Annotated in this window: 55 protein-coding genes; 33 read left to right on the forward strand and 22 right to left on the reverse strand. The window is 68.6% G+C overall.

Annotated elements, in window-relative coordinates:
* Both VHC63_03195 and VHC63_03200 read left to right on the forward strand, forming a co-directional pair.
* Positions 1 to 396 (forward strand): hypothetical protein (locus tag VHC63_03195; protein ID HVV35581.1); only part of this gene is annotated, 396 nt, incomplete at its 5' end.
* A 93-nt stretch (positions 397 to 489) separates the two neighbouring features.
* Complete coding sequence (locus VHC63_03200) at positions 490 to 2,514, forward strand: CSLREA domain-containing protein (GenBank protein HVV35582.1); 2,025 nt, start codon at positions 490 to 492, stop codon at positions 2,512 to 2,514.
* Here VHC63_03200 and VHC63_03205 read toward each other — a convergent pair.
* On the reverse strand, positions 2,511 to 3,284 hold the full coding sequence (locus tag VHC63_03205) for a helix-turn-helix transcriptional regulator (protein HVV35583.1): 774 nt from the start codon (positions 3,282 to 3,284) through the stop codon (positions 2,511 to 2,513). The genes VHC63_03200 and VHC63_03205 overlap by 4 nt on opposite strands.
* Positions 3,285 to 3,370: 86 nt before the next feature.
* Between VHC63_03205 and VHC63_03210 the strand changes: the two genes are divergently transcribed.
* Together VHC63_03210 and VHC63_03215 are read left to right on the forward strand one after the other, a co-directional pair.
* A complete protein-coding gene (locus tag VHC63_03210; protein HVV35584.1) occupies positions 3,371 to 4,039 on the forward strand; it encodes a maleylpyruvate isomerase family mycothiol-dependent enzyme in 669 nt (222 codons plus the stop codon).
* Between the two features lie 39 nt (positions 4,040 to 4,078).
* Positions 4,079 to 4,972, forward strand: a complete 894-nt coding sequence (locus tag VHC63_03215; GenBank protein HVV35585.1) for an SDR family oxidoreductase — start codon at positions 4,079 to 4,081, stop codon at positions 4,970 to 4,972.
* Here VHC63_03215 and VHC63_03220 read toward each other — a convergent pair.
* The gene (locus VHC63_03220) at positions 4,965 to 6,335 is read right to left on the reverse strand and encodes a hypothetical protein (GenBank protein HVV35586.1); all 1,371 of its coding nucleotides are present in this window, start codon (positions 6,333 to 6,335) and stop codon (positions 4,965 to 4,967) included. The genes VHC63_03215 and VHC63_03220 overlap by 8 nt on opposite strands.
* Positions 6,336 to 6,346: 11 nt before the next feature.
* Between VHC63_03220 and VHC63_03225 the strand changes: the two genes are divergently transcribed.
* Positions 6,347 to 7,609 (forward strand): NADH:flavin oxidoreductase, encoded by a 1,263-nt coding sequence (locus VHC63_03225; GenBank protein HVV35587.1) that lies wholly within the window; start codon positions 6,347 to 6,349, stop codon positions 7,607 to 7,609.
* On the opposite strand, the gene VHC63_03230 is transcribed toward VHC63_03225, so the two are convergent.
* From VHC63_03230 to VHC63_03250, 5 genes are all read right to left on the reverse strand, one after another.
* The gene (locus VHC63_03230) at positions 7,587 to 8,288 is read right to left on the reverse strand and encodes an ABC transporter ATP-binding protein (protein ID HVV35588.1); all 702 of its coding nucleotides are present in this window, start codon (positions 8,286 to 8,288) and stop codon (positions 7,587 to 7,589) included. The two genes, VHC63_03225 and VHC63_03230, sit on opposite strands and share 23 nt — an antisense overlap.
* Positions 8,285 to 10,021, reverse strand: coding sequence for an ABC transporter permease (locus VHC63_03235; GenBank protein HVV35589.1), 1,737 nt, complete (start codon positions 10,019 to 10,021; stop codon positions 8,285 to 8,287). The genes VHC63_03230 and VHC63_03235 overlap by 4 nt, the downstream gene beginning before the upstream one ends.
* A gap of 79 nt (positions 10,022 to 10,100) precedes the next feature.
* Positions 10,101 to 10,406, reverse strand: coding sequence for a hypothetical protein (locus VHC63_03240; protein ID HVV35590.1), 306 nt, complete (start codon positions 10,404 to 10,406; stop codon positions 10,101 to 10,103).
* A 9-nt stretch (positions 10,407 to 10,415) separates the two neighbouring features.
* A complete protein-coding gene (locus VHC63_03245; GenBank protein ID HVV35591.1) occupies positions 10,416 to 10,781 on the reverse strand; it encodes a DUF6027 family protein in 366 nt (121 codons plus the stop codon).
* Positions 10,778 to 11,359 carry a TetR/AcrR family transcriptional regulator gene (locus VHC63_03250; GenBank protein ID HVV35592.1) on the reverse strand — a complete coding sequence of 194 codons (582 nt, stop codon included), beginning with the start codon at positions 11,357 to 11,359 and terminating at the stop codon, positions 10,778 to 10,780. The genes VHC63_03245 and VHC63_03250 overlap by 4 nt, the downstream gene beginning before the upstream one ends.
* 68 nt (positions 11,360 to 11,427) lie before the next feature.
* On the opposite strand from VHC63_03250, the gene VHC63_03255 reads away from it, so the two are divergent.
* Complete coding sequence (locus tag VHC63_03255; protein ID HVV35593.1) at positions 11,428 to 12,195, forward strand: VOC family protein; 768 nt, start codon at positions 11,428 to 11,430, stop codon at positions 12,193 to 12,195.
* Positions 12,192 to 13,121 carry a serine hydrolase domain-containing protein gene (locus VHC63_03260; GenBank protein ID HVV35594.1) on the forward strand — a complete coding sequence of 310 codons (930 nt, stop codon included), beginning with the start codon at positions 12,192 to 12,194 and terminating at the stop codon, positions 13,119 to 13,121. Before VHC63_03255 ends, VHC63_03260 begins: the two co-directional genes overlap by 4 nt.
* A gap of 58 nt (positions 13,122 to 13,179) precedes the next feature.
* Here the strand turns inward: VHC63_03260 and VHC63_03265 are convergent, their stop codons facing one another.
* Both VHC63_03265 and VHC63_03270 read right to left on the reverse strand, forming a co-directional pair.
* The gene (locus tag VHC63_03265; protein ID HVV35595.1) at positions 13,180 to 14,289 is read right to left on the reverse strand and encodes a Zn-dependent alcohol dehydrogenase; all 1,110 of its coding nucleotides are present in this window, start codon (positions 14,287 to 14,289) and stop codon (positions 13,180 to 13,182) included.
* Between the two features lie 37 nt (positions 14,290 to 14,326).
* Complete coding sequence (locus VHC63_03270; protein HVV35596.1) at positions 14,327 to 15,937, reverse strand: alpha/beta hydrolase-fold protein; 1,611 nt, start codon at positions 15,935 to 15,937, stop codon at positions 14,327 to 14,329.
* Positions 15,938 to 15,980: 43 nt separating this feature from the next.
* Between VHC63_03270 and VHC63_03275 the strand changes: the two genes are divergently transcribed.
* From VHC63_03275 to VHC63_03285, 3 genes are read left to right on the forward strand one after another with little or no spacing between them, the layout of a single operon-like run.
* Positions 15,981 to 16,913 carry an ABC transporter ATP-binding protein gene (locus VHC63_03275; GenBank protein ID HVV35597.1) on the forward strand — a complete coding sequence of 311 codons (933 nt, stop codon included), beginning with the start codon at positions 15,981 to 15,983 and terminating at the stop codon, positions 16,911 to 16,913.
* 1 nt (position 16,914) lies between these two features.
* Entirely contained in the window at positions 16,915 to 17,691 is a 777-nt protein-coding gene (locus tag VHC63_03280) for an ABC transporter permease (GenBank protein HVV35598.1), read from the forward strand.
* Positions 17,688 to 18,458, forward strand: a complete 771-nt coding sequence (locus tag VHC63_03285) for an ABC transporter permease (GenBank protein HVV35599.1) — start codon at positions 17,688 to 17,690, stop codon at positions 18,456 to 18,458. The genes VHC63_03280 and VHC63_03285 overlap by 4 nt, the downstream gene beginning before the upstream one ends.
* A 15-nt stretch (positions 18,459 to 18,473) precedes the next feature.
* Here VHC63_03285 and leuA read toward each other — a convergent pair whose 3' ends face one another.
* Positions 18,474 to 20,177, reverse strand: a complete 1,704-nt coding sequence (leuA, locus tag VHC63_03290; protein ID HVV35600.1) for a 2-isopropylmalate synthase — start codon at positions 20,175 to 20,177, stop codon at positions 18,474 to 18,476.
* 205 nt (positions 20,178 to 20,382) lie between these two features.
* Between leuA and VHC63_03295 the strand changes: the two genes are divergently transcribed.
* Positions 20,383 to 21,630 (forward strand): plastocyanin/azurin family copper-binding protein, encoded by a 1,248-nt coding sequence (locus tag VHC63_03295; GenBank protein ID HVV35601.1) that lies wholly within the window; start codon positions 20,383 to 20,385, stop codon positions 21,628 to 21,630.
* Positions 21,631 to 21,655: 25 nt separating this feature from the next.
* On the opposite strand, the gene VHC63_03300 is transcribed toward VHC63_03295, so the two are convergent.
* From VHC63_03300 to VHC63_03310, 3 genes are read right to left on the reverse strand one after another with little or no spacing between them, the layout of a single operon-like run.
* On the reverse strand, positions 21,656 to 21,964 hold the full coding sequence (locus tag VHC63_03300; protein ID HVV35602.1) for an SRPBCC domain-containing protein: 309 nt from the start codon (positions 21,962 to 21,964) through the stop codon (positions 21,656 to 21,658).
* A gap of 30 nt (positions 21,965 to 21,994) precedes the next feature.
* Positions 21,995 to 22,141, reverse strand: coding sequence for a hypothetical protein (locus VHC63_03305; protein HVV35603.1), 147 nt, complete (start codon positions 22,139 to 22,141; stop codon positions 21,995 to 21,997).
* A complete protein-coding gene (locus VHC63_03310; GenBank protein HVV35604.1) occupies positions 22,138 to 22,470 on the reverse strand; it encodes a hypothetical protein in 333 nt (110 codons plus the stop codon). Before VHC63_03310 ends, VHC63_03305 begins: the two co-directional genes overlap by 4 nt.
* 72 nt (positions 22,471 to 22,542) lie before the next feature.
* Here VHC63_03310 and VHC63_03315 point away from each other — a divergent pair, with 72 nt between their 5' ends.
* The gene (locus tag VHC63_03315) at positions 22,543 to 24,471 is read left to right on the forward strand and encodes a Calx-beta domain-containing protein (GenBank protein HVV35605.1); all 1,929 of its coding nucleotides are present in this window, start codon (positions 22,543 to 22,545) and stop codon (positions 24,469 to 24,471) included.
* On the opposite strand, the gene VHC63_03320 is transcribed toward VHC63_03315, so the two are convergent.
* Complete coding sequence (locus VHC63_03320) at positions 24,468 to 24,731, reverse strand: hypothetical protein (protein ID HVV35606.1); 264 nt, start codon at positions 24,729 to 24,731, stop codon at positions 24,468 to 24,470. The genes VHC63_03315 and VHC63_03320 overlap by 4 nt on opposite strands.
* A 4-nt stretch (positions 24,732 to 24,735) precedes the next feature.
* Positions 24,736 to 25,734: a hypothetical protein gene (locus VHC63_03325; GenBank protein HVV35607.1), complete on the reverse strand. Its 999-nt coding sequence runs from the start codon at positions 25,732 to 25,734 to the stop codon at positions 24,736 to 24,738.
* 28 nt (positions 25,735 to 25,762) lie between these two features.
* Between VHC63_03325 and VHC63_03330 the strand changes: the two genes are divergently transcribed.
* A complete protein-coding gene (locus VHC63_03330) occupies positions 25,763 to 26,542 on the forward strand; it encodes an enoyl-CoA hydratase-related protein (protein HVV35608.1) in 780 nt (259 codons plus the stop codon).
* A 52-nt stretch (positions 26,543 to 26,594) separates the two neighbouring features.
* Entirely contained in the window at positions 26,595 to 27,581 is a 987-nt protein-coding gene (gene gmd, locus VHC63_03335) for a GDP-mannose 4,6-dehydratase (GenBank protein HVV35609.1), read from the forward strand.
* Here gmd and VHC63_03340 read toward each other — a convergent pair.
* Positions 27,578 to 27,817 (reverse strand): hypothetical protein, encoded by a 240-nt coding sequence (locus VHC63_03340; GenBank protein ID HVV35610.1) that lies wholly within the window; start codon positions 27,815 to 27,817, stop codon positions 27,578 to 27,580. The genes gmd and VHC63_03340 overlap by 4 nt on opposite strands.
* A gap of 17 nt (positions 27,818 to 27,834) precedes the next feature.
* Here VHC63_03340 and VHC63_03345 point away from each other — a divergent pair, with 17 nt between their 5' ends.
* Both VHC63_03345 and VHC63_03350 read left to right on the forward strand, forming a co-directional pair.
* Entirely contained in the window at positions 27,835 to 28,560 is a 726-nt protein-coding gene (locus VHC63_03345) for an enoyl-CoA hydratase-related protein (protein HVV35611.1), read from the forward strand.
* 2 nt (positions 28,561 to 28,562) lie between these two features.
* Complete coding sequence (locus VHC63_03350; protein HVV35612.1) at positions 28,563 to 29,300, forward strand: cytochrome c biogenesis protein CcdA; 738 nt, start codon at positions 28,563 to 28,565, stop codon at positions 29,298 to 29,300.
* On the opposite strand, the gene VHC63_03355 is transcribed toward VHC63_03350, so the two are convergent.
* Positions 29,297 to 30,151 carry a class E sortase gene (locus VHC63_03355; protein ID HVV35613.1) on the reverse strand — a complete coding sequence of 285 codons (855 nt, stop codon included), beginning with the start codon at positions 30,149 to 30,151 and terminating at the stop codon, positions 29,297 to 29,299. The genes VHC63_03350 and VHC63_03355 overlap by 4 nt on opposite strands.
* Positions 30,152 to 30,225: 74 nt before the next feature.
* Between VHC63_03355 and ccmA the strand changes: the two genes are divergently transcribed.
* From ccmA to VHC63_03395, 8 genes are all read left to right on the forward strand, one after another.
* Positions 30,226 to 30,930, forward strand: coding sequence for a heme ABC exporter ATP-binding protein CcmA (gene ccmA, locus VHC63_03360; GenBank protein ID HVV35614.1), 705 nt, complete (start codon positions 30,226 to 30,228; stop codon positions 30,928 to 30,930).
* Positions 30,920 to 31,588 (forward strand): heme exporter protein CcmB, encoded by a 669-nt coding sequence (locus VHC63_03365; GenBank protein HVV35615.1) that lies wholly within the window; start codon positions 30,920 to 30,922, stop codon positions 31,586 to 31,588. Before ccmA ends, VHC63_03365 begins: the two co-directional genes overlap by 11 nt.
* The gene (gene ccsA / locus VHC63_03370) at positions 31,585 to 32,301 is read left to right on the forward strand and encodes a cytochrome c biogenesis protein CcsA (GenBank protein HVV35616.1); all 717 of its coding nucleotides are present in this window, start codon (positions 31,585 to 31,587) and stop codon (positions 32,299 to 32,301) included. The genes VHC63_03365 and ccsA overlap by 4 nt, the downstream gene beginning before the upstream one ends.
* Before the next feature lie 109 nt (positions 32,302 to 32,410).
* Positions 32,411 to 32,815 (forward strand): cytochrome c maturation protein CcmE, encoded by a 405-nt coding sequence (locus tag VHC63_03375; GenBank protein HVV35617.1) that lies wholly within the window; start codon positions 32,411 to 32,413, stop codon positions 32,813 to 32,815.
* Entirely contained in the window at positions 32,812 to 34,797 is a 1,986-nt protein-coding gene (locus VHC63_03380) for a heme lyase CcmF/NrfE family subunit (GenBank protein ID HVV35618.1), read from the forward strand. Before VHC63_03375 ends, VHC63_03380 begins: the two co-directional genes overlap by 4 nt.
* A 14-nt stretch (positions 34,798 to 34,811) precedes the next feature.
* Positions 34,812 to 35,360 carry a TlpA disulfide reductase family protein gene (locus VHC63_03385; GenBank protein HVV35619.1) on the forward strand — a complete coding sequence of 183 codons (549 nt, stop codon included), beginning with the start codon at positions 34,812 to 34,814 and terminating at the stop codon, positions 35,358 to 35,360.
* Positions 35,361 to 35,384: 24 nt separating this feature from the next.
* Positions 35,385 to 35,843, forward strand: a complete 459-nt coding sequence (locus VHC63_03390; GenBank protein ID HVV35620.1) for a cytochrome c-type biogenesis protein CcmH — start codon at positions 35,385 to 35,387, stop codon at positions 35,841 to 35,843.
* Entirely contained in the window at positions 35,840 to 36,583 is a 744-nt protein-coding gene (locus VHC63_03395; protein ID HVV35621.1) for a tetratricopeptide repeat protein, read from the forward strand. Before VHC63_03390 ends, VHC63_03395 begins: the two co-directional genes overlap by 4 nt.
* Positions 36,584 to 36,714: 131 nt before the next feature.
* Here VHC63_03395 and VHC63_03400 read toward each other — a convergent pair whose 3' ends face one another.
* Positions 36,715 to 37,833 carry a cysteine desulfurase family protein gene (locus tag VHC63_03400; protein ID HVV35622.1) on the reverse strand — a complete coding sequence of 373 codons (1,119 nt, stop codon included), beginning with the start codon at positions 37,831 to 37,833 and terminating at the stop codon, positions 36,715 to 36,717.
* 4 nt (positions 37,834 to 37,837) lie between these two features.
* On the reverse strand, positions 37,838 to 38,542 hold the full coding sequence (locus VHC63_03405) for a helix-turn-helix domain-containing protein (GenBank protein HVV35623.1): 705 nt from the start codon (positions 38,540 to 38,542) through the stop codon (positions 37,838 to 37,840).
* Positions 38,543 to 38,578: 36 nt separating this feature from the next.
* Here VHC63_03405 and VHC63_03410 point away from each other — a divergent pair, with 36 nt between their 5' ends.
* The gene (locus tag VHC63_03410) at positions 38,579 to 39,715 is read left to right on the forward strand and encodes an Mrp/NBP35 family ATP-binding protein (GenBank protein HVV35624.1); all 1,137 of its coding nucleotides are present in this window, start codon (positions 38,579 to 38,581) and stop codon (positions 39,713 to 39,715) included.
* A gap of 3 nt (positions 39,716 to 39,718) precedes the next feature.
* Here VHC63_03410 and VHC63_03415 read toward each other — a convergent pair whose 3' ends face one another.
* Positions 39,719 to 40,765, reverse strand: coding sequence for an HD domain-containing protein (locus VHC63_03415; protein ID HVV35625.1), 1,047 nt, complete (start codon positions 40,763 to 40,765; stop codon positions 39,719 to 39,721).
* Positions 40,766 to 40,807: 42 nt separating this feature from the next.
* On the opposite strand from VHC63_03415, the gene lgt reads away from it, so the two are divergent.
* The 6 genes from lgt to VHC63_03445 are packed head-to-tail and all read left to right on the forward strand — an operon-like array spanning position 40,808 to position 46,128.
* Positions 40,808 to 41,650, forward strand: coding sequence for a prolipoprotein diacylglyceryl transferase (gene lgt / locus VHC63_03420; protein ID HVV35626.1), 843 nt, complete (start codon positions 40,808 to 40,810; stop codon positions 41,648 to 41,650).
* A gap of 5 nt (positions 41,651 to 41,655) precedes the next feature.
* Entirely contained in the window at positions 41,656 to 41,889 is a 234-nt protein-coding gene (locus VHC63_03425; GenBank protein HVV35627.1) for a DUF3107 domain-containing protein, read from the forward strand.
* Positions 41,889 to 42,845 carry an ArsA family ATPase gene (locus VHC63_03430; GenBank protein ID HVV35628.1) on the forward strand — a complete coding sequence of 319 codons (957 nt, stop codon included), beginning with the start codon at positions 41,889 to 41,891 and terminating at the stop codon, positions 42,843 to 42,845. The genes VHC63_03425 and VHC63_03430 overlap by 1 nt, the downstream gene beginning before the upstream one ends.
* Positions 42,845 to 43,996, forward strand: a complete 1,152-nt coding sequence (locus tag VHC63_03435) for an ArsA-related P-loop ATPase (protein HVV35629.1) — start codon at positions 42,845 to 42,847, stop codon at positions 43,994 to 43,996. Before VHC63_03430 ends, VHC63_03435 begins: the two co-directional genes overlap by 1 nt.
* A gap of 3 nt (positions 43,997 to 43,999) precedes the next feature.
* On the forward strand, positions 44,000 to 45,454 hold the full coding sequence (locus VHC63_03440; GenBank protein ID HVV35630.1) for a histidine kinase N-terminal domain-containing protein: 1,455 nt from the start codon (positions 44,000 to 44,002) through the stop codon (positions 45,452 to 45,454).
* Positions 45,451 to 46,128, forward strand: a complete 678-nt coding sequence (locus VHC63_03445) for a glycerophosphodiester phosphodiesterase (GenBank protein ID HVV35631.1) — start codon at positions 45,451 to 45,453, stop codon at positions 46,126 to 46,128. Before VHC63_03440 ends, VHC63_03445 begins: the two co-directional genes overlap by 4 nt.
* Here the strand turns inward: VHC63_03445 and VHC63_03450 are convergent.
* The gene (locus VHC63_03450) at positions 46,125 to 47,042 is read right to left on the reverse strand and encodes a diacylglycerol kinase family protein (protein ID HVV35632.1); all 918 of its coding nucleotides are present in this window, start codon (positions 47,040 to 47,042) and stop codon (positions 46,125 to 46,127) included. The two genes, VHC63_03445 and VHC63_03450, sit on opposite strands and share 4 nt — an antisense overlap.
* Positions 47,017 to 47,838, reverse strand: coding sequence for an SDR family NAD(P)-dependent oxidoreductase (locus VHC63_03455; protein ID HVV35633.1), 822 nt, complete (start codon positions 47,836 to 47,838; stop codon positions 47,017 to 47,019). Before VHC63_03455 ends, VHC63_03450 begins: the two co-directional genes overlap by 26 nt.
* A 68-nt stretch (positions 47,839 to 47,906) precedes the next feature.
* Here VHC63_03455 and VHC63_03460 point away from each other — a divergent pair, with 68 nt between their 5' ends.
* Both VHC63_03460 and VHC63_03465 read left to right on the forward strand, forming a co-directional pair.
* Entirely contained in the window at positions 47,907 to 48,683 is a 777-nt protein-coding gene (locus VHC63_03460; protein ID HVV35634.1) for an electron transfer flavoprotein subunit beta/FixA family protein, read from the forward strand.
* Positions 48,684 to 49,640, forward strand: coding sequence for an electron transfer flavoprotein subunit alpha/FixB family protein (locus VHC63_03465; GenBank protein ID HVV35635.1), 957 nt, complete (start codon positions 48,684 to 48,686; stop codon positions 49,638 to 49,640).
* The last annotated feature ends 34 nt before the right edge of the window (positions 49,641 to 49,674 follow it).

The following is a 49,674-nucleotide window of genomic DNA, read 5'->3' on the forward strand; positions in this document are numbered from 1 at the left end:
ACGGTGACGCAGTCGATCACCAACCACGGCAGCGTCGGCGTGCCGTCGGGGTTGGCGGACCTGCAACTCCCGAACGGCTTCCAGGTCACCTCCGTCAGCACCAGTCAGGGCACCTGCCCCGTCCAGACGCGGGCGCACTGCGACCTGGGCATCGTCGCCCCGGGCGCGACGGCCCAAGTCACCTACCAGCTCCGGGCGAGCTCGACGATCGGCGGGTACTTGATCAATGCCACGACCGCCGGCGGCCTGTCGGACCCGAACACGTTGAACAACCGGGCCACACAACCAGTGATCGTCACCGGCGGCATCAGCCAGATCGTCGGGATCGTGACCCGGTTACTCGGCGCCGTCCTGGGGCAACCGCCGAGCGGAGCCTTTCAAACGCAACTGCGATGACAGAGAAGTCGCCTGCCCCGTCTTGAGCGCGCCGTGGCGCTGGCGAAGGCATCGGCAAGGATCTGGCAAGGCGCGTTTCGTACGGTCCGTCGCATGGTGAATCGGGGAACGATGAGGCGGAGCGCGGTCGTGGCGGTATGCGGGCTTTTGGTCGCGGCCGGGGCGGTTGTGGGGGCGTCGGGGGCGGCGGCGGCGAACGCGCCGATCGTGGTCACGACGGCGGCGGACCACGACGACGGGGTCTGCGGCGTGCAGAGCGACTGCACGTTGCGGGAGGCGATCAAGAAGGCCAACGCGGATGTAGGTGCGGACCAGATCAACTTCGCCATCGACAACGGCGGGCCCGCGACGATCGTCCTGTCGGGTACCACGTTGCCGCCGATCACCGACGCCGTCACCATCGACGGCAGCACGCAGCCGGGCTATGCCGGCACACCGCTGGTCGTCATCGACGGCAGCCAGGCGACTGAACACCCCTATGCGACGGTCGGCCTGGACGTACGCGCCGCGGGCAGCACGATTCGCGCGCTGAGCGTGTGGCGGTTCAGCCTGTACGACGTTTTGCTCGAGGGCGGCAACGATCGTCTCGAAGCCAGCTACATCGGCACCCTCGATGGCACGACCCCGGAGGATTGGTCGTCCGGGGCGACGTTCGGCGTCGTGGTGTCGGGGCCGGGTGACGTGGTCGGCGGCACCGACGCGGGCGCGGGGAACGTGATCAACGGCGGGGTCAGCATCGGCGGCGCGCATGCGAGCGTCACGGTGGAGGGGAATCTGATCGGTACGGACGCGTCGGGTCATCACCGCCTCGGCGACGGGGGCTCGATCCGCGTCTTGGGGACCGGTATAGGTACAGACGCGATCCGGCGCAACGTCGTCATCGGTTGCTTCGGTATCGGTCTGGACGGGGACGCCGCCATGGTGACGGACAACTACGTCGGCACCGAGGCTGACGGCGACGCGTTTCGGCCGCCATTCGACGCCTGCGGGTATGACGGTGCCGTGGGGATCGCAGCCGATGGCTCCTCGCCCGCGACTATCGGTGGTCCGGGTCACGGCAACGTGATTGTCGGCTACTCGACGGGAATCAGCGTGACGGGCGGCTCGACGGTGCTGGGGAACTTCGTCGGCACCAACCGGCTCGGCACCGCGCAGCTGGGCAACGGGATCGGGATCGACTCGTATTGGTACAACGAGATTGGGGACGGCTCTGCTGCGGGCGCGAATGTGATCGCGTTCAACGGCACCGGCGTGCGCGTCGGGGGCTCGGACGGCGACGCGCGGGTGCTTCGCAACGTCATCCGCAACAACGACGGCTTGGCCATCGACGTCCTGAACTACGACAATCAGCCGGGGGTCACCCCGAACGACAGTCTCGATGTGGACGGCATCACGAACTTCCCGGTGCTGTTGGCGTCTTCCGACAACGGGGGCCGCGTCGTGGGGCAACTCGACGCCGACACCGACGCTCACTACAACGTCGATATCTACTCGAACGCCACGTGTGACCCGTCGGGCCACGGCGAGGCCGAGACGTGGCTGGGCACGGTGCCGGTCACGACCGACGACCACGGTCACGCGGTCTTCGACGCCCACGGCCTCGCGGTGGCGCGGTCGCGTTATCTCACCGCGACGGCCACTGGCCGCCGGGGCACGAGCGAACTGTCGGCGTGCATGGCGACGCCGGGCTTCGATCCCAACGACGGCGACCTTTCCACCGCCGTGACCAGCAGCACGTCGACCATGCAGGTCGGCGCGAGGTTCACGGTGACGCAGTCGATCACCAACCACGGCAGCGTCGGCGTGCCCTCGGGGTTGGCGGACCTGCAACTTCCGGATGGCTTCCAGGTCACCTCCGTCAGCACCAGCCAGGGCACCTGCCCCGTCCAGACGCGTCCCCACTGCGACCTGGGCATCGTCGCCCGGGGCGCGACGGCCCAAGTCACCTACCAGCTCCGGGCGAGCTCGACGATCGGCGGGTACTTGATCAACGCTACGACCGCCGGCGGCCTGTCGGACCCGAACACGTCGAACAACCGGGCCACACAACCAGTGATCGTCACCGGCGGCATCACCCAGATCGTCGGGATCGTCATCCGACTGATCGGGCTGCTCTAGGAGACCGTCACCCGCGTGAGCGCGGACGCCGTTGCCTCGTCGGCGGGCAGAAAGGTTTCGATCGCGAGTTCCGAGGTGGTGGCGTCGACGGCGCTGCCGAACGTTGCAATCAAGTTGACGAAGCGCAGCGTGTCGCCGCCGCGCTCGAGTTCCATCGTGACCGCGAGTCCGGTGTCGCCTTCGGGGGCGTCGCCGAGGCGGTCGCCGGCGTACCCGCGCAACTCGTCGGCCAACGCGACGAGCACCGGGTCACCCAGCGCGTCGATCTGGCGTTGCAGGTTGTTCAGCACGTGATGGGCCATGACACCGAGGTTGGTGATGCGCGGCGCCATCCCGTCGGGGTGCAGGCACACGCGCAGCACGTTCAGCGGCGGCTCGAGGAGCTGCGGCGCGACGTCTTCGCTGAAGATGAGCGACGCCTTGTTGGCGAGCACCAGGTTCCAGTGCCGGTCGACCACCAGCGCCGGCCACGGCTCGTGCGCCGCCAGCACGCGCTCGATCGCCGCGAGGGTGTCGCGCTGTTCGGGCGCGTCGAGCGGCGCGTCGCCGAAGACGGGCGCGAACCCCGCGGCGAGCAGCAGGTGGTTGGTGTCGCGCATGGGCACGTCGAGGGCGCGGGCGAGGTGGAGCAGCAACTCACGGCTGGGCTGGGCGCGTCCCGTCTCGACGAAGCTGAGGTGGCGGGTCGACACGCCCGCCTTGTTGGAGAGTTCGAGTTGGCTCAAGCGACGATGGTTCCGCCACTGGCGCAGCAACGTCGGTGCGGTCATGGAACGCAAGGTAATGAAACTCTTACACCGCGACCATGACGTGACAGGTAATTGGATCCGTGACGCCGCCGGCGCACGGTGGCCGCATGGCACCCATCCAATCCCGTGAAGAGCTCCTCGACGCGTTCGAGCAAGGACTCGCCCGCTTCTCCGCGCTCGTACGTCCCCTGACCGCCGGGCAACTGACGACGCCCAGCCGATGCGACGGCTGGACCGTCGGCGACGTCGCCGGTCACTTCGTCGGATCGATCGTCGAGATCGCCGCCGGCCAGGTCGAAGGGCAGGGCACGCCCGAGGTGACCCAGCGTCAGGCCGAAGAGCGGCGCGGCCGTAGTGGCGCACAGCTCGCCGACGAACTCGACGGCGTGCGCGCCGCCGCCCCGGCGCTCGTCGCCGCCTTCCCGCCCGACGCGTGGGATGCGCCGCTGCCCAACTTCGACGGCACCCTCGCCGAAGGCGTCGAAGCCCTCGTGTTCGACGGCGCCGTCCACGCCGACGACATCGACGACGCCCTCGGCCTCGGCCACCATCCGTCGCCGGCCGAACTGCTCGCCGCGCTCAGCCACGTGGCGTTCCATCTCGAAGCGCAGGGTTGGGGTCCGGCGACGCTGGCCCTCGACGGCGTGCCTGAGATCGACGTCAAGGGCGGCGGCGAGCGCATCACCGGCAATCCAGGCCTGTTCGTCCTGGCGGCGACGGGTCGCGGCAATCCTGCCGATTTCGGCTGCGACGCCACGCTGAACATCTACCGCTGAGTAGGCATCCATACCGCGCGGTATCTAGGCTGCCGCCCCATGTCTGACCTCTCTTTTGACGGCAAGGTGGCAATCATCACTGGCGCGGGTGGCGGTCTCGGCCGCTCGCACGCCCTCGAGTTGGCGCGTCGCGGTGCGCTGGTCGTGGTCAACGACCTCGGTGGCGCCACCGACGGCACCGGGTCCTCGCAGACCGCGGCGCAGACCGTCGTCGACGAGATCAAGGCGGCGGGCGGCGAAGCCGTGCCGAACTACGACAGCGTGGCCACGCCCGAGGGCGGCGAGGCAATCGTGCAGACGGCGATCGACGCCTTCGGCCGCATCGACATCGTCGTCAACAACGCCGGCATCCTGCGCGACAAGTCGTTCCACAACATGACGCCCGACCTCGTCGACCCCGTCATCGACGTGCACCTCAAGGGTGCGTTCAACGTGACCCGCCCGGCGTACATCCGCATGAAGGAGCAGGGCTACGGGCGCATCGTGAACACGTCGTCGCCCGCCGGCGTCTTCGGCAACTTCGGCCAGACCAACTACGGCGCCGCCAAGATGGGTCTCGTCGGCTTCACCCGCGTGCTCGCCGTCGAAGGGGCGAAGAACAACATCAAGGCCAACGCCATCGCGCCCGTCGCCAAGACGCGCATGACCGAGGACCTGCTCGGCCCGATGGCCGACAACCTGCTGCCCGAGCACATCACGCCGATCGTGGCCTTCCTCGCCCACGAGGACTGCCCGGTGACGGGCGAGCTGTATTCGTGCGGTGGCGGCCGCGTCGCCCGCATCTTCATCGCCGTCGGTCCGGGCTACACCAACAAGGAACTGACGCTCGAAGACGTGCGCGACAACTTCGACCAGATCCGCAGCGAGGACGATTACATCGTGCCGTCGAGCATCAGCGAGGACACGATGCTGATGATCAAAGCGCTTAGCTGACGACGATCTGGCCGATCATCTGCGGGTGCACCAAGCACGCGTAGTTGTAGGTGCCCGGTTTCGTGATGCGCAGGGTGTAATCGAGCTCGCTGTCGTTGCCGACGAGGCCCGATGACCAGAACCCGGTGCCGTCGTAGGTGCCCCCGTCGATCTTCTTCGTCGCGCTCTGATCGGCCGGCGGCGGCGTTGCCCCGCCGGCAGCGCGGCGTGTCTTCGGGTTGAAGCGCACTTTGTTGGCGCTGAACTCGAGGATGGGGAAGTAGGCCGGCACGTCGAAGCTGATGGTGTGCGCGCCTGACACCTTCCAGGTGATGGGCGCGCCAGCCTTCACGTGCAGGGTGCGCGGCACGAACTCGTTGACTGATCCGTGGATATCCGTGGGAAGGCCGGCGAAGGGACCCTTGATCTTCGAACCATGGAAGCGAGCGGCATTGCTCTGAACCGCAGTGCGGTACGCCGCCACCATCGGTGCCACTACCGCCTCTGCCTCCTGCCGGCCTTGATGCGCGACCGTTGACGCTGACGGGGTTTTCGTGCCGGGCTTGACGACGTCGACCTCCACGCTTTGGTCGGGTCCGTGGATCGCGCAGTAGAAGAAGTACTTGCCCGGCTTCGTGGTGGTGGCGATCTTCATCCGGTAGGTGTTGCCGCGCGGGCCGTCGTACGGGATCACGCCGCTGTTGTAGAAGGCGTACTTCCCGTCGAACGCGGGCTGGTGACGCTGCGCCGCCGTGCACGACTGGTTGGGGTCCTCGGGCGGCGCGCCGGTCTTGAGGTAGCACGGCCGCGCCACGTTCTGGTTGATGTTGTCGTTGTCGTCGGTCGCGCTCGGGAGCGACCCGAACGAACTGGCCGACAAACGGTCGACCAGATCGTTCACCTCACTGAACGGCATGTCCGGCGGGTTGTCGATGTCGGGCAGATCGGGGTACGCGGCGCGCAGCCCGCGCCAGTCGGCGAGCACCTTGTCACGCGTCGCGGCCGGCTTGGCGGCCTTGAGTGCGGCGGCGAACTGTTGGAAGGTGGCGTCGCCGGGGTCGTCGGGATTGACCATCGACGTGTTCTTGGCCGCGAGCTCGGTGTAGCTGTCGAACAGCGCGAACCACTGCTTCGACTTGCGCAGCGCCTCGCTGGGGAACGCGCCGCCGGTGATGGTGTGCGGCTCGCCCGTCCACGTCTGGTGAAACGCGACGGTTTGTCCGGGCGTGACCGTGACCTTGGCCGGGAAGTACTTCGCGACGAACACGGCGACGTTGTCCGGGCTGAAGTCGACTAGCACCTGGCGTTCGTCGCCCCCACCGCTTGTACTGCAGGCGGAGAGAAGTGTTACGAATGCGGCGACCACCGCGAACTTGCGAAGCATGGATTGACCTTATGACAGGTGTACTGCGGACGCCGCTGACCATCGGATCGATGACGGTGCGCAACCGCCTCTACCGCGCCCCGGTGCTCGAGGGCGTGGGCGACGGCCCCGACGCCGGCGACAAGTACGCCGCGCACTTCGTCGAGAACGCGCGCCACGGCGTCGGCATGATCGTGCAGGGCTCGACGTGCATCGCCCGCGAAGGCCGCACTGGGCCGGGCATGTCATGCGCCGACACGCGCGAAAAGGTGATGAGGTTCGCCCCCATGGTCGACGCGGTGCACGCGGCGGGCGCGGCGATCGTGCTCCAGCTGGGCCACGGAGGGCTCTACGCCATCGAGGCGTGGCAGGAGCCGTACGCCTCGCAGCGCCAAGGTCCCTTGCTGGCGGCGTCGAAACCACCGTGGCCGATTCGGGCGGCGTTCCGCGGCGTGCCGGTGCACGCGCTCACCACCGACGAAGTGCGCCAGCTGGCGACGACGTACGGACGCGCCGCCGCCTGGGGCCGCGAAGCCGGTTACGACGCCGTCCAACTCGGCAACGCCAATGCCAAGTTGCTCGACCAGTTCCTGTCGCCGTTCTACAACCGTCGCACCGACGAATTCGGCGGTTCGCTCGACAACCGCGCCCGCGTGCTGCGGCTCATTCGCGAGGAGGTGGCGCGCCACGCCGGCGCCGACTACCCCTGCCTCGTGAAGGTGCCCTGCGAGTTCGGCGGCCTACCCGGCACGAAGCACATCGGCTTCGACGACGCCCTGCGCCTGGCGACGCTGTTCGAAGAATGGGGCTTCGACGCGGTGACGCCCGTCGAAGTCGGCGTGTTCCCCGACACGATCCTGTGCCGCGGCGGCGTGCCCGACGGTCTGTGGACCAACAACGGCATGAAGAACCGCTTCGAGAAGACGGCGCCGAAGCGCTTCCGGCGTGCCGTGGTCAAAGCCGGTGCGTGGTACGGCGGCAAGCGGGCCCCGTTCGAGCCCGTGTGGAACCGCGAGCTGTTCCGTGCCGTCAAGCAGCGGGTGCGCATTCCGGTCTTCGCGGTCGGCGGCATCCGCACGGCCGACGAGGTCAACGCCATTCTCGACGCCGGCGACGCCGACGTGGTCGGCATCGGCCGTCCGTTCTACGCCGAGCCCGACTTGGCCGAACGCATCCTCGGCGGCGACGCCACGCCCCGGCTGTGCCTCAACTCCAACAAGTGCGTGTCGGCTCAGATGCTCGGCATGCGCGGCGTCTGTTACAACCCCGCGGTCACGAAGAAGCCGAGTCGCTGACGATCTTGCCGTCGCGCAGCGCCACGCGGCGTTTGGCGCGTTCGGCCACTTCGACGGCGTGGGTGATCAGCACGACGGTCACTTCGTCTTCGCCGAGCGTGCCGAGGATCTCGACGATCTCGTTGGTCGTGGCGGTGTCGAGGTTGCCCGTCGGCTCGTCGGCCAGCAGCACGCGCGGCCGGTTCACCAAGGCGCGGGCGATGGCGACGCGCTGCTGCTCGCCGCCCGACAGCGTCGAGGGCAGGTGGTCGAGACGATCGCCAAGGCCAACCTGCTGCAACATCGACGTGCTGCGCGCCAGCCGTTCCTGCTTCGACACGCCGCTGGGTGCCAGCGCCAGCGCGACGTTGTCGACCGCGGTCAATGTCGGGATGAGGTTGAAGTGCTGGAACACGAAGCCGATCGCCTTGTTGCGCAGCGCCGTGAGTTCGGTGTCACCCAGCGTGCCGAGGTCTTCACCGTCGAGTTCGACGCGTCCACTGGTTGCCCGTTCGAGCCCGCCGATCAGCTGGAGCAGCGTCGACTTGCCCGAGCCGCTCGGTCCTTCGATGGCGATGAATTCGCCCGGAGCGATCGACAGCGTGATGCCGTCGACGGCCCGCACGTCGCCGCCGCCCGTCTTGTAGACGCGCGAGACGTCGTCCAGCAGGTAGCGCGGCTGCGTGGTGACGATGCTCATCCGAGGTTCCTCAGCGCTTCGGCCGGCTGCAACCGGCTCGCCCGCCATGCACCGATGCCGCCGGCGAGCAGGCCGCCGAGCAGCGCCAGGAACACACCGAGCACGATCGTGGTGACGTCGACGGGCACGGTGAGGTGCAACGTGCGCGTCGCGTTGGTCGCCGCGGCGTTGCGGCTGGTGGCGCCGACGGCGGCGAGCAGTCGCGCCGAGCTGTTGACCGTCGGCACCGTCGCGCTCAGCGACGGCGACGCCTTTCCGATGACGAAGCCGCCGAACAAGCCGAGGGCGACGCCGAGCACGGCACCGATGACGCTGATGCCGAGCGTTTCCACGAGGATCTGGCGCATCACCATCTTGCGCGGCCACCCGACGGCGCGCAGGGTGCCGATCTCACGCACGCGCTTGCCGATCGACGACAGCGTCAACAGGGCGGCGAGGGCGAAGGCCGATCCGAGCACGATGATCGCCAGGACACCGCCGAAGCGGTCGGCGAGCTTCTTCGTGTCCTTGAGACTGCCGGTGACCTGGGACGCGAGCGACGCCGTCGTGACCACCTGCGCCTCGCTGCCGAGCTGCTTGCGGATCGCCGCGGCGACCTTGTCGACGTTGCCCGAGCTGTTGGCCTTCACCAGCACCGTGTTGATGCGGCCCTGCCGACTCGAGAGATCCTGCAGCGTCGACAGGGGGAAGTACACGTCGGCCGCGCTGCCCTGCACGGCGGGCTGCACGATGCCGACGACCTTGAACGTCTTGCCGTTGATGGCGAGGGTCTTGCCGAGGTCCAGGTTGTTGGACTTGGCGTAGCTCGCCGCCACCATCACTTCGTCGGTGGCGGAGCTCGACAGGTAGTGGCCCTTCACGACCTGGCTGGCGGTCACGAGGCCCGAGTCGGGATGCTTCGGGTCGACACCGCCGGCGGTGTACGTGGTCGACGTGATGTCGGTCTGGGGTGGGTTGAGTGCTTGCGTCAGCGTTTGCTGCGGGATGCGGAACTGCTGGAACCGCTGGGGCAGGCACTGCAGGAAGGCTTGGCCGCCGACGCCGCGGAACCCGCGCCCGCCGCCGCCGCCCCCACCGTTGTCACCCGGGGCCGGCGCGGTCTGCTGCCCGCCACCGTCGTTGCCGAAAGTCACGCCCTGCTTCTGGAGACACGCCTGGATGTCGGCGCGTTCCTGCTCGGTCGGCGGCGCGGGCTGCACGGTCTGTTCGGGCTGGTTGATCGTGGCCACGATTTGGGGGACGGTGCCGGTCTGGTGCGTGGCGACCATGGTCAGGCCGGGCACCACCGCCGCCACTCCGCTGACCTTCTGCAACTGCGTGAGGACGCTGGTGTCGAACGTGACGCCGCCCGACGCGACGAAGAAGTCGTGTGTGAACTTGTCGCCGGGGTTGCCGAGTTTCGACAGGTCGGTCTTGATGGCGTTGGTCTCTTCGGCTGTGGCGGCCTGATCCTGGCCGAAGCCGCGGCGCGCGCCCGGCCCGTTCGCCGCCGCCGTGCCGCCGTTGCCGTTCGCGTTGTTGGTGGCGTTGGCGTCGGCCGCGGTCTGGCGGGTGACGAGGATGTCCGTCCCGACCGACGACAGCGGCGTCAGCACCCGGTTCTGCGCGTCCGCGAGTCCAGCGGACGCTCCGACGATGGACAAAACCAGCGCCACGCCGCCGGCGAGCCCGAGAGCCGTCACGATGGTGCGCCCCTTGCGGCGCACCAATTCGCTGCGCGCGTATGACCCCACGAATCCCACGAAGGGGGAGTCTTGTCCTCAAACCATCAAAAGGGCATTCAGGTCGGTTGTGAGTTGGCTGTGAGTCGGTTTACCGGCCGGCGGTAGCGAATCGGTTTTCGGGCTCCGAACCATTCTTGGTTTCGGCGGCCGGCTGCTGGCGCGGTGTGAACGACGGCTCCTCGGCCGTCGGGCGCACCATGCGGTACAGCGCATAGACGGCGCCGGCGCCGGCGAGAACGAGCATGATCATGCCGAGCTTGCTGTGCTTCTTTTCGGGCTCGGGCTTTCGCAGAGGTCGCGTGACGAGCTCGAGTGTGCGCAGCTTCTCGCCCTCGTGCTTGAGCCTTTCACCCAGGTCGGTCGCAAATTCGGTGGCCATCTGTGTCGCGCTCATGTGTCGCGGCTACCCGTTGTCGGCGAGCGGTATGCGCAACCACGACACCATCTGCTTGAGCGCGTCGTAGGCGGCCAGGCGGGCGTCGTCGGTCCCGGCGGCTTCGGCGGTCTCGACGTGCTCCCACAACCGGTCGATCATCGACGGGCCCATCTCGAGCGCGGCGGCGCTCCCGGCGCTGGCCCAGCGAGCGAGGACGTAGTGGACGAGGCCGCCTACCGGGACCCCGATGGCGCGGCTGAGGTTGTCGAGGGTGCTGAGCGGGTCGCTGTGCTTGTACAGGACGATGTCGGCCTTGAAGTTGGCGTCGCCGTCGTCAGCGGGCCACTCGCCGTCCCACGGCGCGACGTGGACGTCGCGGCCGGGTGTGGTCATCGGTGGACGGCGCGCAATCCTGCCCACGCGAGGTCGGCGACGCGGCTGGCCGCGGTGCTTGCCGACTCCGTCGCACCCGAAGCCACCCAACGCCGGCTGGCGCTCTCGGCCATGCCCACAATGGCGTGGGCGAGGAGTTGGCGGTGAGCGTCGTCGAGGCCAGCGGCGATCAGGGCGGCTACGAAGTCGGCGATCGTGTTCTCCACGCCGTTGACCGCCGAGGCGAACTCCTCGTCGCGACGGGTGCCGTCGCCGAAGAGCAGCACGAATGACGAGTGGTGGTCGGCGACGAACTGGAAATAGGCGGTGAGGCCGAGTTCGACCTGCTGGCGCGGCGAGGTGGCGTTGGCGGTCGCCGCCGCGATCGCGGACAGAAGTTGCCGGCCCACTTGGTCGAGGAGTTCGAGGAACAGGGCGCGCTTGGAGCGAAAGTGCTGGTACAGCACCGGCTTGGTGACGCCCGCCGCCTCGGCGATGTCGTCCATCGACGTGCCGTGCAGCCCTTTGGCCGCGAACAGGTCGAGGGCGGTATCGACGAGCTGTTGCCGGCGTTCCGCCGCGGGAAGTCTGACGGCCATAGGAGGAGTCACCTGACAGTAACCGCCGCGCCCTTTTACGCGTTACACCCTCGGCGTATGTTGAACGCATGCCAAAGCGAACGAGCTACGCACCGGGGACCCCGTCGTACGTCGACATCGGCAGTCCGGATCCCGCCGCCACCGCCGCGTTCTACAGCGCGCTGTTCGGCTGGAAGGTGAACGACCTCGGTCCCGACGCCGGCGGCTACAAGATGGCCCAGATCGACGGCGACGACGTGGCGGGCATCGGCCCGCAGCAGGCACCCGGGCCGCCGTTCTGGACCACGTACTTCACCGTCGCCGACACCGACGCCGCGGCGAAGAAGATCGAGGCGGCGGGCGGAACGGTGATCGTGGCCCCGATGGACGTGATGGATGCCGGGCGCATGGCGGTGTGCATGGACCCGAACGGCGCGGCGTTCAGCATCTGGCAACCCATGGCGTCGATCGGCTCCTACCGCGTCAACGAGCACGGCACGCTGTGCTGGAGCGAGCTGAACACCCGCAACCTCGAACCGGCCAAGCAGTTCTACAGCGAGGTGTTCGGCTGGACGTGGGGCGGCGGTGAGGACTACGCGGAGTTCGCCCTCGACGGGCGCGAGATGGGCGGCGCCATGCCGATGACGCCCGATCGCTTTCCGCCCGAGGTGCCCGAACACTGGCTCGTGTACTTCGCCGTCGACGACGTGTTCGCCGCCGCGGCCAAGATCAAGGAGCTCGGGGGTACCACGATGATGGAGCCTTTCGACGCCGGCGACGCCGGCAAGATCACCGTTGCCATGGATCCGCAGGGCGCGGTGTTCGCCATCATCCAGCTCAACCAGCCGGGCACCTGAGCGCCGCGCACGCGTTCGTCGACTTCGTCCGGGCGGCGAACTCGGTCGACCTGTGCGTCATGCACCGCGGCGAGGTCGTCGTCGACGAACAATGGGCCGCGCCCGTCGACGTGGCCTCGACGCAGAAGTCGATCGTGTCAGTGCTCGTCGGCATCGCGGTGGCGCGCGGCGACCTGAGGCTCGACGATCGGGTCACCGACCACCTCGGCGCCGGATGGACCGGCCGCGCCGAGGTGGCCACCGAGGGTGACATCACGCTGCGGCACCTGCTGTCGATGACCTCGGGGCTCGGCGACGCGCTCGAGTTCGTCACCGCGCCCGGGGAGCGGTGGGACTACAACCTCGTCGTGTACCCGACGGTCAAGCGGGTGCTGCGCGCCGCCACGAACCGCGACCTCGACGCCATCACGGCGGAGTGGGTCACGGGGCCCCTTGGGATGACGGCCAGCCGGTGGCAGCCCCGCGTGTGGAACGACCGGCTGCCGGCGATCTTCAAGGGCGCGTTCTTCTATCCCGACGGCACGCCGATGGAAGCGTTGGTCTCGCCGGCGCGCGACCTCGTGCGCTTTGGCGACGCGGTGATGCGCGGCTGCGCCGGACTCGGTGTGGACGACGCGTACCGCCAGGCGATGACGCGACCGAGCCAGCAACTGAACCCGGCGTACGGACTGCTGTGGTGGGTCAACGGCTCACCGTTCTTCTTCGCGCCCCGCCTCGCCGTGCGGGTCGAAGGGCCGTTCTTTCCCGGGGTGCCCGCTGATGCCTTCGCGGCGCTCGGCGCCGGCGATCAGTGCTGCGTCGTGGTGCCGAGCCTCGAACTCGTCGTCGCCCGCACTGGCGGACCGGCGGGCGAGGCCAGCGCCGCGGGCAGCGGCTTCGTACGCGAGCTGGCGCGGCGCGCCGTCAGCCTGTTCACAGACCGGTGACGTACGCGACGAGGCCCGCCCCCTTGTGGGGCGGGCCTCGTTTCGCGTCTGGGCTGCGTTACTTGTATTCGATGACCGAGCGGGCAACCTCGCCGGTCTTCATCGCTTCGAAAGCCTCGTTGACGTCCTCGAGCGGGATGGTGCGGCTGATCAGCTCGTCGAGCTTGAGCTCGCCCTTCTTGTAGAGCTCGACCAGCTTCGGCACGTCCTTCTGCACGTTGGACGAGCCGTACCAGCAACCCTTGATCGTCTTCTCGGCCAGCACGATGCCGAAGAAGGCCGGCTGGGTAACCATGACGTCCATCTTCGGCACGCCGACGAGGATCGCCTGGCCGCCGCGGCGGGTCATGTTGATCGTCTGGTCGATCGTGGCCTGGAGGCCGATGACCTCGAACGCGACGTCGGCGCCGCGGCCGCCCGTCATCTCCATGACCTGGGCAACCGGATCGCCCTGGCCGGCGTTGACGGTGGCGGTGGCACCGAATTCCTTGGCCAGCTGGAGCTTCGACTCGACCATGTCGATGGCGATGATCTCCTTGGCGCCCTTGATGCGGGCTCCCTGGATGACGTTGAGGCCCACGCCACCGCAGCCCACGACGGCGACGGTGTCGCCCGGCTTGATGTCGGCGGTGTTCATCGCCGCGCCGGTACCGGTGAGCACGCCGCAGCCGATGAGCGCCGCGACCTTCATGTCGACGTCGTCGTCGATCTTGACCACGGCGACATCAGGCAGGATCGAGACCTCCGAGAACGTGCCGGCGCCGGCCATCTGCGGCAGGGGAGCGCCTTCGGACGTGGCCCGAGTGGTGCCGTCCATCATCGTGCCCATCGCGAGCGCGCCCGACGCCGCCTCACACAGGTAGCCCTGGTCATGCTGGCAGAAGAAGCACTCGCCGCACTGGGGCACCCAGGAGATGACGACGTGGTCGCCGACCTTGACGTTGGTGACGCCTTCACCAACCGCTTCGACGACGCCCGCGCCCTCGTGGCCGAGGATGATCGGCGGGAACGCCATCATCGTGCCGTTGGTCATCGACAGGTCGGAGTGGCACACACCCGACGCGCCCATGCGGACCTTCACTTCGTGCGCGTGCGGCGCCTCGACTTCAACATCGGTACGAATGACGAGGGGCTGGTCCTGCCCAACGAAAACGGCAGCCTTTGCCATGTGTCCCTCCCTATCTGGATCTGACGGAAGGCCGACCCTACTCCGCGGTACGGAGCCGATTCACAACGCGACCAGCGAGCGCCAAGGTCAGCAGGAGCGCACCGATCTCCAGCGGTTCCGCGGAACCGCCGGTACGGGGGAGGGCGTCTGTGCCGCTTCGAGCTTCGACGGCGGCGCGCACGATCGGGATCGGACGGATGGCGATCTCGCGGGTGGCGAAGGCGTAGGTGCCAGCGGCGTCTTCGGCCCGCGCCGGAGGCGAGTACTCCTCGGCGTCATGCGACGGGCCGAGGTCGACGGAGAAGGTGAGGCGTCCGTCGCGGCCAGCCTTGACCAGGGCGTCGCGGTCGACACCGTTGGCGCGGGTCGTGACTGCATAGGCGGCGCCGGGGACGTAGCGCGCCGCGGTGGTGATTGTCGCCGTACCGGTGCCGGTCACGGTGAGGCCGCCGGCCGACACGTTGGCGAGGTCGAGGAACTCCGGGTGGGCGCGGGTGACGGTGACGTCGTAGCCGTAGACGCTGAAGCGCGACGCGATCGACCGGTAGCGGAACGACGCCGGCAGCGGCGAGGTCGTCGGTGTGTGCGCCGGTTGGGCGAGGCGTTGGTAGATAAAGGGCAGTTGCCGCTCGCGGAACCATGTCGTCCACCACCGCCACTCGTGTTCGCCCTCGCTCTCGCGGTACTCGAACGCTCCGACGTGTTCGACCTTCGCCATCGCGTCGCGGAACGCTTCGTTGTCGTAGCGGAACGCGGTGTCGACGGCGACGAGCAGGCACAGGTTGGTGCTGAGGTCCTGCTGGTTGGAGCACCCGTTGGCGAGGTCCATCGTGACCGCGACGTTGTCGAGATTCGACGCCAACGGCGTGGGCGTATTGCCGTAGTAGAAGGCGCCGAACTCCTCCGGGTTCCCGAAGCCGGACATGTCGCGCCCGCCGACGTTGGACGACATGCCGCCGGCGGCCACGAACAGGTCCGGCGCCTTCGCCGCGAGTTCCAGCGCTCCGTAGCCGCCGTTCGACAAGCCGTCGACGGCGCGACCGCGTCGATCGGCGATCGTGCGGAAGTGCCGGTCGACGTAAGGAATCAGGTAGCGCAGTACGTACGTCTCGATCATGAACGAGCCGTCGGCGTAGTCGTGCCAGTTGCCGTCGTTGCCGTCGGGCATGACGGCGATCACTGCGTGCGACGCGTCGGCGGCGTAGAAGTCGTCGAGCGTCTTGCGGATATCGCCGTCGTGCGGGTTGGCCCAGTCCTGCTCGTCACCTCCGCCACCGTGCAGCAGGTACAGCACCGGGTAGTGGAGTCCGCTGGTGGCGTAGCCCGGCGGCAGATAGACGCAGGCGCCGGAGATGAACGCCAGCGAGTTGTCGGCGCGGCGCGGTCCGTTGGGCAGGATGCGCGTGATCGTCGAGCCCGACGGCGCGACAGTGGTCTTGCACTCGTCGATCGGCGCCACGTGGTTGGCGTCGTCGAAGTTGTTGCGCCCCTGGGCGCCGCATTGGCTCGAATTGCCGAACCCGGCGGTCGTGCACCCCGGCGGGTTGTCCTCCGCCGGCGTGACCTCGTCCGGCGCCGCGCCGGCGCGCGGTGCAATGGTCATCAACACGAAGCACGCCGCGAGCAGCGCGCCGATCCGCTTCCCCAAAATCGTTCCCCCCAGTGCGGCCCAAACTCTAGGTTGGCTCGCCGTGTCAAAGGAGCCGATGATCGTGGGTCGGGAAGTGACGAAGCGCTTCGGCGCGTTCACCGCCGTCGACGCCATCGACTTCACCGTCGAGCGGGGCGAGACCTTCGGCTTCCTCGGTCCGAACGGCGCGGGCAAGAGCTCGACCATGCGCCTGATCGGCTCGGTGTCGCCGATCTCGAGCGGGCACCTGTCGATCCTCGGCATGGATCCTGCCGTCGACGGGTCGCGTATCCGGGCCCGCCTCGGCGTCGTGGCGCAAGACGACAACCTCGACACCGAACTCACGGTGTGGGAGAACCTCGTCATCTACGGCCGGTACTTCGGGCTGCCGATGTCGGAGATCCGGCCGCGCGCTGAGGAACTGCTCGACTTCGTGCAGCTGCGCGACCGGCGCAACGACAAGGTCGACCCGCTGTCGGGCGGCATGAAGCGGCGCCTCACCATCGCCCGCTCGCTCATCAACCGACCGGAGTTGCTGCTGCTCGACGAACCGACGACGGGCCTCGATCCCCAAGCCCGCCACTTGCTGTGGGAGCGGTTGTGGCAGCTCAAGTCCGAGGGCGTGACCATGGTGTTGACGACGCACTACATGGACGAAGCCGAGCAGCTGTGCGACCGGCTCGTGATCATGGATCAGGCGCGCATCGTCGCCGAGGGCTCGCCGCGTGAATTGATCGAGCGCTACACCCGCCGTGAGGTCGTCGAGCTGCGCTATCACACGGCCGCCGATCGTGAATCGGCGCTACCGCGACTGCGCGACGCCTACGACCGCGTCGAGGGCCTGCCGGATCGCATCCTCATCTACTCCGACGACGGCGACGGTGTGTCGTCGCACCTCAACGGCGGTGGCCCGGCGCCGGCGTCGGTCTTCGTGCGCCGCAGCTCGCTCGAAGACGTCTTCCTCACCCTCGCCGGCCGCACGCTGGAGGACTGACGTGGCAACGCCTGGCTCGGTGCGCGTGTTCGAACGCCAGGTGCGCGTGTACCGCACGCTGTGGCGCGGGTCGGTGCTGTCGCACTTCGCCATGCCGCTGTTCTTCCTCGGAGCGATGGGCGTCGGTCTCGGCCCGATCGTCGACGCCCGCACCAAGTCCGTCGGTGGCGTCGACTACCTCACGTTTATCGCTCCCGGTCTGCTGGCGTTCCTGATCGCGCAGTCGTCGGCCGCCGAAGCGTTGTGGCCAGTGATGGCGGGACACAAGTGGCTCGGCTTCTACCACGCCACCGCGGCCACGCCGATCGAGGCGACGGAGATCTTCTCGGGCTACATGCTGTGGCTGGCGGCCTACACCGCCGGGATCGCGGCGCTGTTCGTGCTCGCCGCCGCCGTGCTCGGCGGCGTCGCGTCGTGGTGGGCGCCCCTCGCCGTTCCCGCGGCGGTGCTCGGTGGACTGGCCTTCGCCGTGCCCTTCTCGGGCTTCTCGATGAACCGGGAGAACGACTTCGCCTTCTCAGCGTTGCTGCGCCTCGTCGTGATGCCCGCCGCGATGTTCTCGGGCACGTTCTTCCCTGTCAGCCAGCTGCCGTCGTGGCTGCGCCTCGCGGTGCAGGTCTCACCGCTGTACCACGCCATCGAGTTGTGTCGCGCCGCGACGACGGGTCACGCGCGCTCGGGCGCGGCCGTCGTCGCTCACGTCGCGTTTCTCGTCGTGCTGATCGGCGTCACGTCGCTGCGGGCGCGCGTGGCGTTCCGGCGGAGGTTGGCGCTGTGACCTCGACGTTGCTGGCGCGCCGCGTCGTCGAGCGCAACGCGTTGGCGTACCGCCGCATGTGGCTGTCCTTCGCCGCGGCGTTTGTCGAGCCGTTGCTGTACTTGCTGTCGGTCGGCATCGGCGTGGGTGCGCTCGTCGGCAAGCTGCCCGGACCGGGCGGCCACATGCTGAGCTATCGCGAGTTCGTCGCTCCCGGCCTGCTCGCCGCCTCGGCGATGATGGGATCGATCTTCGACACGACGATCGCCTTCTTCGTCAAGTACAAGTACCTGAAGACGTACGACGCCATGCTGGCGACGCCGATCAGCATCGCCAACATGTCGGTGGGCGAAGTGGTGTGGGGTCTGCTGCGCGGTGCGATCTACGCCGGCGGCTTCCTCGTCGTGATGCTCGGCTTCGGCATGCTGCACTCGTGGTGGGCCCTGCTGTGCCTGCCGGTGGCGTCGCTGGTCGGCTACGCCTTCGCCGGCGTCGGCCTGGCGGCGGCGGCGTTCATGCGCTCGTGGACCGACTTCGACTACGTCAACGGCGCGGTGTTTCCGATGTTCCTGTTCTCGGCGACGTTCTTCCCGCTGTCGCGCTATCCCCACAGCGTGCAGTCGATCGTGAGCTGGACGCCGCTGTACCAGGGGGTGGCCCTCGAGCGTGCCCTGATCGTCGGCGCCGTCGGCCCGGGCCTCGTCGTGCGCGCCGTCTACCTCGTCGTCATGGGCGCCGTCGGCCTGCGCATCGCCGTCAGCCGCCTCGGCAGACTCCTCCAGCCCTAACCCATACCGGATCGGTCAAGGGGTGAGCTGTTCGAGGCGGGAGACGGCGCCGAGGACGGCTTTGAGTGAGGCGGCGAGGATCGACGGGTCCATGGCGACGCCCCAGCGGATGCCGTCCTCGTTGCGGGCCTCGACGTAGGCCACGGCGGTCGCTTCCGCGCCAGCCGACACGGCGTGCTCGGCGTAGTCGGTGACTTCGACGTCGACGTCGAGGTTGCTCTGCAGCGCGTGCACGAACGCGGCGACCGGGCCGTTGCCCGTTCCCGTCACCGTCCGGTGCTCGCCGTGGACGAGGAGCTGCGCGGTGATCGTGGCGCCCTTGTCGTTGGTCGTCATCTCGTGGCTCAGAAGTTGGTACGTCGGCTCGGCTGGCAGATACTCGCTCTCGAAGCGCGACCACATCTCGGCGGGCGAGATCTCGGTGCCGGTGTCCTCCGTCACGTGCTGGATCGCACGTGAGAACTCGATCTGAAGCCGGCGCGGGAGTTCGAAGCCGTGCTCCGCCTTCATGATGTAGGCGACGCCACCCTTGCCCGACTGGCTGTTGACCCGCACGACCGCTTCGTACGTGCGTCCGACGTGCTTCGGGTCGATCGGCAGGTAGGGAACGCCCCACTCGTGGTAGTCCTGGCCCTGCTCGGCGTACAGCGCGTCGAAGCCCTTCTTGATCGCGTCCTGGTGCGAGCCGGAGAACGACGTGTAGACGAGGTCGCCACCCCAGGGATGCCGCGGCGACACCGGCAGGCGGTTGCAGTATTCGGCGACGCGGCGCAGCGCGTCGATGTCGGAGATGTCGAGTTCGGGGTCGACGCCCTGGCTGAAGAGGTTCATCGCGAGATTGACGACGTCGACGTTGCCGGTGCGCTCACCGTTGCCGAACAGCGTGCCCTCGACACGATCGGCACCGGCCATCACCCCGAACTCCGCCGCGGCCACGCCGGTGCCGCGGTCGTTGTGCGGGTGCAGCGAAAGCACGATGCGGTCGCGGTGGGGGACGTTGCGGTGGAAGTACTCGATGACGTCGCCGTAGATGTTGGGCGTGTACATCTCGACCGTCGCCGGCAGGTTGAAGATGATCTTGGAATCGGCGTCGGGCTCGATGACATCGAACACCGCCGAGCAGATCTCGATGGCGTAGTCGATCTCGGTACCCGTGAAGGACTCGGGCGAGTACTCGTAGCGAATGTGCGAGTTGCCCATGTTCGACTCGAGCTTGCGGCACATCTTCGCGGCGTCGGTGGCGATCTTCGTGATGCCCTCGTAGTCGAGCCCGAACACCACGCGGCGCTGCAGGATCGACGTCGAGTTGTAGAAGTGCACGATCGCCTTGTTGCATCCTTCGAGCGACTCGTAGGTGCGCTCGATGAGTTCGTCGCGGCACTGCGTCAGCACCTGGATCGTGACGTCGTCCGGGACGAGGTCGTCCTCGATCAGTTGGCGGACGAAGTCGAAGTCGGGCTGGCTGGCCGACGGGAACCCGACCTCGATCTCCTTGAACCCCATGTCGACGAGGGTGGTGAACATGCGCAGCTTGCGCGTCGGGTCCATCGGGTCGATCAACGCCTGGTTGCCGTCGCGCAGGTCAACCGAGCACCACAGCGGCGCTTTCTCGATCTGCACGTTCGGCCAGCGGCGATCGGGCAGGGCGAGGGGGAGCGGCCGGAACGCCTGGTACTTCTCGAAGGGCATCTTCTTCGGTTGCACGTTCTTGGGGGGCATCGGTCGGGTCCTTGGGTCAGGGAGTCGGAGTTCGAGAAACAAAAAGACGCTGCAACGAAAAAACCTCCCGGCCGAGATGGCACAGGAGGCAAGGCGAACACCCGAAAGGGCGTTCGCCTACGTAAGGAGAAGGAGGCTGGCTACAGCAACGTTGTACGTGGTGGCACGCATGACCACACCAGCGTACACGCATAGGGTCGAGCTGATGGCAAGAATCATGCGTCTCGGGGGAGCGGTCGCGATCGCGGCGGGGGTGCTCACGGCTTGCGGTGGCGGCGGCAGCACCGCGACGCGCACCGTGCGGGTCGACTACCGCGCCGACGAGTTCCCCTCGTCGTTTCTCGGTTACTACCCGCGCAACGTGATCGTGCACCCGGGCGACACGGTGGTGTTCAAGCAGACGTGGTCGGGCGAACCACACAGCGTGACGATGGGCACCGTCGTCGACAACTTCATCAAGTACGAACCGCTGATGGAGAAGTACGACTCCAGAGAGGCAGCCCTGGCGGACGGGGTGCCGCAGTCGACGGTCGATGCCGTCGACGCCGCTGCGGCCAAGGTGCCGGGGATGGTCGACGACGATCGCAAGATCTACGAGGGTGGGGCGCGGCCCTGCTACGTCGCCAAGGTCGCCGACGTCCCGACCTACACCGACAGCCACGACAACGTCATCACGGGACCGAGTACCACGTGCCCGACGCAAGGGCAGCCGCAGCCGCAGTTCACCGGCCGCCAGGCGCTCTACAACAGCGGCTACATCCCCTGGCAGGGCAGCGGGGCGAACTCCTACACCGTGAAGATTGCCAAGAACGCAACGCCGGGGACCTACAGCTACTTCTGCAACTACCACTGGGTGTCGATGAGCGGCACGGTCAAGATCGTTCCGCGCAAGACCTCCATCCCTTCCAACGCCGCGGCGAATCGCGAGGCGCTCAAGGAGATCCGCAAGGCGGAGCGCAAACCGGCGGAAGCGGTGCGCAAGGCCACTCGCGCCTCGACGCGCGCACCGAGTGCGGTCCTCGCCGGAGCGAACACCGGCGATCTGTTCTCACCCGGCTACGTGTCGGCGAACGAGTTCTTCCCGACGAAGGTCACGGCGAAGGTCGGCCGTCCGGTCACGTGGAGCTTCAAGGGGCTGTCGCACACCGTCAGCTTCAACGTGCCGGCGTACTTCCCGGTCTTCACCGTCGACAAGACGGGCGACGTGCACTACGACCACCGAGCGCAGGATGCCGTGCAGTGGAAAGTGCCCGAAGCGGTCTTCGACGAGAACGGCGACCCGGAGCCCCGGCATGTCGATGCAGGCGACTGGGACGGATCGGGCGGCTTTCATTCGTCCGGACTGTTGAACGAAGGCGACACGTTCTCGGTGACGTTCACCAAGCCGGGCACGTATCCGTACGCGTGCGCCATCCACCCCCAGATGATCGGCCAGGTCGTCGTCACGGCGTAATGACGACGACCGGGCCGACGCATCGTCAGTCCTGCAGGGACTTGCCCGACTCCAGGAGCGACTTGAGGTCGCTGAGGATGAACGGGAAGCCGCCGCCGCCTTCGGTGAGCTTGCCTTCGCCCCCGGTGACAATGGCGAACGTATGGGGTGAGTTGTTCTCGTCGGTGACGATCGTCAGCCGGGTCAGGCCGTTGTCCTCGGGCTCGATCAGGTAGGTGACGATGATGCCGGGCTCGGCCGCCTGCTCGGGGCTGAAGAAGGCGTGGAAGGTGTGCACCAGCTTCTTCGGCGGGTCGGCTTCGCGCACCTCGCCGTCGATGACGATCTCGGGCATGCCGAAGCCGCGCATCTCGGCGGTGGCGTGTCACTTGTACGCGCCGCCGGCGTGCAGCTCGTACTCGCCCTTGCTCTTGTAGCCGTAGCGGTCGTTCCAGTCAGGTGAGGTGATCGCCTCCCAGATCGCCTCGGGGGTGGCCTTGATGTACACGCGGAACATCTGGGTCGTGCTCATGCGTTCTTCTCCAATTCGTGTTTGAGGTCGGCGAGCGCGGAAACCCGGCGCTCGGTGTACTTGTCGATCCAGCGGTCGTGGAGGAGCCGGATCGGGACGGGGTTCAGGTAGTGCAACTTCTCGCGGCCCACCTTTTCGGTGATGACGAGATTGGCGTCCTCGAGCACCCGCAGGTGCTTCATCACGCCGAACCGCGTGAGGTGCGGCAACTCGGCTTCGAGGCTGATGAGGGTGCGACCGTCTTGCTCGAAGAGGCGGTCGAGCAAGAGCCGCCTCGACGGATCGGCGAGTGCTTTGAAGACCGAATCGTCTGTCTCCTCCGCACTCACGACTCCAAGATACGTGACTAATTAGTCACCTGTCAAGATCACGTGGCGTACGCCGATGGGACGAATCCCGAGATGTCCAAGCCGCTTCGCCTCACCCTCTTCGTGGCGTTCCTCGCCTTTGTCTGCGCCGCGGTCAGGCCCGCGCCGTTCGGCCCGGAAGTCGACGCGACGCCGCTGCCACCCAAGCGCCCGGCGACGTACGCGGCGCAGACGACCTCGCCCCTGTTCCCCTACGCCGACACGTTCAAGCTGCACAGCCTTCCCGGCGCGTCGCGGACGATCTATCTCGACTTCGTGGGCGACACCGTCACCGGCACCGCCTGGAACGACAGCTACACGAACGGCGCGCCGTTCTACGCGTCGCCGTTTGACACCGACGGCAACCCGTCGTCGTTCAGCGACGGCGAGATGGACTCGATTCAGGGCGCGTGGGCCCGCGTGGCGGAGGACTACGCGCCGTTTGCCGTCGACGTGACCACCGAAGCGCCCGCGTTGTCGCTGCTCGACCGCGTCGGTTCGAGCGACCAGCTGTACGGCACGAAGGCGCTCATCACCAACACGTCGACGATCTACAGCGGCTGCGGCTGCGCCGGCGTCGCGTACGTCGGCACGTTCGCCGTGACGTCGAGCCATCAGTACTACGAGCCGGCCTTGATCTTCAGCCAAGCGCTCGGCGGCTACGACAAAGACCTCGCCGATGCCATCGCGCACGAAGTCGGCCACAACCTGGGCCTGAGCCACGACGGCAACGCAACCTCCGCGTACGACTTTGGCCATGGCGACTGGGCGCCGATCATGGGCGCCGGCTACTACCACCCGCTGACGCAGTTCAGTGATGGCGACTACGGCGCCGCCAACAACACCGAAGACGACTTCGCCGTCATGCAGCACAACGGCGCGCCGCTGCGCGCCGACGACTACGGCAACACCACAGGCACCGCCACCCCCTTCCCGGCGAGCGGGACGGTGAGCGGCATCATCGGCACCGATGCCGACGTCGACGTGTTCTCCCTGAACGCTGGTGCGGGTCCGCTCAGCTTCGCCGCCAATCCGGCGCCGGTCGGTCCGAACCTCGACATCAAGCTCGAGCTGCTCGACGGCGCCGGCAACGTCGTCGCCAGCAACGACCCGCCGTCAATGCAGGGCGCCACGGACGATTCCGTGTCGGGACTCAACGCGTCGATCGTCACCACCGTCGCGGCCGGCAGCTACTACGTGCGGGTGCAGGGTGTGGGTTCGGGCGATCCGCTCACGACGGGGTACTCCGGATACGGCAGCGTCGGCCAGTACACGCTGACTGGCTCGGTCAGCGCGCCGGTCGCCGTGCCGACCGTTTCGGTCAACAACGTCGCCGTGGCCGAGGGCAACAGCGGTACGACCAACGTCACGTTCTTGGCATCGTTGTCGGCGCCGTCCGCTACGCCGGTGTCGGTGAACTGGACGACGGCTGACGGCACCGCCGTCGCCGGTTCGGACTACACGGCCGCGAGCGGGACCGTCACGATTCCTGCCGGACAGCCGAATGCAACCTTCGTCGTGGCGGCCAACGGCGACACCGCACCGGAGCCGAACGACCGCTTCTACGTGACGCTGTCGAATCCCGTCGGCGCCACGATCCTCAAGGCGACGGGCGCCGGGACCCTGCTCAACGACGACGGCATCGGGATCCGCATCGCCGACGTGTCGAAGTACGAAGGCACGACGACGACGGCCAACACGATGTTCAAGTTCACCGTCTCTCTCACCGCGGCGTCGACCTCGCCGGTGAGCGTCAGGTTGACCACAGGCAACGCCAGCGCGCTCGCCGGCGGTTCCGACTACTGGACCAAGTCGCAGACGATCACCATCCCGGCGGGACAGAAGACGGCGACGTTCACTGTGTCCGTCCGCGCCGACGCGATCAAGGAGGCCGACGAGACGTTCGTCGTGAACCTCAGCAATGCCACCGGCGCAACCATCACCGACGCGCAAGCCGTCGGCACCATCCGCAACGACGACTAGTGCCCCGTCCGGCCGGTGCGTTCCTCGCGCTCGGCGGCCTTGGCGGCGTAACCGAGGATGATCGCCGGGCCGAGGACGACCCCGGCGACGGCGAGGCAGACGACGACGACGGCCGTCTCTGTGCCGTTCAGGTCGGTCGCCATGCCGAAGACGAACACCACGAGCGCGATGCCCAGCAGCGCGTAGCCCACCCGCTGGCCCAGCGCCGCCAGCCGGGCTGCTTGGGCCCGTTGGCGCAGGATGCGCTCGTCGTCGTCCACGCGCTCAGTCTTTCAGTACTTCGGCGATCGCTTGCGGGAGATCGCGCAAGTTGAAGTGCCGCGCCGCCACTTCGTAGTTGTGCTCCAGCGCCTTGTGGTCGTCGAGTTCGACGGTGTCGATGTCGTACCAGTGGAAACCGAAGGCGCGTAACTCCTCGAGTACGGGATACGAGGCGACGACGAGGGGCTTGCGGTGAATCGCGGACTCGACGGTGGGGTTGCCGAAGCCTTCCCATGTCGAGGGAAAGGTGACGAGGTCGCACGCTTCGTAGGCATCGGCGATCGAGACACCGGACGGCATGCCGCGGATGGTGGGGACACGGCGCGCGTCGAGCAAGGCGTCGAGGGTCGCGCCGTAGCCCTCTTCGGCGGGCCCGGCGAGCCAGAGGGTGGCGCCGACCTTCTCGGCGATGCGGATCGACTCGGGGATGTTCTTGCGGGCGATGGCTCGGGTCGGTTGCAGCGCCAGCAGGCCGTCTTCGCCCAACGCGTCGCGCGCGCTTGCCGCGCTGCCGATGGGCGTCACGTCGAAGTGGTTGTAGACGACGCGCGCCTCGATGCCGCGGGCGGCGAGTTCGCGCTGCGTGAGCTGGTTGATGCACACGTGGGTCCAGTGCTCGTCCGTCGGCAACGGCTCGTTCCAGTGGGCGAAGCGCTCGCGCTGCCAGGGCACGTCGTGATGGCGCAGGACAGCGCGCCGGCCGCGCAGGGCGTCGGCCACCGCGCGCCCGGCGCGCGGGTTGAGCGGCAGCGAGCAGATGTTCTCGGCGATCACGACCTCGGCGCCGCCGAAGGCGTCGGTGAGCTCCGCGCGCGCCGGAGCGGCGACGTCGTCGGGCGCGTAGTAGGCGAGCCCGGGCAGGATCACGTCGGCCGCGCCGGCGCCGGCGACGGTGTGCACGTCGTAGCCCAGGCGACGCAGCGCGCCGATCCATTTGGCGGCTTCGACCGACACGCCGTCGGCGTGACCGAGGCGATACGAGACGACGGCGGCGGCGGGCATGGTGCGCAGACGGTACTTTCGGCCGCCGATGGCACCCGAACTGCTCTACGACGTCGCCGACGGGGTTGCGACGCTGGCGATCAACCGGCCCGAGCGGCGCAACGCGCTGTCGTGGGACGTCGTGGGACAGATGCGCGCCCGACTCGCCGACGCGAAGGCCGACGACGCGGTGCGCGTCGTCGTCATCACCGGTGCGGGCGACAAGGCGTTCTGTGCCGGGGCGGATCTCGGCAACATGGCCGACGGCGCCGGCTATCTCGAACTCCACGAAGGGCGCGGTGGCATGGCCGCGTTGTTCCAGGACTTGTGGGCTCTGGGCAAGCCGACGATCGCCCGCGTGCACGGGTACGCGCTGGCCGGGGGCTTCGGGCTGGCGCTGGCGTGCGACCTCGTGATCGCCGCTGACAACTCGGTGTTCGGTACGCCCGAGATCGACGTCGGCCTCTGGCCGTACATGATCACCGTGCCCTTGACGCGGTCGATGCCGCCGAAGAAGGCGCTGGAACTCATGCTCACCGGCCGCCGCGTCGACGCCGCCGAGGCGGAGCGGATCGGCTTCGTCACGCGCGTGGTGCCCGTCACCGAACTCGACGCCGCCGTGCGCGAGCTGGCGACCACGCTGGCGGGTAAGTCACCGGCGATCGTGAAGCTCGGCCGCGACTCGTTCTACGACGTGTGGGACCGGGCGGCGGCCGACGCGCTGGCGCTGCTGCACCCGCTGCTGACACTCACCACGCTGACCGAGGACGCGCAGGAGGGCATCGCCGCGTTCGCCGACAAGCGGCCGCCCGAATGGAAGGGCCGCTAGCGCCGCCGGCTCTTGAAGGGCGCTGACGCGCCCATCTGACAGACTGCCCGGCATGGCGCGGCGCGCACTGATCACCGGCATCACGGGACAAGACGGCTCGTATCTCGCCGAGTTGTTGCTCGAAAAGGGATACGAGGTCGTCGGCATCGTGCGACGCACGAGCACGCCGAACTTCGAGCGCATCCATCACATCGAGGAACGCATCACTCTCGTGGGTGCCGACCTCACCGATCAGACGAGCCTCGTCAACGCGGTCAAGGAGTACGCGCCGACCGAGGTGTACAACCTCGCGGCGCAGAGCTTTGTCTACGAGAGCTTCCGCCAGCCGATCGTCACCGGCGACGCCACCGGCCTGGGAGTTACCCGCCTGCTCGATGCGATCCGCATCGTCGACCCGTCGATTCGTTTCTACCAGGCGTCGTCGTCGGAGATGTTCGGCAAGGTCGTCGAGACTCCCCAGCGCGAAACGACGCCGTTTCACCCGCGCAGCCCGTACGGCGTCGCCAAGGTCTACGGCCACTGGATCACCGTGAACTACCGCGAGAGCTACGGCATGCACGCGTCCAGCGGCATCCTGATGAACCACGAGTCGCCGCGCCGCGGCCTCGAGTTCGTGACCCGCAAGATCACCAACGGCGTCGCCCGCATCCACCACAAGATTGACAAGGAGCTCGTGCTGGGCAACCTCGACGCCAAGCGCGATTGGGGCTTCGCCGGCGACTACGTGCGGGCCATGTGGCAGATGGTGCAGCAGGACACGCCGGACGACTACGTGATCGCGACGGGCGAGACGCACGAGATCCGCGAGTTCTGCCAGCTCGCCTTCGCCCGGGTTGGGCTGAACTACGAGGATCACGTCCGCACCGACGAGCGGTTCTTCCGTCCCGCCGAAGTCGACCTTCTGATCGGCGATGCGTCGAAGGCGCGCGCTGAACTGGGTTGGCAGCCCGAAGTCACCTTCGAGGGACTGGTCTCGATGATGGTGGATGCCGACGTCGAACGCGTCGGGGCCCGCAAGGCCGCCGGACTGCTCGGCTAGGACCGCACCTCTCGGCGCTGCATGAAGTAGACGATCCCCGCGGTACAGATCACGGCCAGGATCCATCCACCGGCGCGGTGGAACAGCAGGTAGCCGACGAAGCCCCCGACAAGCGACCCGGCGATGCCGACGAGGATCGTCATTCCGACGCTCATCGGGTTCGGCCCGGGCACCGCGAGCCGCCCCAACGCTCCGATGATCAGGCCGCCGAGGATCAGGGAAATGAGGAAGAACATGCGTAAGTTCTACGCCTGTGAGCGACGTTTCAACCAGCATTGACGGCCGCGTCGCCACCATCACGCTCGATCGTCAGGCGCGCCGCAACGCGGTGAACGAAGCGGCGTGCGACGCCATCGGCGCCGCGGTTCGCCACAGCGTGGGCGCGGGCGCCGGTGCGATCGTGTTCACCGGCTCCGGCGGGCACTTCTGCAGCGGCGCCGACATCAACGAGGCCGAGCGCGTGCGCTTCGCTATCCGGGCGTGTCTCGACACGTTCCGCGCTGCGCCGGTCGTCACCATCGCGGCCGTCGACGGGTTCGCTCTTGGTGCCGGCGTCCAGTTCGCCGCCGCCTGCGATTTGCGCGTCGCCACGACCGCGGCGCGCTTCGGCGTCCCGGCGGCCAAGCTCGGCGTGGCGGTGGACCACACCACCGTGCAGCAGGTGGCGATGCTCGTCGGGGGAAGCCAAGCGCGGGCGATGCTGCTGGCGTCCGAGGAGATCGACGGCCAGCGCGCCTACGACCTCGGCTTCGTCAACCGCATCGGCACGCTCGCCGATGCCCAGGCGTGGGCGGCCGAGATCGCGGCGCGTGCGCCGCTGACGATCGCGGCCCACAAGCTGGCGCTGAACCGCCTCGAAGTCGAACTCACCGACGCGGACGTGGTCGACGCCGTCGACCGCGCCTGGTCGAGTGCGGACCTGCAGGAGGGGCGCGCCGCCTTCGCCGAAAAACGGACACCCAACTTCAGCGGCAACTAATCGTGGCCGACCCCAGCATCCCCGCGGCCTTCGGCGCCGGCGTGCTGTCGTTCCTGTCGCCCTGCGTGCTGCCGCTCGTGCCGGGCTACCTGGCGATGATGTCGGGCCTGTCGGGCGAGCAACTCGCCGACCCGCAGGGCGCCGACCAACGCGTGGTGCTGCGCACCACGCTCCTGTTCGTCGCCGGGTTCTCCGTGGTGTTCGTCGCCCTCGGCGCGTCGGCCAGCGCCGTCGGCGACTTCCTGTTCAACCACAAGGTGGTGTTCGACCGCGTCGCCGGCGTCGTCGTCGTGGTGATGGGATTGTTCCTCGCCGGCGTCGCGTCACCGAGCGTGCTCGAGGCCGAGAAGCGCTTCCACGTGTCGCCGCGGCGGCTCGGTCCGTACGCCGCGCCCGTCATGGGCATGGCCTTCGCCTTCGGATGGACGCCGTGCCTCGGGCCCATTCTCGCCGCGCTGCTCGTGCTCGCCAGCAATGAGGGCACGGTCCTCAAGGGCGCCGCGCTGCTGCTCGTCTACTCGCTCGGCCTCGGCGTCCCGTTCATCCTCAGCGGCATCGGACTCGCGCGGCTCGAGGGCACGTTCCGCTGGGTGAAGCGGCACTACCGGGTGCTCAACGGCGTTGCCGGCGCGTTGCTCGTGGTGTTCGGCGTGCTGCTGTTCACCAACCGCCTCACGCTGATCGCGTCCGACCTCGTCAACTTCTTCGACACCCACGGACTGGGCTGGGTGATCCGCTAGACGTTGGCGGGCAGCAGACGGGCGAAGTTCTCGAAGAACAAGAACAGTGTGACGCCCATGGGGATCAGGGCCACCGGCCACACGATCCACTTGTGACCGAGCCAGCGGCGGATCCCGTAGGCCGCGGCCCACACGGCGGCGAAGGCGAGGCCCCACAGCACGGCTGGGGCCCGGGCGGTCGTGCCGCCACTGAGACCGGCGACGTCGGCCTCGGTGAGCGCCGGCGTGTTGGGGTCCTGTTTCGGTGCGGGGAGCGCGACGCCGATGAGCTTGGCCGATACCACCATGCGCGAGCTCGCCGAGAAGCGGGGGTGGCACGTTGTGAGCGTGAGCCGGTTGTCGGGCGTGTTGTCGAGCACGGCCACCTGACTCGGCTTCACGATCTGCGTGCCGGTCACCTCGTAGCGGAAGCTGCCCTGGAGCGTCGTGATGAGGATCGGATCGCTCGGTTTCAGCTGATCGAGGTTGTAGAAGGGCGCGCCGTACGTCGTGCGGTGCCCGGCGATCGCGGCGTTGCCCGCCTGTCCTGGCATCGGGGTGTTGGGGTAGTGGCCCGGGCCCTTCTTCAGATCCTCCACGCCGACGCCCTGCACGACGGTCTTCTCGACACCGATCTTGGGAATCTTGATGATGGCGACGGCGCTGCCCGTCGGCATGGCCGGTGGGTTGAGGTCGTACTGCTCGGGGGTCGTCGCCGCTTTCGCCGCCGTGAACTGGTGCGACAGCGACTTCTGGCTCTTGGCCGCGGAGATACCCGTGCCCCAGAGTTCGTAGGCGACGAACAGCAGCATCAGCGTGCCCGCCGCCATGAACACGCGGCCGATCGCCGACACAATCGGTCGCCATCCCACGCAACGAAAGGTAGTTCCGACGACCGCCCTGCTTGGTATCAGGGTCGGAGCCGCCCGTACCATTGGTGCCTCCCATGGAGCCCCGCCACCCGCCCGAGCACATCGGGCTCGCCGCCGGCGAGCCAGCTGTCCGTCTCCGATCCGTCGTCGCGCTGCTGGGCGGCTTCCCCGCCCTGGCGGGTGCTGACCTGACGGTCGAAACGGGAGAGGTCGTCCTGTTACGCGGCCCCAACGGTGCCGGTAAGTCCACCGTGCTGCGGGTGTGCGCCGGGCTCGTGCCCGTGGCGCAAGGCGAGGCCAGCGTCCTCGGCGTGGACATCGTGCGGGACCGCACTGCCGTGCGCCGTCGCGTCGCCATGTTGGGCCACGCCGGCTTCCTGTACGACGACTTGACCGTGCGCGAGAACGTCACGTTCGCGGTGCGCGCCGCCGGCGGCGATCTCGCGTCGGTCGACGGTGCCCTCGAGCGCCTTGGTCTCGCCGGCCGGTTGGCCACGACGCGCGCCGCCGCCCTCAGCGCCGGTCAGCGCCGGCGGACCTCGCTCGCCGCGCTCGTCGCTCGCGGCGCCGAGCTGTGGTTGCTCGACGAGCCGCACGCCGGTCTCGACGAGGAGGGTCGCGACCTGATCGACGGCGTCGTGCGCGACGCCACCGCGGCGGGCGCGACCGTGCTCATCGCCAGCCACGACACCGACCGCGCCACCGCCCTGTCGACGCGGGTGCTCACCGTCGCCGGTGGCATGGTCCATACGAACGTGGGGCGCGTCCGTGTTCCGTGATGCCGCGCTCGTCGCCGGCAAGGACCTGCGCATCGAGCGGCGCTCGAAGGTGACGACACAGCAGATCGCCCCCTTCGCCGTGCTCGTGCTCGTGCTGTTCGCCTTTGCCCTCGACCCCGATCGCGGCGTGTTGACCCGGGCGTCGGCCGGTCTGTACTGGCTGGCGGTGTTGTTCTGTACCGTGCTCGCCGTCCAGCGCTCCGCCGCGGTGGAGGTCGCCGACAAAGCGGGAGAGGGCCTGCGCCTCGCCGGCCTCGAACCGGGCGGCGTCTTCCTGGGCAAGGCGGTGGCCGTGGGGGCCCAGCTGGCGCTGCTCGAGGTGCTGCTGGGAGCCGGCATCGTCGTGCTGTACGGAACGCGGCTCCACGACCCGTTCATCCTGCTGCTCACCGCCTTGCTGGCCACGGCGGGCCTCGCGGCGGCCGGCACGGCGTACGCGGCGGTGGCTGCCAGCCTGCGCGTCGGCAGCACCCTGCTGCCGTTGCTCCTTTTGCCCGTCTTGGCCCCTGTGTTGCTGGCCGCGACCCGCGCGTGGGAGGCCGGATTGGCGGGCGTGTCGGGCGACGCGATTAGCTGGCTTGAGTTACTCGCCGCGTTCGCGGTGCTGTACGTCGCAGTGGGTGTCGTCGGGTACGGGACCCTTCAGGAGGAGTCATGAAGTCAGTGCGCGCGTTGGGGGCCCTCGCGGTCGTCACGCTCGCGGGCACGTTCGTGCTCGGTCTCGGCCTGCCTGCGACCTACGAGCAGCGCACGTATTCGCGCATGATCGCCCTTCACCCGCCGATTGCGTGGACGGCGTATCTCGCCTTCGGTGTGACCGCGCTGGCGTCGATGCTCTACCTGTGGCCGCGGACGCGCCGTTTGCGCTTCGACGCCATCGCGGCGGCATCGGCCGAACTCGGCGTGCTGTTCACCGGGCTCACGCTGATCACGGGCAGCCTGTGGGGTCGCCCGACGTGGGGTGTGTGGTGGACGTGGGACGCGCGCCTGACCACGACGGCGCTCATGTTCGTGATCTACCTGGGTTACCTCGCCCAGCGCGGCGTCGCCGACACGACGGCGCAACGGGCGAAGCGCTCGGCGATCATCGCCGTGATGGCCGTCATCGTCGTGCCGATCAACCACATGTCGGTCGAGTGGTGGCGCACGTTGCACCAGGGCCGCTCGCTGGCGTCGCTTGACCCGGGCAGCGAGCTCGACGGCGACTTCATCGCCGCCATGCTCCTCGGTTTCGTCGCCATGACGCTCACCTACGCCTGGCTGCTGATCGTGCGCGTGAAGGTGATGGAGGCGGAGGCGCACGTCGAAGAGGACGCGCTGACCGACGCCATCGAGGCGCGCCGCCGCGAAGCCGAAGTGGTCTTGCCGTGAGCGGATACGTCGTGGCGTGTTACGCCATCACCATCGGCGCGCTGGGCGCATATTCAGGTTGGGCCTGGACGCGTCTGCGGGCCGTCACCAAGCGCGGGTCGGACACGAAGTGAAGCGTGGGTACGCCGCCATCTTCTTGTCGGTAGCGGTCGCCGTCGCCGGTCTGCTGCTGTGGCAAGGACTCAGGAACGCCACCGTCTACTTCAAGACCGTGGACGAGGCCGTCGCTCAGCGCTCGTCGCTCGGGACGCGTCGCTTCCGCCTCGAAGGGATCGTGGCGCCCGGGTCGGTCCACGAGCGCGATGGCGGAGTCGACTTCGTGGTCGAGGAGAACAACGCCGAGATCCACGTTCACCACGTCGGTGACCCGCCTGAGCTGTTCAAGGCGAGTATTCCCGTGGTGCTCGAGGGGCACTTCGCCGGCGCGACCTACGAGAGCGACCGCATTCTCGTCAAGCACACCGCGGAGTACCGCAAGGCCAACCCCACGCGGGTCAAGGACTACAAGTCGTGACGGCGATAGTCGGGCACAGCGCGGCGCTGCTTGGGTTCCTGGCCTCCGCGGTCGGGTGCAGCACGCTCGTCGTCGGTCTTGTGCGCAAGCGCAGCGCCATGCTGCGCGCCGCGTGGAGCTACGTGTGGTTCGTGCTCGCGGCGGCGATCATCGGCATGGGCGCGATGGAGTTCGCGCTCGTCCGGCACGACTTCTCGATGAAGTTCGTCGCCGACAACGGCAGCCGGCACACCCCTTTGCTCTACACCGTCGCCGGAGCGTGGTCGGCCCTCGAAGGCTCGATCCTGCTGTGGGTGCTGGTGCTGGCGATCTACCTCGCGGCGCTCGCCATCCGGCACCGATCACAGCGTGACGACCCGATCTTCGGCTGGGCGCTGGTCGTCATGCTCGTCGTCTGCACGTTCTTCTTCCTGCTGCTGCTCGGTCCCGCCGATCCGTTCCACACGATCAAGGGCGCCATCCCTACCGACGGGCCGGGTCCGAATCCGCTGCTGCAAAACCACCCGTTGATGGCGTTCCACCCGCCGATCCTCTACGCCGGCTACGTCGGCTTCACCGTGCCGTTCGCGTTTGCCGTGGCGTCGCTCATCACCGGGCGCGTCGACGAGGGCTGGGTGCTGGCCATGCGGCGCTGGACGCTGGTGGCCTTCGGTCTGCTGAGCGTCGGCATCATCCTCGGCGCCTGGTGGTCCTACGAGGTGCTCGGCTGGGGCGGCTTCTGGGCGTGGGATCCCGTCGAGAACGCGTCGTTCCTCCCGTGGCTGACGGCGACCGCGTACCTGCATTCGGTGCTCGTGCAGGAACGCCGCGGCATGTTGCGCGTCTGGAACCTGTCGCTCGTCACCTCCACGTTCGCCCTCACCATCCTCGGTACGTTCCTCACGCGCTCGGGCGTCCTCGACTCCGTGCACAGCTTCACCGAGTCGGGCATCGGCCCGATGTTGCTCGGCTTCTTCGCCGTGATCGTGGTGGTGGTGTGCGGTCTGCTCGCCTGGCGCGGCGACGCGCTGCGTTCGCCCGGCATGATCGACTCGCCGGTGTCGCGCGAGGCCGCGTTCCTGATGAACAACCTTTTGTTCGCCGCGTTCGCTTTCGTGGTGCTGCTCGGCACCGTGTTCCCGCTCATCGCCGAGGCGATCAACAACGACCGGCTCACCATCGGCCGGCCCTACTTCGACCGCATGACGGGACCGATCGGGTTGGCCTTGCTGTTCTTGATGGCGGTGGCACCGGCGCTGCCGTGGCGCAAGGCGAGCCGGGGTGTGCTGCGCGATCGGCTGATGGTCCCGGCGTGGGCCGGCGCGCTGACGCTCATGGTCCTCGTGTTGTTCGGCGTGCACAGCCTCGCCGCGCTGCTCGCCTTCGGTCTGGGCGCGTTCGCCGCCGCGGCCGCGCTGCGCCAGCTGGCCCTGGCCGCCCGCGCCGCCCGTCGTGCCGGGCAGCCCTGGTGGCGCGGCGTCATGGGCCGAGCCAACGGCGGCATGATCGTGCACCTCGGCGTCGTCATCGTCGCCGTCGGGTTCGCGGCGTCGATGTCGTTCGTGCAGCGCGACGAGTTCCGCCTGAAGCCGGGCCAGTCGGCGCGGCTCGACGGTCACCGCATCACCTACGTCGGCGTGTCGCGCCAGAAGCACGAGAACCGCACGTCCGAGGTGGCCAACGTGCGCATCGACGGCGGCAAGATCTACCGACCGGCGCTGAGCAAGTATCCCTTCGCCACCCAGGCCATCGGCACACCGTCGGTGCACACCGGCTTGTTCGAAGACGTGTACCTCACCCTGGTGACCACGCCGTCGTCGACGACGGGCTCGGCCGTGATCGGCGTGATCGTGACGCCGCTGGTGAGCTGGCTGTGGGCCGGTGGACTCGTGATCGGCCTCGGCACCGTGCTGGCGCTCGTGCCGGGTAAGCGGCGGGTTCCGACGGCGCCGGCGTCGGCCGTGCTCGGTCCTGAGCCTGAACCGGAACCCGTGGCCGTATGACGCAGGCGGGTGGGTTGCGACGGCGCCGTACGGCGCCGTGGATCGCGTTGGGCGTCGCCGTCGTGTTGCTCGTCGTGATCGTCGTGGCGGCGAAGGCGAAGCCGGCGGAGCAGCGCACCGTCGACAGCCCGCTGCTCGGTCACATCTCGCCCTCGGTACAGGGCGACATCGTGTCGGGCCCGGCGCAGTCCTTGGACGAACTGCGCGGCAGGTACGTGCTGGTCAACTTCTTCGCCACGTGGTGCGTGCCGTGTCGCCAGGAGCATCCCGAGTTGGTGCGCTTCGCTGCCCACCACGCCCAGATCGGCGACGCGGCGGTGATGCAGGTCGTCTACGGCGACCGCGCCTCGACCGTGCGTACGTTCCTGCACAACCACGGGGGCGACTGGACGGTTGTCGACGACCCGAAGGGCGCGATCGCCCTCGACTGGGGTGTGCGCGGGCTGCCGGAGAGCTACCTCGTCGACCCGAACGGCTACGTGATCTACAAGATCACCGGCGGCGCCGACGCCGACGGGCTCGAAGCGTTGCTGCGGCAGGCCAAGGCGGGCGAAGCGAAGTGACCCAGTCGAAATGAAGCCGTCGAGATGACACGGGCGCGCTTGGCGTGGCTCGCGCTCGCCATCGTGGTGATCGTCGCCATCGTGATCGCCACCACCGGCGGTGGCGCCAGCAAACCCAGCGCGGCCCAGCGCGCCGACGCCATCGCCCGTGACGTGCGCTGCCCGACGTGTCGCGGCCAATCAGTGGCCGAGTCGGCGGCGCCGGCGGCGCAGGCGATCCGCATCGAAATCCGCCGCCGCATCGAGCTGGGCCAGTCGCGCGCCGAGATCGAGGCCTACCTCGAGGGCCGGTACGGCAGCGACATCATCCTCACGCCGCCGCGCAGTGGCATCGGCGGGGTGGTGTGGGTGTTGCCGGTGGTCGCCGTCGTGGCCGCCATCGCGGGGCTGGGAATTGCGCTCCAGCGCTGGTCGCGCCGCTCGCTCGAGCATCCGTCGGATGAAGACCGCGCCCTCGTGGCGCGCGCGGAGCAGCCGACGTGACCGAGTTCGAGCACGCCGAACTCGTCGCCGAGCGTGACTTCCTGCTGCGCTCGATCGCGGACCTCGACGAGGAGCAAGCCGCCGGCGATCTCGCCGCCGACGACTTCGCCGCGTTGCGTGACGACTACGTCGCCCGGGCCGCCACCGTCATGCGCGCCCTCGACGGCGACGCTACGGCGACGCCGGCTGCGGTCGTCGCCGCGACGCCGCGCACCCGCAACCCGCGGCGCACGGCCCTGGTCGTCGTCGCCTGCTTGGCCGTCGCTGGGCTGGCCGGCGTCGCCCTCGCCGGGGCGGCCGGCTCGCGACCGGCCGGTGGACCGCTCACGGGTTCGCTGCCGCAGAACACCGCCGATCAGCTGGCGCAAGCGACCGAACTCATCGGCGCCGGCAAGCCGGTCGACGCGCTGAAGCTGTACGACACCATCCTGAAGAAGGATCCGCAGAACGCCACCGCGTTGGCCTACAAGGGCTGGCTGCTGCGCCTCGCCGGTGCTGACGACAAGTCGCTCCAGGAGAAGGGCCTCACCTACGAGGACCAGGCCGTCGCCGCCGACCCGACGTATCCCGATGCTCACTTCTTCCGCGGGATGATGCTGTGGCAGGACAAGGGCGATCCGGCGGGGGCAGTTGGGGAGTTTCGTCTGTTTCTTGCGAATCGTCCACCGCAGGCGATGGTCTCGCTCGTCGAGGACGCGTTGAAACGCGCCGCGGCCGAGGCCGGCATCCCCGTCGACTAGATCGTGCTCGCAAAAGTTGCTCTTTACGCGGCCGTCAGGTCGGCGTAGCTTTCCGGAAACCTTGAATCGCCGGTCGGGCTGTGGTGGGGGTGGTCCGGCCGGAGATTCGGGGGTTTTTCGCGTCAGGGGTCTTACGACGTGCGCAGCGCGCGCAGCTTGTCGACCACCGAGCCAAAACTGTTGGCGAACGCGGCGACGTCGTCGTCGGTGGTCGACCACCCCACGCTGAGGCGCAGGCTGCGCTGGGCGTCCACTCCCATGGCCTCGAGCACGGGAGACGGTTCGAGCGCCTCGGACGAGCACGCGCTGCCGGAGTGCGCGGCGATGCCCGCTTGGTCGAGACCGAGCAGCACCGCTTCGGACTCGACGCCGCCGATGCCGAAGCACACGATGTGCGGAACGCGCCCAACCGGATCGCCGTACTGCACTACCCCGTGGACGGCCAGCGCGGCGTCGGCGAGCGCGCACGTCTGCGCGAAGTTGTCGTTCGCCTCGCGGGTCTGCGCCACCGTGAGGCCGTCGGTTACCGCCGCCATCGCCTCCACGAGAGCGACGGCTTCGAGCCCGGCGCGTCGGGCTCGCTCCTGGTCGCCGCCGAGAAGCAGCGGATCGATGCGCAGCCCGCGCCGCACGAGCAGGGCGCCGACTCCGACGGGCCCGCCGAACCTCGAGGCGCTGATCGACAACAGATCGACGCCGAGGTCGTCGAAGGCGATCGGGACGTGGCCGGCGGCGGCGGCCGCGTCGACGTGCAGTAGCACGCCGCGTTCCTGGCACAGCGCCGCGATCTCGGCGACGGGTTGCAGGGTCGCCACTTCGTGATTGGCGAACTGGCAGTGCACCAGAGCGACGTTGCGCTCGAGCAGGGCGCGCACGCTGTCGACGGAGATGCGGCCGCAGCTGTCGACCTCGGGCACCAGTAGATCGCCGTGGCGCGCCGAGGCCTCGCGCACCGCCGAGTGCTCGACGGCGGCAGCGACGAACGCGCCGTCGGGCCGGCGCGATGCAGCACCGAAGCACGCGGCGTTGATCGCCTCGGTGGCGCCGCTGGTGAACACGACCGATCGCGGTCGCGCCCCGAAGAACGCGGCGACGCGGGTGCGGGCGTCCTCTAACGCGACGCGCGTCATGCGCCCTTCGGTGTGCACGCGCCCGGGATCGCCGGTCACGTCGAGCCACTCGACCAGCGCTGCCTTCGCCTCCGGGCGCAGGGGAGAGACCGACGCGTGGTCTAGGTAGGCACGAGCCACGTTGCTACGACAGGGAGGTGACGCAGGCGTCGCCGCCCATGGCGCGCGAGCTTTCGGTGACGGGCACCGTGTCGCCGTAGAGCCCGCCGAGCATGCCTCGGACCATGCCGCGGTCGACGGCGCACATCACCGGGTGTTCGTGGGCGGCGCTGCCGAACGGGCACTGGTCGTTGATGATCCGCAGCGACGTGCCGCGGGCCTCGGCGTGGGCGGCGAAGCCGTGGGCCGTCAGCGCGTCGGCCACCGCCGCGAGCGCTGAGCGGAACGAGCGATGCACGTCGCCGGGCGACATGCGCTCGGCCAGGGAGCGGCCGTACTCCTCGCCGACGCTTTCGGCGAGTTCCTCGGCCTGATCAGCCGGGAGGAGCGACAACGCCCGCCCGAGCAGCGTGGCGAGGAGGTCGTCGCGACGGCTGTGGACCTCGAGGGGCTCGACGACTGCCGAGGCCTTGTAGTGCTTCGAGGGCCGGCCGGCACCAACCTGCGCACTGCGCTTCACGGTGACCTCGAGGTACCCGCCGGCGGCGAGCTTGTCGAGGTGGTGGCGGGCGACGTTCGGGTGGAGGGCGAACTTCTCGGCGACCGCGGTTGCCGTCACCCCGTCGTCGGCCGACTCGCGGGCGAACAGGTAGATGGCCCGCCGGGTGGGGTCGCCGAACGCTGAGGTGACGGCCGAGACCGCCGCGGCAAATTCGGCATCCGTGGACACACCGATATTCTACCTATGCAGATAGGAGAAATCCCCGTGAGCCTTTCCGAACAGCAGATCATCGAAGCGCTGCGCCCCGTCCAGGACCCGGAGCTGCGCCGCAGCATCGTCGACCTCGGCATGGTCAAGAACGTCGTGATCGACGGCGACGCCGTCGCCGTGACGGTCGCGCTGACCATCGCGGGTTGCCCGCTGCGCGCCGAGCTGACCACCCGCGTCACCGACGCCGTCACCGCCCTCGGTGCGACCAACGTGACGGTCGACTTCACCGTCATGACCGACGAGGAGCGCGCCAAGGTCTCCGAGATCATGGGCGGCGCCGGTCATGGAGCGCACGCGCAGGGCCACGAGGGTCACTCGCACGCGCCGGCCAAGCCACTGCCGTTCCGCGAGGGCAGCCGCACCCGCGTCATCGGGGTCAACTCGGGCAAGGGTGGCGTAGGCAAGAGCTCGGTCACGGTCAACCTGGCGATCGCGCTCAAGCAGCTCGGCTACGACGTGGCCGTGCTCGACGCCGACGTGTACGGGTTCTCGGTGCCGGCGATGCTCGGCGTCGACAGCCCGCCGACTGTCATCGACCAGATGATGGTGCCGCCCGAAGCCAATGGCATCCGCTGCATCTCGATGGGCTTTTTCATCGACGAGGACCAGGCCGTCATCTGGCGCGGCCCGATGCTGCACAAGGCGCTCGAGCAGTTCCTCACCGACGTGTACTGGGACGAGCCCGACTTCCTCGTCGTCGACATGCCGCCGGGCACCGGCGACGTCTCGCTGTCGATGGCGCAGTACCTGCCGCGCACCGAGATCTACGTGGTGACGACGCCGCAGGCCGCGGCGCAGCGCGTCGCCCAGCGCACCGCCGCGATGGCGAAGAAGCTCAACCTGCCGGTGCGCGGCGTCATCGAGAACATGTCGTGGTTCACCGGCGACGACGGCAAGCGCTACGAACTGTTCGGGGCGGGCGGTGGTCAGATCCTCGCCGAGGACATCGACGCACCGCTGCTCGGCCAGATCCCGCTCGTGCCCGAGTTGCGTGAGGGCGGCGACCACGGCGAGCCGATCACGGTGAGCAACCCCGACAGCGAAGCGGCACAGGCGTTCCGTGCCCTGGCGCAGCGCGTCGTGGACCTCGGCGCCACGCGGGTCTACCGCAGCGAACTGAAGCTGGGCTGAGGCTCAGGCGCCGCGCGGCAGCTTGGCTGGGTCCCAGCCGAGGTGCTCGACGGCGAGGCTCAGCGCGTACCGATCCGTCATCCCGCTGACGTGTTGCACCGCGCTGGCGACGATCTCGGACTCGCGGCTGCCGGGGTCGAGGCCGAGTGCGGTCGGCCGGGCGATGAACCAGTCGGTCAGCGCCCGCAGCAGTTCGATGACGCGCTCGGCCTGGTCGACGGAGTCGGGGCGCAGGTAGATGCGCTCGAAGTTGAACGACCGGAACGCGGCGAGCGCTTCGGCTTCGGCGGTCTGCATGCCGATCACGCCGTGGTCCTCGATCGTGCGCAGCACCGAGGTGATGAACGCGTCGAGCTGGCGCGAGCGGCGCACGCCCACCACGTCGGCCACCTCGTCGGGGAGATCGGTGGCGCGCACGATGCCAGCGCGCACGGCGTCTTCGAAGTCGTGGCACACGTAGGCGATGCGGTCAGCCCACGCCACCACTTCGCCTTCGGGCGTGACCGGCGCCGGGCGGTTCCAGCTGTGGTTGCGGATGGCGTCGAGTGTCTCGGCACAGAGGTTGAGCGGCCGCAGCACGACGTCGGCGCCGTAGACGGCGTGGTGGTAGCCGCCGACGGCGTAGGGCGACAGCGCCTCTTCGGACGCGTGGCCCGCCGGGCCGTGGCCGCAGTCGTGGCCGAGCGCCGCGGCCTCGGTGAGGGCGACGTTCAACCCGGCGGGACGGGCGATGCCGACCGCCACCTGGGCGACCTCGATGGCGTGGGTGAGCCGGTTGCGCAGGTGATCGTCGTCGGGGGCGATGAATACCTGGCATTTACCGGCAAGCCGGCGAAACGGACGGCTGTGCTTGATGCGGTCGAGGTCGCGTTCGAAACAGGTGCGGAAGCGGTCGGGATCCTCGGCCACGGCGCGGTCGCCGGCCCCGTCGGCCCGGGTGGCGAAGGGCGCCAGCGCCACCGCCTCGGCGTCTTCTCGCGCCGCCCGCTCGACCAGCGGCCACTTCCCGTTGGCCACCCGAAGCGCCGAGTGCGCCTGCGCATAACTCATGGCGATGAGTATGGCAACAGGGTGTGGCACTAAACACTGCACGTGCTCGCTCTGCTGGCGTACATCTCGTACCACCCGCTGGTCCATATCGACATCGGGCCGTTTCGGCTGTCGCCGCACGGGATGGGCATCGCCATCGGCTTCCTGATCGGCGCCCGGGTCATGTTGCCGGCCGCGGAGAAAAAGGGGATCACGGGCGACGACGTCAGTGCACTGCTCGTGCGCGCCGCCATCGGCGCCATCATCGGCGCCCGAGTCGCCTACGTCCTCAACCACATCGGCGATTACACGAGTTCACCGCTCGAGATCTTCAAGATCTGGCACGGCGGCATCTCGTTGCTCGGTGGCTTTGCCGGGGCGATCCTCTTGGCGCTGCCCGAGATGCGCAAACGGAAGCTGTCGTTCTGGCAGACGATGGACGCCGCCGCGCCGGGCATGGCGGTGGGCGTCATCATCGGGCGCGTCGGCGACCTCATCGTGTGGGACCACCTCGGCAAGGCGACGCACTTCTTCCTCGGTTACAGGTGCCCGGCGGCGAACGTCGCCACGGCCGTGCCCTGCATCGCCGGTCCCGGCCACGCCGTGCACGAACCCGCGCTGTACGACCTCGTGCTCACGCTCGTGGTCCTGGCCGTGCTGCTGTGGCTGCGCCGCACGCCGCGTTACGACGGCTTCCTCATCCTCGTGTTCGGCGTGTTCTACGGGTTCAACCGCTTCGTCGAGGACTGGTTCCGCGTCGACGTCACGCACGGCACCGGCCTCACCGGCAGTCAGTGGACGGCAGTCGCGACGATGCTGGTGTGTGCCAGCTGGCTGGCCTTCCGCCGACGAACGCCGGGGTGGGGGCGATGGAATAGCGTGGCTGTTCCGGTAGACGAGGAGTAGAGGTCGTGGACGTCCGCATTGGTGTCATCTACACAGGCAAGGAGCTCGAGGTCGAGCTGCCCGACGAGACGAACCGCGACGAGATCTCCAAGCTGATCGACGCGGCCGTGTCGGGCACCAACCCGGTGCTGTGGCTCACCGATCGCAAGGGCAAGACCGTCGGCGTGCCCTCCGACCGCATTGCCTACGTCGAGCTCGGTCGGTCGAACGCGGACCGGAAGGTCGGCTTCGGCGCCTAATGCCAGCACCCGCTGATCTGCTGGATCGGCGCCTGCTCATCGTCACCGGTAAGGGTGGCGTGGGCAAGACCACTACGGCCGCGGCGCTGGCGCAGCTCGCCGCCGACCGTGGCAAGCGCACGCTTGTGTGCGAGCTTGACGCCAAGGGCAACCTTTCGCATTTTCTCGAATGCGGCCCGACCAAATTCGAGCCACGCGAGGTCAGCCCCAACCTCTTCGCCATGTCGATGGACAGCGAGGAGTCGCTAAAGGAGTACTTGAGCCTTCAGCTGCGCCTGCCGCTCCTGGTGCGCATCGGCCCGCTCAACCGCATCTTCGAATACGTGGCGACCGCCGCGCCCGGCGTCCGCGAGATCCTCACCATCGGCAAGATGGTGTGGGAGGTGCGCGAGCAGCACTGGGACCTCATCGTCGTCGACGCGGTCGCGTCGGGCCACATCGTCGGCCAACTCACCGCGCCGCAATCGATCAACGAGCTCGTGTCCGTCGGCCTCATCCGCCAGCAGACGGACTGGATGCTCGAAATCCTCGGTGATCCGGCGATCACCGGACTCATCGTCACGGCGACGCCCGAGGAGATGCCGGTCAACGAAACGCTCGAGCTGGCGGCGCGGCTGGACACGGAAACCAACGTCGACCTCGCGGCCGTCGTGATCAACCGCGTGCTGCCCGAGTTGTTCGGTCGGCGCGAGGAGGAGTTGTTCGACGCCCTCAACACGCCCGAGCGTCGCGCCGAAATCGGGGCAGCGGCCGGCGGCTCGGTCGACTACCTGATGGAAGGCGCGTCGCTGGCCGTCGCCCTACGCCGCGGAAGTGCCGAACACCTCGAGCGCCTGCGTTCGGAACTCGACCGCCGCGTGCCGATGCTGTACGTGCCGTATCTGTTCATGCGCACCCACGGCATGCGGGCGACGCGCATGGTCGCCGCTGCCTTGTCCGCGGAGTTGGGCTACTGATGGCGCGCGCCGGATCGATCGAACAGCTCCTGGCGGCCAAGGAGATCGTCGTGTGCTGCGGGTCGGGCGGCGTTGGCAAGACGACGACGGCGGCGGCGCTCGGCGCGCTGGCGGCGACACGTCATGGCGGCAAGGTGCTGGTCCTCACTGTCGATCCGGCGCGCCGCTTGGCCAACGCCCTCGGCCTCCAGGGGTTCGGCAACGTGGAGCGGCGCGTGCCCGAATCGGCGTTCGAAGCGGCAGGGGTGAAGCCGCGCGGCGAGCTGTACGCCGCCATGCTCGACACCCGTCAGAGCTGGGACGACCTGGTGAAGCGACACGCGCCGGACCGCGCCACCGAGCACGCGATTCTCGAGAACAAGCTCTACCAAAACTTCGCCGGTCGCTTCGTGCAGAGCCACGACTACATCGCCATGGAGCGGCTCTACGAGATCCATGCCAGCGGCACCTACGACCTCGTGATCGTCGACACGCCGCCGACGCGCAACGCCGTCGACTTCCTCGACGCCCCCGAGCGCATGGCGGAGTTCTTCACCAGCCGCTTCCTGCGCCTGCTCATCGCGCCCTACCGGTCGCGGTTGGTGAGCATGGCGAGCAAGCCGTTCTACCAAGTGGCCGACCGGATCCTCGGCACGCAGTTCCTCCAGGACATCGCGGAGTTCTTCATCCTCTTCCAGTCGATGTACGACGGTTTTGTCGAGCGCGCCCGCGCGGTGTCGGCGCTCTTGCGCGACAGGCGCTCGACGTTCGTCGTCGTGTCGACGCTCGAAGCGGCACCACTCGACGAGGCCGAGTTCTTTCTCGAACAACTCGGCGCGCGCAAGCTGCACCTCGGCGCCATCGTGTTGAACAAGGTGCTGCCGGCGTACTTTCTCGATCCCGAGTCGTACCGGGTCGCCGAGCGCATCCCGGGCGAGGCGAAGCAGCTGGCGGCAGCCGTGGTGAAGGACGGCGAGGACGACGCCGACGTGGCGCGGGTGCTCGACGAGATCGCCGATAGCTACCTTCGGTTCTCGGTGGTCGCCCAACGCGAAGCCGAACAGCGCGCCGAGTTGGCCGCGTCGCCCGACGTGGTCGCCGCGGTGCCCTACTTCGAGACCGACATCACCGATCTCGGCGGCCTGCTGCACCTCGGCGAGAAGATCTGGTAATCGGTGGCCACGCTCGCCGAATTGGCCCGCGCGCACACCAAACTCAGCGACGACGCCATCGACCATCTCCAGCGTCTGATCCGCGGCTGGGGCATGCTCGCCGACCTGTGTTTCGGTGACCTCGTACTGCTGGCCGAAGCAACCGACGACGACTTCGTCGTGCTGGGCCAGATGCGCCCGAGCACGAGCCAGACGCTGCACCACGACGACCTCGTCGGGCGCAGGATCCCCGAGGCCGACCGGCCCGTCGTCGCCCGCGCGTTCCGCTCCGGCGAGATCGTCGAGGGCGAGGTCGGACTCGGAGAGCTCGCCGACCGCGTGCGCATGCAGGGCATCCCGGTGCGCCGCGACGGCAACGTGATCGCCGTGATGACCCGCGAGGCCCCCCTGTCGGCGACGCGGCGGCCGGGGGCGCTCGAGCGCGTCTACGGCGACACGTTCGAGCGTTTCGCCCGCATGATCGTGCGCGGCGAGTACCCCTTCGCCACCGAGGACGACGTGGGCGAGGACACGCCCCGCGTCGGCGACGGCGCCATCGTGCTCGACGCGTCGGGCCGCATCGAATACGCGTCACCCAACGCCGTCAACGCGCTGCACCGCATGGGCATCCACGCCAACGTGACGGGCAGCCGTCTCGACGACGTCGGCGTCGAAGAGACCGCCGTCAGCCGCGCCTTCTTCGCCGGCAAGCCCGTAACCGAAGAAGTCGAGCGGGCACCCGACGTGGTCGTGCAGTTGCGCTGCTTGCCGTTGCTGCATCGCGGTGACGTGACCGGTGGGCTGGTGTTGTTGCGCGACGTCACCGATATCCGCCGCCGTGACCGCCTGCTGCTCTCGAAGGACGAGAGCATTCGCGAGATTCACCACCGCGTGAAGAACAACCTCCAGACGATCTCGTCGCTGCTGCGGCTGCAGGCGCGCCGCTTGCCGTCGCCCGATGGCAAGGCGGCGTTGAAGGAAGCGGAACGCCGGATTCGTTCGATTGCGCGCGTCCACGAAGTGTTGTCGATGGACCCGGGGGACCAGGTGGCCTTCGGCGACGTCGTGCGCGACCTCGTGCGCATGGCCGAGGAGTCCGTCGTCGGCGGTCGCCACGTCGAGTTCCGGATCGAAGGCGACGCCGGCGAGTTGCACGCCGAGGTGGCGACGCCGCTGGCGGTGGTCATCTCGGAACTGCTGCAGAACGCCAGCGAGCACGCCTTCCCCGAAGACAGTGGCGACGACGACGCCTACGGGCTCGTCACGCTCAAGCTCCACAACGACGGGCACGACCTCGACGTCGAGGTGCGCGACAACGGCGAGGGACTGCCCGAGGGCTTCACCCCGGAGTCCACCGACAGCCTCGGCTTGTCGATCGTCACCAACCTTGTTACGAGCCAGCTGAAGGGGACGATCGACATTCGCTCGGACAACGGAACCGTTGTCGAACTTCGCATCCCGCTGCTGAACACGCGATGAAGATTCTCGGACACCGCGGTGCGTCGGCGGAGGCGCACGAGAACACGCTCGAAGCCTTCACCCGTGCGTTCGAACTCGGCGCCGACGGGGTCGAACTCGACGTGCGCCGCACCAAGGACGGCGCGCTGGTCGTGCACCACGATGCCGCCGTCGTGACGGGACGACTGATCGTCGAGTCGAACGAGATGGAAGTGCCGCTGTACGTGCCGCACCTCGAGGCGGCGCTGGAAGTGTGCCCGGGCTTGGTCAACATCGAGATCAAGAACGTGCCGATCGACCCGGACTTCGACCCCGAAGAGCGCGTCGCCGCCGGCGTCGTGGCGCTGGTACGCCGCCTGAAGATCGCCGATCGCGTCGTCGTGTCGAGCTTCGGTCTCGCCGCCATCAACGCCGTGCGTGCCGCCGATCCGTCGATCGCCACGGGCTGGTTGACGATCTCTGCCTACGACCAACTGCAAGCGCTCGGCACCGTCGTCGAGCACGGCCACGGCGCCATCCATCCGCACCACACGACGGTCACGGCCGAGTTGGCCGACGCGGCCCGCGACGCCGGCGTCGTGATCAACACCTGGACGGTCGACGACCCGGTCGAGATGCGCCGCCTCGCCGACCTCGGCGTGAATGCCATCATCACCAACGACGTGGCGTTGGCGGTGCAGACGGTGCGTCCTTAGGGGACCACGAGGTCGAGGCAGTCAGGCTGGTAGCGCAATTCGAGGCGGTCGACTTCACCGACGAACTCCCCGTCGAGTTGGTACGGGAACTTGCGGTGGCCGACGAGGGTGAGCGAGTCGACGTCGACGCGGCGGTCGATGCGGTGCGACCGCCGGAGGTGGCGGCCCGACCCCATCGCCGAGCCGGCCGCGCCGATGATCGTCGCGAAGCTCATCGAGCGCAGCGTCGTGACGGCGAGTCCCGAGTCGAGCGTCGCTTCAGGCGCTAGCGACAGCGGCCGTCGTCCGAGGTACGTGTAGGGGTCGGTCTTCTGACAGATCGAGAAGTACCCGTCGTCGATGATCGTGCCGTCGGCGTGGTGGACGGCGAACGCCGGCGTCTTGTGGTCGAAGCCGCGAAACCACGTGCGGAACGCCGCGTACACGAACAGCGGGTTGCCGGCGTAGCGCTTGAGCGACGAGCGCTTCTCGACCTCCTCGACGACGGCGGCGTCGAAGCCGGCGCCGACGTGGAACGTGAAGTAGCGGCCGTTGGCGTTGCCGAGTCCAACGCGCTTGCGCTTGCCGGCGCGCAGCGCCTCGATGAGTGCGCCCGTCGCCTCGATCGGGTCGTTGGGCAAGCCGATGGTGCGGGCGAACACGTTGGTCGACCCGCCCGGCAGCGCCGCGAGTGCCGTCGCCGAGCCGACGAGTCCGTTGGCCGCCTCGTTGAGGGTGCCGTCGCCGCCGAGCACGACGACGACGTCGGTGCCGTTCGCCGCCGCGCCCTGCGCCAGCCGCGTGGCGTGGCCGCGACGACTCGTCTCGGCCACCGTGACGTCGGCCTCGGCGCCGAACGCCGCCTGGATGACGACGCGAGCGCGCGGGGTGACCGACGACGCGGACGGGTTACACAGCAGGAGGACGCGAGGCATCGGTCTCCGATGCTTTCACGTCGACGCCGGCGAGGAGGACTCGCCCCAGTTGGCGCGGCACCGTCGCGATGACGGGGAAGGCGGCGGCGCGCTTGGGCATCCGCAGGTAGGTGTCGTCGCGCTCGACGGCGCGCACGATGGCGCGGGCGACGCGCTCGGGTGGCAACTCCTTCACCAGGCGCAGCGCCCGCAGCCGATCGAGGGACCGGTGCATCGGGCCGTGGGCGTCGAGGCTGTTGCCCATCTCGTTGTCGACGGGGCCGAGCTCGACGAGCGTGGTCGACACGCCGGTGCCGGCGAGCTCGGCGCGCATGTAGCCGTTGAAGTGACTCAAGCCCGCTTTCGTCGCGCCGTAGACCGCGACGCCGGGGAGGCAGGACGAGCCCGCCATCGACGAGATGTCGACGATGCGCCCGGTGCGCCGCGCCAGCATCCCAGGCAGCGCAGCACGGGTCAGCTGGATCGGCGCGTGGAGGTTCACGTCGATGAGCGCGTCGATCGAGGCCGGATCCATCGCGTCGAACGCGGTCGTGTCGAGGAGACCGGCGTTGTTGACGAGCACGTCGATCGGCCCGTGCGCCTCGATGCGCCGAATGAGGCCGTCGCGCTGCGTACGGTCGCCGAGGTCGCACGGGTGGGCCTCGCCGTCGAGATCGGCCGCCAGCTTTTCGATCGCGTCGGCTCCGCGAGCGACCAGGACGACGCGAGCACCGACCGACGCGAATCGGCGGGCGAGATCGGCGCCGATGCCCCGCGACGCTCCGGTGACGACGACCCGCTTTCCGCGCACGTTCACGGCTCGACGCTACCGGCAAGTAACCCGGTTTGGTGCGGCCCACCGAGAATCGGCAAGACTCCTGCCCCATGAACGTCGTTGTCTGCGTGAAGCAGATCCCGGACCCCGCCAATCCTGGCTCGTTGGGTCCCGATAACTTCCTTGACCGTTCCGGCAAGCTCATCATCGACGACTCGGACATGTACGGCGTCGAGATGGCCCTGCAGCTCGTGACGGCCGCCGGTGGCGGCTCGGTGTCGCTCGTGTCGATGGCGCCGAACGGCGAGACGGCCGGTCTGCGCACCGCCCTCGCCATGGGCGCCGAGAAGGCCACGCTGGTCTCCGACGATGCGCTCAAGGGCTCGGACGCGCTCGGCACCGCCAAGGTCCTCGCTGCCGCCATCAAGCGCAACGAATACGACCTGATCCTGGCGGCCACCGAGTCGACCGACGGCTACACCGGCACCACGCCGGTGCAGATCGCCGAGCTGCTCGACCTGCCGGCGGTGACCTTCGCCAAGCACATCGAGGTCGACGGCTCGAACGTCAAGGTGCAGCGCCAGACCGAAGCCGGCTACGACGAAGTCACCTGCCCGCTCCCGGCGCTGGTGACCGTGACCGCCGGCGTCGTCGAGCCCCGCTACCCGTCCTTCAAGGGCATCATGGCCGCCAAGGGCAAGCCGCTCGACCAGCTGACCGTCGCCGACCTCGGGGTCGACGCCGGCGCGGTTGGCGCCGCCGGCTCGGGTCAGAACATCACCAACGTGGCCGCAGCCGAAGAGCGCAAGGCAGGCGAGATCGTCGTCGACGAAGGCGACGCCCACGAGAAGATCATTGCGTTCCTCGACCAGCTGAAGGTGATCTAAGTGGCGAAGGTTTGGGTGCTCGCGGAGGCGGCGAACGGCAAGGTCTCGTCGCTCTCCCTCGAACTGCTCACCAAGGCGCGTGAGCTCGGCGACGTCGAAGCCGTCGCCTGGGGCGCCGATGTGGCGTCGCTGGCCGGCGACCTCGGCGCCCACGGTGCGTCGGTTGTCCACGACCTCGGCGACCTCGGTCAGTCGCTCGCCGGCGTGCCGGTGGCTGCGGCGATCGCTGCGGCCATCGAGGCCGGCAACGGTCCTGACATCCTCCTCATCGGCCAGTCCTACGACGGTCGTGACGTCGCCGGTCGCCTGTCGGCCAAGCTCGACAAGCCGGTGCTGACCAACGTCGTCGGCCTCGACGCCGGCGATCCGCCAGTGGCGTCGCACGCCATCTTCGGTGGCTCGACGATCGTGCAGGCGACCTTCACCGGCAGCGGCCCGTTCATCTACCTCGTGCGGCCCAAGTCGTTCGCGGCGGAGCCGAACGGGGGCAGCGCCACGGTGCAGAGCCTCGCCGTTCCCGAGACGGGGGCGACCAACGCACCCGTCGTCAACGAGCGCCACGTCGAAGAGCGCACCGGACCGCAGCTCGACGAGGCCGCGGTAGTCGTGTCGGGTGGCCGTGGCCTCGGCGAGGCGGCGAACTACCAGATGGTCGAAGACCTGGCGAAGCTGCTCCACGGTGCGCCCGGCGCGTCGCGTGCCATAGTCGACGCCGGCTGGGTGCCCTACGCCTACCAGGTCGGCCAGACGGGCAAGACCGTCAAGCCGACGCTGTACATCGCCTGCGGTATCTCGGGCGCCACTCAGCACATGGTCGGCATGAAGGGCTCGAAGAACATCGTGGCGATCAACAAGGACCAGGAAGCGCCCATCCTCCAGATCGCCGATCTCGGCATCGTGGGCGACGTCCACAAGGTCATGCCCAAGCTCATCGAAGCATTGAAGGCCCGCGGCTAACCCCGCAAACCGAAAGCACACGCCGAACTGGGCG

It is taken from the genome of Acidimicrobiales bacterium (genome assembly GCA_035546775.1).
GTDB lineage: Bacteria > Actinomycetota > Acidimicrobiia > Acidimicrobiales > JACCXE01 > JACCXE01.

Excerpts from the sequence above, each read along its gene's own strand:
- VHC63_03200 (HVV35582.1), top strand. The coding sequence starts at position 490 with ATGGTGAATCGGGGAACGATGAGGCGGAGCGCGGTCGTGGCGGTATGC.
- VHC63_03205 (HVV35583.1), bottom strand. The coding sequence starts at position 3,284 with ATGACCGCACCGACGTTGCTGCGCCAGTGGCGGAACCATCGTCGCTTG.
- VHC63_03210 (HVV35584.1), top strand. The coding sequence starts at position 3,371 with ATGGCACCCATCCAATCCCGTGAAGAGCTCCTCGACGCGTTCGAGCAA.
- VHC63_03215 (HVV35585.1), top strand. The coding sequence starts at position 4,079 with ATGTCTGACCTCTCTTTTGACGGCAAGGTGGCAATCATCACTGGCGCG.
- VHC63_03220 (HVV35586.1), bottom strand. The coding sequence starts at position 6,335 with ATGCTTCGCAAGTTCGCGGTGGTCGCCGCATTCGTAACACTTCTCTCC.
- VHC63_03225 (HVV35587.1), top strand. The coding sequence starts at position 6,347 with ATGACAGGTGTACTGCGGACGCCGCTGACCATCGGATCGATGACGGTG.
- VHC63_03230 (HVV35588.1), bottom strand. The coding sequence starts at position 8,288 with ATGAGCATCGTCACCACGCAGCCGCGCTACCTGCTGGACGACGTCTCG.
- VHC63_03240 (HVV35590.1), bottom strand. The coding sequence starts at position 10,406 with ATGAGCGCGACACAGATGGCCACCGAATTTGCGACCGACCTGGGTGAA.
- VHC63_03245 (HVV35591.1), bottom strand. The coding sequence starts at position 10,781 with ATGACCACACCCGGCCGCGACGTCCACGTCGCGCCGTGGGACGGCGAG.
- VHC63_03250 (HVV35592.1), bottom strand. The coding sequence starts at position 11,359 with ATGGCCGTCAGACTTCCCGCGGCGGAACGCCGGCAACAGCTCGTCGAT.
- VHC63_03255 (HVV35593.1), top strand. The coding sequence starts at position 11,428 with ATGCCAAAGCGAACGAGCTACGCACCGGGGACCCCGTCGTACGTCGAC.
- VHC63_03265 (HVV35595.1), bottom strand. The coding sequence starts at position 14,289 with ATGGCAAAGGCTGCCGTTTTCGTTGGGCAGGACCAGCCCCTCGTCATT.
- leuA (HVV35600.1), bottom strand. The coding sequence starts at position 20,177 with ATGCCCCCCAAGAACGTGCAACCGAAGAAGATGCCCTTCGAGAAGTAC.
- VHC63_03295 (HVV35601.1), top strand. The coding sequence starts at position 20,383 with ATGGCAAGAATCATGCGTCTCGGGGGAGCGGTCGCGATCGCGGCGGGG.
- VHC63_03300 (HVV35602.1), bottom strand. The coding sequence starts at position 21,964 with ATGCCCGAGATCGTCATCGACGGCGAGGTGCGCGAAGCCGACCCGCCG.
- VHC63_03305 (HVV35603.1), bottom strand. The coding sequence starts at position 22,141 with ATGAGCACGACCCAGATGTTCCGCGTGTACATCAAGGCCACCCCCGAG.
- VHC63_03315 (HVV35605.1), top strand. The coding sequence starts at position 22,543 with ATGTCCAAGCCGCTTCGCCTCACCCTCTTCGTGGCGTTCCTCGCCTTT.
- VHC63_03325 (HVV35607.1), bottom strand. The coding sequence starts at position 25,734 with ATGCCCGCCGCCGCCGTCGTCTCGTATCGCCTCGGTCACGCCGACGGC.
- VHC63_03330 (HVV35608.1), top strand. The coding sequence starts at position 25,763 with ATGGCACCCGAACTGCTCTACGACGTCGCCGACGGGGTTGCGACGCTG.
- gmd (HVV35609.1), top strand. The coding sequence starts at position 26,595 with ATGGCGCGGCGCGCACTGATCACCGGCATCACGGGACAAGACGGCTCG.
- VHC63_03340 (HVV35610.1), bottom strand. The coding sequence starts at position 27,817 with ATGTTCTTCCTCATTTCCCTGATCCTCGGCGGCCTGATCATCGGAGCG.
- ccmA (HVV35614.1), top strand. The coding sequence starts at position 30,226 with ATGGAGCCCCGCCACCCGCCCGAGCACATCGGGCTCGCCGCCGGCGAG.
- ccsA (HVV35616.1), top strand. The coding sequence starts at position 31,585 with ATGAAGTCAGTGCGCGCGTTGGGGGCCCTCGCGGTCGTCACGCTCGCG.
- VHC63_03390 (HVV35620.1), top strand. The coding sequence starts at position 35,385 with ATGACACGGGCGCGCTTGGCGTGGCTCGCGCTCGCCATCGTGGTGATC.
- VHC63_03415 (HVV35625.1), bottom strand. The coding sequence starts at position 40,765 with ATGAGTTATGCGCAGGCGCACTCGGCGCTTCGGGTGGCCAACGGGAAG.
- VHC63_03430 (HVV35628.1), top strand. The coding sequence starts at position 41,889 with ATGCCAGCACCCGCTGATCTGCTGGATCGGCGCCTGCTCATCGTCACC.
- VHC63_03435 (HVV35629.1), top strand. The coding sequence starts at position 42,845 with ATGGCGCGCGCCGGATCGATCGAACAGCTCCTGGCGGCCAAGGAGATC.
- VHC63_03445 (HVV35631.1), top strand. The coding sequence starts at position 45,451 with ATGAAGATTCTCGGACACCGCGGTGCGTCGGCGGAGGCGCACGAGAAC.
- VHC63_03450 (HVV35632.1), bottom strand. The coding sequence starts at position 47,042 with ATGCCTCGCGTCCTCCTGCTGTGTAACCCGTCCGCGTCGTCGGTCACC.
- VHC63_03460 (HVV35634.1), top strand. The coding sequence starts at position 47,907 with ATGAACGTCGTTGTCTGCGTGAAGCAGATCCCGGACCCCGCCAATCCT.